Genomic DNA, 57,671 nt, shown 5'->3' with positions numbered 1-57,671 from the left:
GCGCCGCGGCGCAACGCCCGGCCCGGCCGCGCCTGCGCCGGGCGGCGTGCTCGCGGCTGCGCAAGCGCTCGCCGGCGTAGGCGCCTGGGCCGCATGGCTGCGCCTGCTGCAAGCCCTGCCGCCTCGCGGCGCGCTGGCGTTGCTCGCAGCGCTTCCGCCTGCGGCACGCTGCGGGTTGCTGCGCGCACCCGCTAGCGTCCGCGAAGGGCTGCTTGCGCTATGCGGCACGCCTGACGGCACGCAGCAGCCCCACGCGGACGAAGTGCCCGCCTCGGAGCGCACCGCTCACGCAGTCCTCGCGGGCACGCTCGCGCTGCTCGCCGGGCGGCAGAGCCTGGCGCGTGAATGGGCGAAATCGGCCCAACTCACTGCGCGGCAACCTGCCGCCACAGGTCGCCCGGCGACGACAATCACGCCGGGCCTGCAAACCCTGCTGCGCCTGACAGCACCCGGCGCAGCCTCTGCTGGCGAACACTCCAACCAGTGCAATATGCTACTGGTACACCTATAATTTCCTTTAATCTTTAATCTTTAATCTTTAATCTTTAATCTTTAATCTTTAATCATTAATCTTTAATCTTTAATGATTAATGATTAATGATTGCTAGTCTCTAGCCCCCAACCCCCAATCCCTTTAATCCCGAACTGTTTCTCAATTGATCTCCAATTGAAATTGCAAAAGCAACGGAGCTACAGGTAATCGGAGCATTGCCCGAACCGTGTATTGTTCCGTTGCTAATGGGTCGAGCCCTTAAGCCCTCAATTTTCCACTCTGCACTTAACTCAACGTAACCCAATTCGTCTCAACCTTTGCATATCACCGCTCGAAAACAGCGGATCGGCGTGCCGTACATGTCAGACCAGATGGCATCGTCCGGCTCTTTCACATTCAGTTTATCTTCAATGGTTAATCCGGTGACAGCCATGATTGTCTCCAGCAGATCCGGCCGCATCTCGGGTACATCGAAGGTGGCGATCAACTGTCCGTTTGGTTTCAGCACCCGAGCGAATTCACGAAAAGCTCGCAGCATCGTGCCTGTATCCAGATGCTCCAGTACAGAGATACAGAACACCCGATCAAACTTACCCGACTCGTACGGAAGCTGGGCCAGATTAGCCTTTGCACGGTGCAATCGGTCGAGAGTTGATTCCGGCAGATCCTGAGCGGCCTGCTCGCCAAAATCAGAAACAATATCCAGTCTTATCGCCTCTTCAGACAAAATACGTTCATCCCAGTCACAAGCGTGAACCTCGCGGCAGTGTTCGGCAAGCCAGAATTTGAACGGATGGGAGATGCCGCAGGCTGCATCAAGGACGACATCATCTGGACGTGCAAACCGCCGGGCCCATTCATATTCGTAGGGACGGCTCCACCATGCCGGATGCAGCGGGAAGACCAATGTGTCCGTTTTAGGGTCACTTTGCCGAATGTATCTTGATTCCATGAATTCCGTTGCCTTGGGCGTATCCATCATCCCCGAATTCCCTCCTTTAATCCTGTCTCTGCCAAAAAAGATTCCAACACCGTGCTCCACCGGCTCCGCCACCTGGCAAGATCATAGGACAGTGCAGTCTCGCGCGCATAGATTCCCAGTCGTTCTCGCTCGGCCCGATCCTGTACAAGACGTACCAGTGCAGCGGTTAGTTCCTGCTCACCAGGAGGTACCAGTAGCCCATTAAAACCATCCTGAATCAGATCATTCAATCCGCCAACATTGGAGGCAATTACCGGAAGTCCACAGCTCATCGCTTCCAGACAGGCATAGGAGGTGCCTTCCGAGAACACGGTGGGAATTACGGCGATATCTGCCTGATGGTAGGCCTCTCGAATATCCCGGAAATCATACGTGCGCTGGTTAATTCGCTCCGCATGTGGATGAGTACGATGCCAGTAACGAAAGACTCTCCCGACCGTGCTGCCTTCGACCAGTTCCCCGGCAAATTCAATCTCCAGATCTGGAAAGGCTCCAAGCAGTTTATCCGCTGACAGCATCATTGGAATAATACCCCGTTCCATGCTGATGCGGCGTGGATAGATAATGCGAATTGGGCGGGGAGAGGTTATACGGGCATCCACAGTTTTCTTTTCAACCTGTCCCTGAATCGGAACATTAACCTGATACTCAGCATCTGCTTCTACCAGAATCTCCGTAGCCCAATCCTTTGAATTCCGGTGGTTATGAGCAAACCTATACGTTTCGCCATCTGCCTCGACTTCTTCCCGTTTCGATAACTGTAAATGGAGATCTACCGTTTTTTTTCCCTCTCGTTCTTGATCGCTATCTGTATCTCCACCTCCATCTCTGTTAGCCTTACCGCTGTTCGCTCCAGCACCACTCGTTCCACCCTTGTCTTCTACAGCCTGCACCCCTGATATAACTGCACCAACATTTTCTTCATGACTCGCCAGATCATTCTTCCATGCGACAAGCCATTCGTCTTCCTGTTTCTGCTCGAAGGTCCGCGTTGGCGGGGCAGGTGTGAAATAGGATGTATCTACTGCATTGGGAATCAGGACAACCTGCCTTGGATCGGTATAGGTGCACGCAGCCCGGCAAAAGGTCTGGAAATGGGAATCCACGGATACAATGCGCACGAGTCCATCCAGAGCCAGTTGAATATGTTCCGCGACTTGTTGTTTGGTCTCCAGTGGCAGTCCGGGACGATCCCAGTTAATGCCGTGACAGATGCCAAGACTGCCGGGTTTGTAGGTGATGGGTTGCCACAGACAGCTGGCATAGATCACTGGGCCGCGCGCTGCGGCTGCCATCCGGTCAAAGGCTTCCGGTACATTATCCATGTCGTACGAATAACCAAATACGTCAATCTGCTCCGTCCGAGTCTGGAATGCTTCAAAATAAGAGAGCTGATGAACTTCGGGAATATGTCCGAGCCCTCGGATGACACTGCACAGATCCAGAATGTAGCGTTCCAGTCCACCACCAAATACCCGGCCGAATTCCCGGTTGTACCCGTCGGTGAAACTATGCGTCAGAATACTCACCACGCCCATCTCACGGTCCCTCCTTCCAGGGAATCAGCCGAGGTTCCGGATCGAGAATAGACTCGTAATGTGCAAGATTGCCCCACTCACCGCTAGGATCAATGCGCTTGTAACGCAAATATTTACGAACCCGATCCTCCAGGCTGCCTGCCCATCCGAGATGCTGAACCTTCAATTCCGTGCTGACCCCAGGCAATACCGTGCAGGACAAGGGAAGGCGGGGAACATGATGATTCTGTTGTGGATAAAAATAAGGATATCCAGGCATATACCGTACAAGTGAAGCAGTATGCCGTTTATGCAGACACCAGAGATCATCTTCCCGGTAGTGGGTCCGGCCACCCCACATATCGTAGAATCGGAATGCAAACCAGTCCGCATACTCCTGATTAATCAGAGTGCGTATGGCTTTCTTGGCCTCTGAGCTGTACAGCTCATCCGCATCAACTGAGAGCAACCAGTCGGGACATGTTCCCGCAGCCGCTTGCCATAAGGTGTTGCGAAGCCGCCATTCCTCCGCGAACAGTGGTTTCTCCAATACCTCCAGACGGACCACCTTTGGATAGGCTTTGCATATGTCCGGTGTTCCGTCTGTGCTGGCATCGTCCACAATGACGATCTCATCCACGAATTCACTCAGATCATGCAATACTTCTTCAAGGTATCGGCCACGTTCATTGCGAACCTGGAGCATGGCGGTCAGCTTGTTGCCTTTGCTTTTGCGAACCCGACGAATGGAAAAGGGTTCTTTGAATACACTTGTTTCCTCTTGTGTTACAGCAGCATTCTGTTCTGCCTGACCTTGTGAATCATTCCAGTGATGCACTTGGCTTCGGATGTCCTGCGTTGGTTGTGCATGATCCGGGGTGTGATCTCCATTTTCCAATGCATCTGTATGTGTTCGATCGACTGTTTCGGTTGGCGTGTAAGTGGTTTCGGTTCGGATATCCCTGTGCACCATTGGCCCATTCAACTGTTGTCTACGCTTCTTCGGGTCCAGCATCATGGCACCTCCCCAAGCAATTGCTGTACAGCATGATCCAACAGCTCCAGCTCCACAATCCGGGCCAGCGCATCTTCATCCTCCAGTGCTGTCTCAAGGAAATGTCGGACTGCCCCGTGTCGTTCCCCTCGCAGTGCCAGCGCACTGCCGGATAATTGCTGATAATCCCGGCGACTGGCATCATCCTGAATATCGACTGCATGCACCAGAGCTAGTGCTTCTTCCACACGTCCAGTCTCCTGGTAAATGCGGAATTTCCAATGTCGCGCCGTTTCTCCGCCAAGTTCGTCCAGGATGCGCAGCGCGGTTCCGTAGTCATCGTTCATACGCAGTAATTCCGCTCGTACAAGTTGATCTTCTCCTGCCTCAAACCAGCGACAGAGCTGTTCATAATGATGCCGTTCTTGTTCGTCTGCTGCACTAATTCCATATACCCGCAGGGCGTCCTCCAACTGTCCAGCCCGGGCATGGATGGCAGACAGGAATCGATAATGGGAGACCACACAATCACTGCGACCATTCATGACCGCATGGGTGAAGGCCTCTTGCAACGAATGCACGGCCCGCGGATCTTCAAGCAAGTACTCATAGGCTGCCAGCAAAAAGGATATCGTCTCATGTGCACCTGCTTTGGCACGGAGCTGACGGTAGAAGTCGGCACGTACACTGCATTGAAGCAGGGTGACGCTATCTGGAGTGCCTGACAGGATCTGCCGCAGCGCATGCAGGAAGAGCAGTTCGTAGTCCCGGAGAGGGACTTCGAAATCATCCTTTTGCATCGTACCCGCAGGTGCAGGGTCTTCTCCGCCCAGCCAGATAGCACGTACGCCTTGGAATAACAGCTTCATATAACGTGTTTCGGAGGATGTGCCTACCAGATCGGCGATGCCGACCAGTTTGGAAATACTGCTCTCCCATAGGGGAGATTCTGCTTCGTTTCCAGCAGGCTCAGGGAGCAGGGCAATACATAGCTCAGGCTCCAGCGAAGCTGTAGCCATTAGCCAGTAGGGATGGGCGACTACGGCTACGGTGCGAGGTTCCAGCAATAGCTGTTCGGCTTTAGGGAGGGAGATGATGGTAATGACCGGAGGTACATCTTCTGTTTGCGTCAGGCTGCTGACATAGTAGACCTCTCCCTCGATCGACAGCAGTGCAGCAATATCGGGATAGGGAAAGGATGACCAGCCTCCTTTGCGAGGGAAGAGAACATACCGGACAGGGGGCTGTGTTGTACTGGCCTTATCCAGGCTGGTTTCGGCGTCTTCACCTGGTAGTGGTGCAGGTTTTTCCATGAATAGTTCACCTCACCTTGACTGTAATATGGAGCGTCTTCGCTCTGCATGTGCTTCATGCTTTCACTTCATATGTAAAGCCCTCACGGTACTTCGCATGATATGCCTGAGACTAACATATGGGCATTCCGTCCCAAACATGAGTATCTTCCATGAATAGATGCAGTTGGCATGCTGTGATAATAGGCTGAATTTTATCTTTTGTGTGACCAGGATCACTTTTTTTTGCGCTAGAGACGAAGATTGTGATAATTATCACATGTGTAAAATAGGTAATCTGGCACAATACGTTCATCAACGTATTTGGCGGACAGACAGCGAAGGTGCAGCTTCAATGCCAAATACGCATACTGCGAAGTGAACAGAAAGAAGGGGTAACGGTATGGATCCGATTATGTTATCGCGTATCCAATATGCACTTACAACGATTTTCCATTTCTTTTTTGTCCCGCTATCCATCGGTCTTGTACTGTTGGTTGCAATCATGGAGACGTTGTACGTTGTTAAGGGTAAGGAGATCTACAAAACGATGGCCAAGTTCTGGGGCAAGCTGTTCCTGATTAACTTTGCCGTCGGGGTAGTCACAGGTATTTTGCAAGAGTTCCAGTTTGGTATGAACTGGTCCGAGTACTCCCGATTTGTCGGGGACGTATTCGGTGCGCCACTGGCTATTGAAGCGCTACTGGCGTTTTTTATGGAGTCTACATTTATTGGATTGTGGATATTCGGATGGGATCGTTTGTCCAAAAAAGTGCATCTAGCCTGCATCTGGCTGGTGTTTGTCGGCACATTCCTGTCCGCGCTGTGGATTCTGGCAGCCAATTCATTTATGCAACATCCTGTTGGGTTTGAGATTAACAACGGCCGAGCCGAGATGAATGATTTCTTTGCACTCATCACGAATGGTCAGTTGCTCGTCGAGTTCCCACATACAATCTTTGGGGCATTGATGACAGGAGCCTTCGTTGTAACCGGGATCAGTGCCTACAAATTGATGAAAAAGCAGGATGTGGAGATCTTCCGCAAATCGTTTAATATCGCGATCATTATCGCTCTTGTTTCTTCATTTGGTGTAGCTTTCTCCGGACACTTCCAGGCGCAATATCTGGTGGAGACACAGCCGATGAAGATGGCAGCCAGTGAGGGCACATGGACAACGACAGAAGATCCGGCACCATGGACGGTGGTCGCTTTTATTGACCCGGATAAACAGGAGAGTACGGGTGAGATCAAAATCCCTGGATTGCTCAGTTATCTGTCCTACAGCAAGTTCTCCGGTAGTGTCAAAGGTATGAAGGAGCTTCAAGCTGAGTATGAACAGACGTATGGACCGGGGGACTACATCCCGCCGGTACGGACAACATTCTGGAGTTTCCGCATTATGATCGCAGCGGGTGGTTTAATGATTGCATTGGCGCTATACGGTACATTTCTAGCCATGCGTAAGAAGCTAGAGGTCGCTGGAAAGTGGTTTATGCGTCTGATGGTGTTCGCCATCTCCCTGCCGTTTATCGCCAATACGTCAGGTTGGATTATGACCGAGGTAGGAAGACAGCCATGGACAGTATTTGGCTATATGACAACCGAAGCTGGGGTCTCGCCGAACGTATCCGCAGGAACGATCCTGTTCTCGACCATCGCTTTTACCGCTGCGTATACGGTTCTCGGAATCGTGATGGTATACCTGTTCGTACGTGAGATCAAAGCAGGACCGTTTGCGGTCGATAAGCCGGAAGATCACGATGAATCGGCCGATCCGTTCGGCGTGGATGGAGGTTATTCCGTTGTCACTAAGTGAGTTGTGGTTTTTGCTGATTGCCGTATTGTTTGTCGGTTTCTTCTTTTTGGAAGGTTTTGATTTTGGTGTGGGGATGTCTACAGGCATTATTGCCAAAACAGATCGTGAACGCCGGACCCTGATTAACTCAATCGGTCCGTTCTGGGATGGTAATGAAGTATGGCTGATTACGGCGGGGGGAGCAATGTTTGCTGCCTTCCCGCACTGGTATGCCACGTTGTTCAGTGGTTTTTACCTGCCACTTGTGGTGGTGTTGCTTGCCTTGATTGGCCGCGGAGTTGCTTTCGAATTCCGCAGTAAAATGAAACAGCAACGCTGGCGCAAAACATGGGACATCATCATTGTGGTCTCCAGCGCGCTCTTGCCTTTCCTGTTCGGCGTGGTCTTTGCCACGTTGATGAAAGGTCTGCCCATTGATGGGGAGATGCAATTGCGTGCAGGATTCCTCGATATTGTTAATCCGTACACCGTGATTGGTGGCTTGAGCGTAACCCTGTTATGTCTGGTGCATGGATTGCTGTTTGCCTCACTACGGACAGTAGGTGATCTCAGAGAGCGTGCCTTGAAGACAGCGCAAAAATTGATGCTGCCGCTGGCTGCACTACTCGCTGTTTACGCGTTAATGACGTATTTCATGACCGATGTGTTCGCCGTACGCGGCTGGGCTCTTTGGATCATGGTTGTACTTGGCGCAGTTTCGCTTGCACTTGCGGCATACTTTGTTCGTCAGAAGCGTGAAGGCTGGGCTTTCGGTATGACTGGAGCAGTGATTGCAATTGCCTTTTCCTCGGTCTTTATCGGACTTTTCCCAAGAGTGATGGTGAGTTCCTTTGGGGCGGCGTATGACCTGACTGTATACAATGCCGCATCGGGTGCGTATTCATTGAAAGTAATGACCATTGTAGCTTGCACATTGCTGCCGTTTGTTCTTGGCTATCAGATCTGGAGTTATTATATCTTCCGTAAACGCCTGAACGAGCAGCACCACCTGGAGTACTGATATGGGACGGGGGCTGATGAAGCTGCCGGGCATCCGGCCGGTACTTGCGCTGGCCTCAGCGCTGGTGATGCTACAGGCGATGACGATCATTATGCAGGCTAAATGGCTAGCACAGGCCATAACGGCATTATTTGAAGGTTCATCCGTAACGGAGCAGTACCCTGTACTGCTGCTGTTCCTGGCTGCTTTTGCCGCCCGCTACGCCCTATCCTTCTGGTTACAACTCGTGACCTCACGATATGCGGAGAGGACAGGGACTGATCTGCGCAGACAGATGGTGGAGCAGTGGTTCAGGCTCGGGCCGCGTTATGCCAAGACAGAGGGCACAGGCCATCTGGTCACACTGGCACGTGAGGGAACAGCTCAATACAAGACGTATCTGGAACTATTTATTCCTCGCATGCTGGGCATAGGATTCACACCCATCGTCATTTTGCTGTATATGTTCAAGCTGGATTTGATGTCCGGGGTTATTCTGATGCTGACACTCCCAATCCTGATCGTATTCATGATTCTGATTGGCCTCGTAGCTCAGCGTAAGATAGACGGACAATTCAGATCTTACAAAGCACTCGCTAACCATTTTGTTGATACCTTGCGTGGACTAGAAACGCTAAAAACATTGGGACAGAGCAAAACACATGAAGGGTCCATTTTGCGGGTCAGTCAGCGGTATCGGAAAGCAACGATGTCTACTCTGCGCATGGCTTTTCTTTCTTCGTTTGCACTCGATTTCTTTACGATGTTGTCCGTTGCTTCGGTGGCGGTTGGTCTGGGATTACGTCTGACGGAGGGACATATGCTGCTCGGACCTGCGCTGACAGTACTGATTCTGGCACCTGAATATTTCCTGCCTGTACGTATGCTCGGCGCTGATTATCATGCCACATTGGATGGCAAGGAAGCCGGAGCAGCCATTAATCAGGTGATTGAACGAGGGAAAGCCGCTGAACAAAAACAGAAAGAAGCCTATGCAAATGTTGTTGCGCATGCGGACATGGCAGAGGATGGGACGGGATCTGCATCATCGTTATCTTCGGGTAAAAGGAAAGCAGGCACTTCGACTATACGTGTCGTGTTGAACGATAAAACGGCTGCGGGGCATCTTGCTCCTGATCCTGTTTCTGTTTCTACTACTCCTGAGCTTGTTTCTTCCTCTTCCTCAGTGTTCTCTTGGAATGAGAATAGTAGATTGGCTCTAACGGATGTACAGGTACGACACGATGATGAAGGTCCTTATTCGCTAAAGGATGTCACATTTCAGATCACAGGTCTTGGCAAAATCGGTATTATTGGCGCCAGCGGAGCAGGCAAGTCCACGTTGATTGATGTATTGGCTGGATTTCAGCTTCCTACTTCAGGCCAAGTATTAGCCAACGGGCAGCCTGTGACACAGGATATGCTTGAATCCTGGCGAAGACAGACGGCAGCTATCCCGCAGCATCCGTATATCTTCAGCGGAAGTCTGGCGGATAACGTTCGTTTCTACATGCCGGAGGCTTCGGATGCGGAAGTGGCCAAGGCTATTAGCGCAGCTGGATTAACCAAACTACTGTCTTCATTATCTGGTGGGCTGCATGAGCCTATTGGGGCTGGCGGCAGACAGCTCAGTGGTGGGCAGGAGCAACGCGTGGCGCTGGCAAGGGCCTTGCTTAGTAAACGAAACATCCTGTTGCTTGATGAACCGACAGCTCATCTCGATGTAGAGACAGAGTATGAACTGAAACAGACGATGCTGCCGCTATTTGAAGGAAAACTTGTATTTTTGGCTACCCATCGTCTGCATTGGATGCCGCATATGGATCGGATTATTGTCATGGATGGCGGCACAGTGGCAGAGACGGGAACACATCAGGAGTTACTGGCACGACAAGGCGTATATTATCAGATGATTCAGGCCCAGATGGAGGCGATATAAAATGAAGTCCGGATATGAGCATATGGAGACCGTCCGTAACGGAAAAGAAAAAAATAGCTGGATTGCTCCGTATGTGGCACAGTACCGCTGGAGATTCATCGCAGTTATTGCGCTGGGTACATGTGCTGCCTTGTGTGCGGTACTGCTACTGTTCACCTCCGGATTTCTGATCTCCAAGTCTGCGCTGCGTCCTGAAAATATTCTGATGGTCTATGTACCTATTGTTGGTGTACGTGCATTTGGGATATTCCGCGCCGTGTTTCGATATATCGAGCGATTGGCAGGACATGATGCCGTACTGCGGGTATTGGCCGATCAGCGGGTGAAGTTATATCGCATTCTGGAGCCGCAGGCCCTGTTCCTGCGTTCTCGTATGCAGACCGGGGATGTACTTGGAGCACTCGCCGATGATGTGGAGCGGCTGCAGGATATCTATCTGCGTACAGTCTTCCCCGCCGTTACCGCGCTCGTGATGTACGGTGGGGCTATGATTGCCTTTGGCAGTGTTGATCTGGGATTTGCGGTGTGGATGGGTTTGTATATGTTATTTCTCGTTGCCGTGTTACCTGCGATCTCCCTGAAAGTGACGTGGAAATGGCGTGTACGGCTGAAAAAGGAAAACAGCAGGTTGTATACCCGTCTGACCGACGGTGTACTTGGACTGGGAGATTGGCTTGCAAGTGGACGAGCGGCCGAATTTGTTCAGCAGCAGGAAGAAGCGGAGGAACAGGTCGACGCGATTCGTCGCAAGTTGCGGCGCTGGACACGCTGGCGTGATCTGATGGCTCAGTCTGTCATTGGCCTGCTGGTGGTATCGGTTACGTTATGGGCCGGAAACGCCGCTTCTGTCGGACAATTGCCTGCCGTGATGATTGCTGCTTTTGTGCTGGTTTTATTTCCACTTACGGAATCACTTCTGCCTGTAGGGGATGCGGTGGAGCATCTTCCACAGTACCGTGAATCGCTGGATCGCTTGAAACAGCTCGAAGGGAAAGGGTATCTTCCGTTGCAGAATGGAGTTGGTGATGCGGATGGAACGGGCGAATCGATCTCTGTAGTAAAAAACGGCAACGTGATGGCTGGACAGACATCGGAGTCCTTGCCAGCTGCGAATGTTATCCCGGACAGACGAATTCGTCTTCGCATTCCACCCAAACTCAGAGCAGACATCGAGATTAATCTCGTAAGTTATCGTTATGCAACGGATGATTCCTACGCCGTACAGGACGTATCCCTTCATCTGCCACAAGGCAAACGATTAGCTATTCTTGGACGAAGCGGCGGCGGGAAATCAACCTTGTTGAAACTGATTCAGGGGGCATTGCTTCCATCTGCGGGGAAAGTTCTGATCAATAATATGTCTGTGCAGACCTTGGATGAGAGTGTCACTGATGTCATCGCAGTGCTGAATCAGAGTCCTCACTTGTTCGACACCACGGTAGCTAATAATCTGCGGATTGGTCGTCCACATGCAACGGATGAGGAGATTCGTCAGGTGGCCGCGCAAGTAGGTTTATCCGGTCTGATCGAATCCTTGCCGCAGGGATATGATACACCGATGCTGGAGACGGGCCTGCGTTTCTCTGGTGGGGAAAGGCAACGGATCGCTCTGGCCCGGGTACTGCTCCGGGAGACACCCGTTATTATATTGGATGAACCAACCGTAGGGCTTGATCCGGTGACGGAACGAGAGTTGATGCGTACTATCCTGGGTAGCTTGCAAGGCAAAACGATGATCTGGGTGACCCATCACCTGATTGGTGCGGAACAGATGGATGAACTTATTTTTATGGAAAATGGAAAGATTGCCATGCAGGGTTCTCACGAACAATTGCTGGCTGGGGAAGAGCGATACCGCCGTCTCATTGAACTTGATCGGCCGGGGTGGTCTGACTTGCAGACAGTAGAGGGCAAGCTGCCTACTGCCGCTTCCAGATAGCAGGAACTTTCTCGGCAAATGGAAGCGAATAGCGTGTCTCAGGTTCATTAAAACAAAATAACACAAACAAGGGATGTCCCCTGTCATATTCATGACTTATGGGACATCCCCTTTTTGCTTCTTGGTGTGGACTATATAAATTGAACTAAAGAATATTTACACTTGCCACTCCGATGACAGAACAACCTTCTGATCGCTGTTATCCCCAGATTTTTTATATTCGGCTTTACAAAGGAGAAAATCTGTTGATAAAGGCGAAGCGTATGCTTCCGATGCAGCTTTCTTTTCAGAAAGCTTTTAGCTCCGCTTCTTCAGGTTATTTCTGTCCTCTACGTTCTCGTGTAAATGTTTAGTTCAATTTATATAGTATGAAAAATTCGCTATGCCCAGGATGTGAGCTGATCTGAAGCAGCCAGTCCCAAAGACTTAACGCTCAGATTTCCTGTGCCAGCAGCATGGCTGTGCCACAGGATTGACGCACAACCAGTTCCGGCTCAACTTTAATGCAACGATTATCCATTTGTTTGTTCATCAGATCAAACAGAATCATGGCAGCAAGGCGTCCAATTTTGTCCGTATCCTGCTTGACGGTTGTTAGTGGTGGATCGGTATAACGGCAGGCTTCGATGTCGTCACAACCTGCCACAGCTATATCTTCTGGAATGCGTAACCCCACTTCCTTAAAGGCGCGAATAGCTCCAAAGGCAAGTAGATCTGTGGCTGCAAACACGGCACGTGGAAGAGTTTTGCAGGCGAGCATTTTCTTGGCCGCTTCGTATCCATCCGCTGCGGCATAATCTTTGCTGTATACAACCCACTCGGGCTTTTCATCAAGACTAAACTGATTTAGTGAACGTTTGAAAGCCATCTCTCTCTGTTGCATCACAAGAGAGGCGCACTCCAGCCCGATAAAACCAACATCTCGATAACCGTTCATATAAAATTGTTCTACAACTTTGGTTGAGATCTTATCGTTATCGGACATGATGTAACAGGAGCTTTGTCCTGTTAGCTCGATATCTATTCCGATACAAGGAATCAGGCTGGCATCCAGGTCGAATATGCTGCTCTCGACCTCATCCCCCGCAATAATAATACAGCCATCCACTTGAAAATACTTGGATCTCGCCAAGTAGTCCTCACCCTGATCCAGAAACTTCTCATTCGAGAAGAAGAGTAGATCGTATCCAAGCAAGCCAATTTGTTTCTTAAACGCATTGATAACCTGTACGAAGAAAGGGTGACTGAAATCCACGTTCAGCTTCCCTGCAAACACAACGCCAACGAGGCTGGATTTTTTGGTTGCCAGTGTTTTGGCTGAAGAAGATGGACGATAGCCTGTCTCTTCCATAATTTTAAGCACACGCTGGCGCGTTTCCTCGCTAATATCTGGATAGTTATTGATAATCTTGGACACCGTGGCTACAGACACGCCGGCTAAACTCGCTATCGTTTTGATATTCATAAACATCCCTCGGATTCCTAAACTGGTTTCGTAAACTGGGGCTGTATCGGTTTTTTCGCTTTCTTGCAAGTATTCTATGCTACATAGACCGGAGAGTCAACAGCAGAGAGAGGGTTTCACACTTGAAATGATATGCATTCATAGGTTTGAAGTGATCAAGGAGGTTTGTCGCGAAAATAAGGACGAATTTTAGCTCGTAATCTTAATTATTTTACAGATTTTGAGTCCATTTAAAGGAATGCCGGGTTGTCTGGGGCTTAAATGAAATTATGTCATGTGCTGTGTTTCGTAGCTTTCGTGACTATCGTAAAGGGTACCTTGATTTCAACGTATACAGCAATAAATAAAGCTTTTATCAAGCGTGTTAAAGCATGGAAATCAAAAAAACAAAATGACTATTTACAAAATAAAGATCTGAAGTCATAATAAGGGTGGAATTAACGAAACTGATTTCGTAGATTTAATTCAAAAATTTGGGGGACAACGAAAATGAAGAAAATGACTTTAACCATTGTACTTGTAACCGCTTTATTATGTGTGCTCGCCGCTTGTAGTAACAGCTCTTCGGAATCAGAAGGAACTCAGGCTACAGACAGCAGCAAAAAAGTTACCTTGAAGATCATTCACTGGCAGCAAGAGAATATTAACAACTACATCAAAGAGTTTAATACGAAATTTGAAGCGAAATATCCGGACGTAAAGGTGGAATATACTACGGTTCCGGCAGACGCGACATACGATCAGTTGATGCAAACACGGATGAACGCCGGAAGTAATGGGGACGTAGATATCATTCCACTCAAATCAAGCTTTGTAGGCGCTCCGCAGGAATGGTCCAGTGGTGCTGCTGATCCGATGTGGAAGCAATGGATCGATGCCGGGTTAATCAGTGATCTGTCTGATCAATCTTTTATCAAAAACTACAATGAAGCGGATGTACAGAACGCAATGACGTATAACGATAAGGTGTACGGTGTAAACATGGGCAAGGTGGCATTCGCAGGACTGTTCTACAATAAGGAACTCTTCGCAAAATATAATCTGGAAATCCCTACAACCTGGGATGAATTGCAACATGTTATCAAAGTGTTCAAAGACAATGGTGTCGAAGCGCTGGGTCTGGCGGGTAAAGATGTATGGCCAATAGGTCTTGCGGTGCAAGGGCTTCAGGCCTCTATTCATGAAGATCAGCTTGCTTATATCAAAGGTCTATGGACTGGTGAAACCAAGCTGACTGATCCGGTTCAACTTGAAGTCTTGCAGAAATCTCAGGATCTGATGAACAATGCAATGCCTGGTTTCATGGGTATTGACTACGGAACATTGCCCAGTTTGTTCGCTACAGGCAAGGTGGCTATGATTGCTGACGGCACTTGGGATGCAACAACAATTCAAACGGCCAACCCTGATCTGAAGTTTGGATATTTCCCAATTCCAGGTAGCAATGATGCAGCCAAGAACAAAAATCTGGCGGGTAAATACGATATGACCTGGATGGTGGTGGATAACTCACCGAACAAGGATTACGCAATGAAATGGCTTGATATGTTATCGGAGAAAGAGAACTACACGGAATTTGTGAATGCAGCCGGCTTCCTGCCTACACAGCCTGATGTGGAGATGACAAGTGAGTTTATCCAAGGCATTCAGCCTTACCTGGAGGACTTTAAACTTTCTTGGGATCAGTTGTTCATTAACCGTCAGAATGTAGGACAGTACATTTCGGAGGCCAGCGTTCACGCAGAGATGCTCAAGCCAGCCGGACCGATTGCAACACCGGAAGAGCTTGCAGGTAAATCCCAAGCAGATTGGGATGCTGCTGCTCCAAAGTAATTCATAATCATTCATATTCATGGCACAAGTTGGCCGCATGCGCCGGAATAGCGCTCGGGTCTGAGCCTTCAGGCCAGACAAGGCTGTTATTCCGGTTTTCTTATGTCTTAGTTTTACCCCATGAAAGGTGTGAGGACGATGTATCCGTTTGGGAAAGGTAAGGCAAGACTTATTCCTTATCTGTATTTGAGCATTCCGTTGTTACTTTATGTCGTGTTTGGCTTCGGTCCATCACTTGTGACGATACTGTTTTCGTTTACAGATGCTACTGGTGTTCGGGGCCAGGAATGGAGCTTTATCGGCTTTGAAAACTATAAAACATTTTTTGGTGCATCCAATGCTGGAGACCGAATGGATGCTATTGGGCGATCCTTATACTTTGCGTTTGCTGTTGTGATCATACAAAATGCAGTGGGTTTGTTTATAGCGATTTTGATCAATAAAAAGCTTAGAGGCGATAAATTATATCGCGCGGTATTCTTTTTGCCAGTGGTGCTGGGGGTTACTGTGTCTGGACTCATTTGGCAACTCGTTGCAAATCCGCTGGGCGGACCAGCCCAGTCCTTTCTGAATTTCTTGGGTACCAGTTCCAACTTTTTTGGCGATTATAATATTGCCTTCGAATTGATTATTTTTGTTCAAATCTGGATGTACATGGGTTACTCCATGACGATTTTTCTTGCAGGTCTGCAGTCTATTCCGAGTGATCTGTATGAGGCGGGTTACATGGATGGTGCTTCGGGGTGGAAAGCATTTACAAACATTACATTCCCCATGATTGCTCCTGCATTCACCGTTAACATGCTCTTGTCTATCATAGGGGCATTGCAAACCTTTGATATTATCTATGTACTTACAGGCGGCAAGTTCAATACAACGACGCTTGCGTTTGATGTTTATGCTACGGCATTTGGCACAGGAACGGCTGATTACGGTTTGGCTTCTGCTGTGGCGATGATTCAGTTCCTCTTTGTATTTACCATATCGATGGTTGCTTTATTTTATCTCCGCAGAAGAGAGGTGGAAGCGTAATGAAACAGAGCCAAACGTCCAGAATGGTCAGCTACGTTATCGTTCTGCTCATGCTTGCGTTGTACGTTTTCCCTCTATTCTATCTGTTCAATGTATCCATGAAGACACAGACAGAGTATCTGCTCGATCCTGTAGCTCTTACTGAAGGGATCCGGCTTGAGAACTTTTCCGAAGCATGGGACAAAGGGAACTTCTCTCAGTATATGTGGAACAGTGTGCTCTATACAGGGATGTCCACCCTGCTGACGTTGATTTTATCTATATTTGCTGCATTCCCGCTCGCACGCAGATATGTTAAATTCAGCACACTCATTTATATTTTCTTTCTGATTTCCATGTACCTTCCCAACCCGCTCATTCCGCAGTTTTCCCTGATCAATAATCTGGGTCTTTACAACACCCAAATCGGGTACATCTTATTGAAGACGACAGGTACGGGCATTGCCTTTCTCATGTTTGTGGGTTATATCAAATCAATATCGCGTGAACTGGATGAGGCCTCTGCCATGGACGGGTGCGGGTATACAAGGTATCTGTTCACTATCCTTGTTCCGTTAATGAAACCAATCCTGGCAACAGGTATTATTCTTACCGCGATTGGTGTATGGAACGATATTATCGGGCCGACCATTTATTTATCTGATCCGAATTATCAGCCGGTAACCAAAGGACTCTTTACATTTTATGGACAGTACATGAACAACTGGCCGCTGCTCGCCTGTGGCATTCTGATTGTTACCTTGCCACTGGTTGTCCTGTATGTTGCTTTGCAACGTTTCATTGTTGGAGGTGCTATGGCAGGGGCTGTTAAATCGTAAGTTAGAATCACTCCGCTTTAACTGAAAAGAAAAAAAGGCAAGCGACCCAAAAAAACATCATAAAAAAGCCACCCTCAACGCAATGAAGGTGGCTTCTATTATTTTCATCGTTATTTTGGTTTTATAACTCCACTAACATCAAAATAATGGAGGATAGACACAGACATGTGCTGACTAGATACAGCACACCCACCACCTGATTTTGATTCAATCCGGCACGCAGCAACCGATAATGAGCTTGACTTGCATCGGCCTGATAGATCGCTTTACCTTGAATGAAACGTTTGATAACGACAAAGATGTTGTCGAAGATCGGTACACCCAGCGCCAGAATCGGAATGAAGATGGACAACATGGTTGCTTGTTTGAATGCACCATCCAGAGCGATAACCGCCAGAATGAAGCCAAGGAACGTAGCGCCTGCATCACCCATGAATACTTTGGCAGGAGCTTTGTTGTACTTCAGATAACCAATCGTTACACCGACCAGAATGATCGACATGAGTGCGGAATCACTTTGACCTTTGGCAAGCGCCACGATGAACAGGGTAATTGCCGAGATGGCCGATAACCCGCCAGCCAGTCCGTCCATGCCGTCCGAGAAGTTGATGACTGTTGTCACCCCGAAGATCCACAGGATCGTGAGAATGAATTGCAGCCAGATCGGAAGCATGACATATTCCGCGTTGAAGGGATTCACAAATCCGGTGAACGCAATGCCAGAAGCAAATACGAGTACTGCCGCAGAGACTTGTACGAGCATTTTGGGCAGGGCAGGAAAATCTTTGCCTTTTGTTTTGTACCAGTCGTCGACGGTACCAATCGTTAGCAGAAGCATACCACCAGCGACCAGAGCCGCTGTTTCCCATGTGATTTCTTTCGTAAGAGCAATGTATGTCAGGAAAAATCCAGTAAATATCGCGTAACTCGCCGTGAGCGGGATAGGTTGCCTGTGTAGCTTACGCTCCACATCTTCCCGAGGCTTGTCCACAAAATCGAGCCGGTGAGCCAATCGACCAAGCGGTGGAATAAGCAGAACCACGACAGCAAAAGACACTATAAAAGCCAGTATGTATACCATAAACTCGCTTGTTTCACTCCCATCTACCAATTTCCCCTTATTATACGAGTTAAACAGGAAATCTGTCGATGTCATTATTGTAACCAGACGTACGCAAAGGTGAGCAAAAGTTCAGGTTTTATTGTATTTGAGGAAGATAGGAGCCGAAATAATGTTTTACGGCTTCTGTATGATATCCATCATCACCTTGCCAGGTTGCTGCAAAGACAAAATCGCTGGAACCACCTTTGCGTTTTCTCGGTTTATCTCCAGGAACCAGTATGCCGGCTGCAGCCCAGATTTCCAGCAGGGCATCCCGCTCCTGTTTGCTGGAAGGGAAGAGATCCTTCCACTTTTTCTCAAGTGAGCGAGCACTGTCCTTGGGGTCTTCCGTCTGAGCTGCTTCAAGCAGGTTGACCAGGATGGCTTGGTCTTCAGGGGTTACTTCATAGTTTGCATCGTTGTCCTGAAGCAGTAATTCCAGATCCATCAGGCAATAGATAAGCCAGCCGTGACGCACGCCGCCCCACTTAATCCGTTCAAAATTAAGGACGTTTAAGTCTACATTGGAATATTCCTTGTCTGACTGCAAACGCAGGAAGTTACAATCTCCACAGGCACTGGTGTTAGGGTGAAGGGCAGGGCGTTCCGCATAGGTGTGTAAAGGCATGTTCGATGTTAAAGCCCAGCTGGATAATGCGCTGCGCAGATAGACTTTTTTGGTGGACAGACTATGTAGAAATGCCGAAATCACCCGTTCCTTAAACGAGTCATCCTGATGCATGTCGTATAGACGCTGGACAATCTCGTCATGCGTGATCGTGAGTGGATCAAACATGACACCTTTGCTTTTGGCATATTCAAATTCATCTCCAGAGAAGGGTGGAGAGGTTGTTTTCCAGCCACCACCTCCCCAGAAGGTGCTCAGCAGTATCTTTGCTGCCTTTTTGTCCATATGGTTAGCCTCCTTTATGGGAATTGCGATTATGATGAAAGTAGTTCTTCAATTTCAAACCTGCTTACTTTAGTCTACGTATTCCTCGGTTGTATTCAGAATCATCTCGACGAGGCCTGGAAAACGTGTGTTTAGCTCTTCCTTTCGTAGGGAATAAAAGTGCTGTTTACCTTCAATGCGTGGCTGTATCACGCCAGCTTCACGTAAAATTTTGATGTGATGGGACAACGTGGATTTGGAAATATGGTCTACTTCGAAGGCGGAACAGTTTTTCTCGCCAGAACTGGCCAGACAGTGTGCAATTTTCATGCGGATCGGATCACCCAATGCATTGCAGACCGTAGTCAGCTTCAGTTCCGAAGCCATAGGTATCGTTGAAGTTCTCATATCTATGACGTTAGCATAATCGGCTTTCTCTTTCAATGTTTGAAATATTTCGAACTATAGAAGTTGAACTTTTAACTATTACACTTGTTTACTCCGATTGCAGTACCATCTTTCGATCGCTCTTATCCCCAGATTTTCTTATTCCCTTGGTCCAAGGGAAAAATCCGGTGATAGTGTATGCTTCCGATGTAGCTTTCTTTCAGAAAGCTTTAAGCGCACGCTTCGCTTATTCAGATTGGTTCTGCACTCTCCGTGTTAGTGTAAAAGTCGGTCTCAACTTATATATTTCTTGCAGGCAGTATAAGAAGTATGATACATTTCTTTTCGATAGTTCGAAAATATTCGAACTGAAAGATTGGAAAACGGCTTTTTATTCTAGGAGGAATATAAATGAGTGTCACAAATACAACTACGATGTTGAACAACTATTTCCGTTTATTTGATGCTTCACGCACAGACGAGCGCGCCATGCAGGACTTATTGTCCCTGTTTACACCGGACGCAGAGATTGTGCTTAACGGCACCAGCAGATCAGGGTTTGATGGTTTCATGAAAGCTTTCTACGAATACAATAAGGATGTAAAACATATGTGGGACGGGTGGGTGCAACAGCCTGACGGCAGTTACCAAACGAACTGGGCGGTATGCGGACAAGCGGCAGACGGAACGGTATATGCCAAAGCAGGCATCGATATCGCACGTGTAAATGATGCGGGACAGATTGTGTATCTGGAGAATGTACAGGCCGACCAGAATGCGTTCAGCAAGTATAATCAGTAATTAAAATCTAGGATTTCAGTTCTATAGTTGTTAGAAATCTGAATCAATAAAAGATAGGAAACCTTAACTCCACCGCTTTTTCATGCTGTGGGGTTTTGTTATACCCAAAATGCTCAATCATTCTTTTTAGGGTAGGATTAGAATAAAGGGATGAACGTTATAATTCTTATTTGTTGGAATAAAGAGGAGTGAACTACATGAACGAAGTTGGGAACCGAAACGCCATGGAACCTTTAGAGGTCATACCGATGGTCGGTATTGGACCATTTAAGTTGGGAATGAGTAAATCAGAGGTAGAAGAGATCATTGAGTGCATCACCCCAGAGATTAGTCAGCTCTACAACCAAATGGAGTATGATTCGGGACATAAACTCTATTTCATTGAAGTAACTAATCCACACGATTATCCACCTGATGAATCTGATGTTGTCCTTACATATGATAATATTGATGTTTTTCGAACAAAGGCTGATGATCTCGTTAAGCTAATAGATAGTAAGACACCATATACTCGAGACATCGATGCGGAGTTGGGATTTTCTTTTATTTTCAAAGACATCCAATTGGCTTTGTGGAGACCTAGCGTGATGACCGAAGAAATGATGAATTCAGTTGAGTTTCTGACCGAGTTTACGCCAGAGAATCAGGAACTGGAAAAGAGGTTTTTCTATTTTAGGACGGTTGCTGTGGCGGCCCCTGGATACTTTAATAGAACATAAAGGGAAGCTCCAAGTATGATGAGAGATAAATTTGATCCAATCTAAATAGAGTTTATATAGTCTGTGCATGAAAAAAAGCCCATTCCCATATGGACATAACCATGGCGGGGTGGGTCTCTTTAACTTACGATATCTCGTATTAATTCTAACGAACCTGTGACGCGCTATTGGAGGATATTTGGAGAAAATAAATTTCTAACGAACCACAGACACGTTAATTGGCTACATATTAGGTTCTAGAGCAGTTTTGTGCCCATGTAAGCCGATATAAGGTGGCTCAGGTTCGTTAGATTTTGAAAACATGCTATAAACCTCATATAAGATGTCTACGATTCGTTAGCTATTCCATCTCAACTTTTGACCGTCCAACGTGTTGCAACATCCTAGGCTTTTAACCTTCTAGCCCTCACATCGTCCCGTTCTCCGGTCATCCTACATGCAATCTACTGCCGCCCTTATCCCTGCATCGTCTTATTCTGAAAAGCAGCGATATCCGCATACTCTTCTTCGAATTTGCGGGAAATGCGGATGAAGATCGGCAGCAGTTCCCGGTAGACGCGGACACTGTCCGGGTCTGGTTGGTGCCGATGCGTTGATCCGATCATGCCGGAGACGGCACTCAGTGAATCGATGCGGCCAAGAGCGTACAAGCCCAGTACAGCAGCGCCGAGACAGGAGCTTTCAATACTTTCGGGGATGATGACATCCTGATCGAAAATATCGGCCATCATCTGTCGCCACAACTCAGAGCGGGCGAAGCCGCCTGTCGCCTGAATTTTTTTCGGACGGCCAATCTTTTCTTCGATCGCCAGCATGACCGTGTACAGGTTAAACAACACACCTTCGAGCGCAGCGCGAATCATATGTTCTTTCTTATGATGCAGCGTCAGACCGAAAAATGAGCCGCGTGCGTTCGGATTCCAGAGTGGAGCCCGCTCACCCGTCATATACGGATGGAACAAGAGACCTTCCGAACCCGGAGGTACGTTTTCTGCGACACGAGTGAGCACTTCATATGGATCGATGCCAAGTCGTTTCGCAGTCTCCACCTCGGAAGCTGCAAACTCGTCCCGAATCCAGCGGAAAATAACACCACCATTGTTCACCGGTCCGCCAATGACCCAAGCATCTTCCGTGAGTGCATAACAGAAGAAGCGTCCTTTGGGATCGGTCACCGGTTTATCTACGACTGTACGAATCGCTCCACTGGTACCAATGGTCACGGCCACGACGCCCGGATCAATGGCGTTCACGCCCAGATTGGAGAGCACACCATCACTTGCACCGATAACAAATGGTGTGGTGACCGCAATGCCCATCTCCTTGGCGTACTCCGGGTGCAACCCATGTTTCAGCACATGTGTGGTTGGGACCAATCGGGACAAGTGTTCCGGCGTAATGCCCGCTACATGCAGCGCTTCAGCATCCCAGTCGAGTTTCTCCAGATTCATGAGTCCGGTTGCGGAGGCCATGGAGTGATCAATGACGTATTCAGAAAATAATTTATAGAAAACATATTCTTTCATGGATATGAATTTGTGCGTCTGTCTGAACAATTCAGGCTGATCCCGGGTGAGCCACATGATCTTGGTGAGAGGGGACATCGGATGAATCGGCGTACCTGTTCTCAGATAGATTTCGTGACCATTCATCTCCGATTTGAGTATTTCCGTCCACTCTGCACTGCGATTATCTGCCCAAGTCATGGCCCGCATCAGCGGTGTGCCCTGTTGATCGACTGGCAGAATGCTGTGCATGGCCGAACTGAAGGATACAAACAGGATGTCCTCTGGCTTCACTCCCGCTTTGGAAGTGGCCTGTTTAACGGACTCGATGACTGCTTTGAAAATATCTTCCGCATCCTGCTCCGCAATCGCAGGTGTGGGGGTGTGTAGCGGATAATCGGCACTGCCTTGAGCCACAATGGTTCCGTTCTGTTCGAACAAGACGGCCTTGGTGGAGGTCGTGCCGATATCTACGCCGATCATATAGGGTGAAGAAGCCATTTTGTCATCCCTCTTTCTTAAATATATAAGTGAATGAATGCTGTTAAACGTTAACACTTCGGGTACAGAAAGCCTTCCGATCGCCGTTATCCCCAAATTTCTCGATTCCCTCTTCAAAGGGAGAAATTTGGTTATAAATGCGAACATTCCATTTCTTCAGGCCCTTTCTGTCCCTTCGTGCACTTGGTGCTATTCATCCAACTTATATGGCATCTGTTATTTCATCTATAGATAAGAATATCAGACTTGAGGGATGGATCAAAATGCCACAATCTTAGTCCTTCACCGCCCCTGCGGCAATATCCGAAATAAACTGGCGGCTGATGAACAGGAACATCACGATGAGTGGGATGACGGCAAGCAACGTGCCTGCGATGACCATTGCATAGTCTGTGTTGTACAGTCCGTTCAATTGAGACAACGCAATCTGCAACGTGTATTTGCGTTCATCCGTCAGGACGATCAAAGGCCACAGATAATCATTCCATACGCCGATAAAGGTGAACGCGCCGAGGAAAGCAAAGGCAGGTCGCAGAATTGGCAGCGCCACGTTCCAATAGAGTCGGAAGAAATTACAGCCGTCGATGCGGCCCGCATCCAGCAGATCGTTGGGAATGGACTCTGTTGCATACTGGCGAATCCAGAAGATGCCGAAGGCGTTCACCATGCCCGGAATAATGAGAGCTTTGAAGGAACCGACCCAACCGAACGTAGCCATGAGTACGAAGGAAGGCACCAGCGACAGCTGGGAAGGTACCATCATGGTTGCGAGCAGCAAGATGAAGAGCCACTTTTTGCCAGGAAATTCAAACTTCGCAAACGCAAACCCCGCCAGTGAGTCAAAAAACAGTACAAGTATGGTCACGAGGCCCGACACAAACAACGTATTCAGAAAAGCTCCCCAGAAGTCAATCTGCTGTAACACCCGCGTAATATTATTCCACAATTCGCCCCCGAACCAGAGCTGGGGTGGAAACTTGTAGATATCGGACGTTGTCCGGGTAGACATTACAATCAGCCAATAGAACGGGAACATGGATATGAGCATGCCCCCGATAAGACCGGTATACAACACCAGCGATTTGAGGTGTTTGGTCGCCATGTGCGCTCCCCCTTATCACATCAGGATGATTTGCCTTGAACAAGCTTCCAGTTCACAATCGAGAACAGGGCGATAATGAGGAACATGCCCCAACCAACGGCAGCGCCATATCCGAAGTAATTGTTAATGAAGGATTCACGGTAGAGGTACAGTACAATCGTCATGCCTGCTGCACCTGCGCCACCGTCATTGCCTACCAATACTTGTGGCTCGGTGAACAGTTGCATACCGCCAATCGTTGATGTAATGACCGTAAACAGGATCACAGGACGCAGCATCGGAATTGTAATTCGGAAAAAGGACTGTATCGCTGATGCGCCATCAATCTTGGCCGCTTCGTATAATGTCTGCGGAATACTCTGAAGTCCGGCCAGATAGATGACGGCGTTATATCCGGTCCAGCGCCAGACCACCATGGAGGAGATTGCGACTTTAATGCCCCATGGTGCATTAAGCCACTCCACAACCGGTAGCCCGACCGACTGCAACAGATAATTGAGAAAGCCATAATTGTTGGCAAATAAAGCACCGAAGATAATGGCTACCGCTACAATGGATGTGACGTTTGGCAGAAAATAACCGACCCGAAACAGGGTACGGAACTTCACAAATGGTGCATGCAGCAAAAAGGCAATAATCAGGGCAAAGAAGAGCATCGGAATCGTCGAATAGATCCAGATCATGAACGTGTTGCCCACGGCTTGCCAGAACTCGGCATCGGTCAGCATGTATTTGAAATTGTTGAGTCCGTTAAACGTCATGACACCGATGCCATCCCATTTATGAAAAGCCAGATAGAGTGAGAATCCGATCGGGAACAGGCCAAACACCGCAAACAGAATATAAAACGGCGATATCGCAACATAAAGTGCACGATGTTCCCACATTCTCGCCCATAGTGACTTCTGCCGATCCAGATCAGGTCTTGCATTTCCGGGATCGGGAGTAAGACGAGGTTCAGTTACAGCCATATGAATTCCTCCTTTGCGGATAACGAAACCACACGTTCTTCAGGTTAACGCTGCAATTCCCGCTCGACGCGGTGTACTGTATCTGTCCAGACCTGCTGTGGATCGGCATTTTGCTTCGCGACATCATTCAGCCGCCGGGTGATAATGTTGTGTACGGATGGATATCGTTCGCCAAAGAAAGCATCCGGCACATCCTGTGCCGATTCGGCAAATACAGGCCCTGTCGCCTGTCCACCGAAGAAAGGTTCTTTTTCTTTCATGGCAGGATCATTAAACACACCTGGTGCAGAAGGGAACAGGTTCAGTGTCTGATATTGCTCCAGTTGATTTTCGGGACTTTGCAGCCAGCGAACCAGTTCAAAGGCTTCCTGAGGATGTTCACTCGACTTCAGGATGGACAGGAATGATCCCCCGTTGTTGCCATCTCCCCCTGGTGCCCGAGCGACCCGCCATTTCCCGGAGGTATCCGGAGCGGCTTCCTGAAGCACTTGTTTCATCCAGACGGCACCTACAAAAGAGGCGATTTCGCCATTATTCATCGCGGCGTTCCAGCTTGGAGTCCAGCCATCTGCATTGGCTAGCAGTCCCTTCTCTTTGAAAGCAACGGCCGTATCCCAGCTCTTGCCCACAATAGGGGAATCCATGCCGATAAAGGACCCGTCCGGCCGGAAATAACGCTCCGCAGACTGCGATATGACTTGATTGTAAACGGTTGCAATATTGTCGGTTAGAAAAACCTTGCCTCCGAATTTTTCCTTGAGCTGTTCTCCGGCAGCAGCATATGCATCCCAGCTGTTGATCTGGCGTGTAACGTCTTCGGGATCAGATGGCAATCCGGCCTCCTTGAACAGATCTTCTCGGTAGAAGAGGGCTGTTGGGCCCGTATCCATCGGGAAACCGATCATCTGTCCGCTTGGCGTAACGCCTTGCTTCCATTTCCACGGCAGATATTGGTCTTCAATATCTCCTGCACCGAGATCATACAGATTATAGAAACGGTCCTCACTGGGGAATAGCTCCATGATCCAGTCGTTCAATGCCACAATGTCTGGTTCACCTGAGCGTGCAGCGAGTGTTGTTTTGAGTTTTGCTTTGAAATCACCGCCGATTTTCTGAGCTGTCAGTTCGATATTGGGGAACTTTTCCTTAGCCCTGGCAATCAACTTATCATCGATGGAACGATTCCAGTACCATAATGTAAGCGCTACCTTTTTGTTGTTCGCTGAATCGTCCTGTCCGGGCCAGATGGAGCATCCGCTTATGAGCAGGACGCAGACCATCAGTATGGCTGTCCAGCATGTTCTTTTCCGGCGGATCATGTGTATTACCCCCTCATCATTAAGTTCGAGGCATGAAGTGCTTTGGACTACAACATTAGTGTATGAGCAGTTTATAAACTCATACCCAATATTCCTAAAATGAAACACATATTTGTGTCGATTGCGTAACATAAATTGGGTAGTTACTTTAAAAATAAAAGTTACTTGACACATTATAATTTTTATTCTAAACTAACTTACATAAAGTAACTAATGATGATGAGAATAATATAGATACGTACTATATAACATCCAAGTGATCCAATTTCACGCTGGATGCGAATCAATCAACATACAAGTTGGCCTAAACAGGAGGAACGACAATGATCAATTCACATATTATTCAACTGCTTGCCCCCAAAATTCAGACTTTTCCGAGTGGAAAAGAGTTCATATACCTGGTGGGACCAATCAAGCTTCCGGTTAACCTCGATGGGGAGACCAAGACATTCCAGTGGTATAGCTGGATGAAATCGGACAAAGCGATGGAGAGCGGCGAGTTAATCGAATCCCTTGCTGAGGCTGAACTGGCAGAGCGTCAACAATCCAGTGTTCTGGTGTACGGTGACTTTGCTGAAGCACAAGAAGCGCTGATCCGGATGCATAGTATCTGTCATACAGGCGACATCTTTGGCAGCAAACGCTGTGATTGCGGCTTCCAATTGGAGCAATCCATGAAAATGATCGCTGCTCATGGAGCGGGTGCACTGTTCTATCTTGCGAACCATGAGGGACGTGGCATTGGTCTGTTCAGCAAAGCCATGGCGTACATTTTGCAAGAAGAAGGTCTGGATACGGTAGATGCGAACTTACAGCTCGGATTCACGGACGATGCTCGTAATTATGACGATGCGATTGCTGTGCTGCGTGCACTTCGCTCCGCACCGGTTACATTGATCACCAACAATCCACGGAAGCTGGCTGCTTTGCAGGAAGCGGGATTAAATGTGGGTGGACGTGTGCCACTATGGGGAGATCGCTCTGCTTTTAACGAGAAGTATCTGCAAACGAAAGTGAACCGTTCCGGTCATTTGGCAGAAAGTGATGGTTGGGCTGGGGCAGAGACGCTGCTTCCGCATGCGCAGGGTTAATCATTATTAATAGACGTAATCGATTAGTGGATTAGTCGTTGTAGTACTCTCCGTTATGGAGAAGTACAGCAGCGGCTTTTTTGTATGGATACTAGCATAGCGCTCAGATTTTCCTGATTCACGGAAGGCTTGCCGTTCGTACAGTACGGATTATACAATATAGGCATCTGATGAATGCGGGAGGAACCAAGGTGCCATTTGAGGGACAACGTATATTGCCGGCTGCAAAGAGCATGAAGCAGTTTGAAGCGATGATTGAAGGCCCTTATACCTATGGGGTGATGCTGGAAACGCATATTGCACAGCTTCAGAGTGTAATGGACGAGGCGCGGCGGTATGACAAAAAGATACTTTTGCATGCAGATCTGGTACAGGGATTGAAAAACGATGAGTATGCGGCAGAGTATCTGTGTCAGCACATTCGCCCGGCAGGACTGATCTCTACGCGAGCGAGTGTCATTCAGAAGGCAAAGCAGAAAGGCATTACAGCGATTCAACGTATTTTTCTGCTCGATACCCATGCGCTGGAGAAAAGTTATCTGCTGCTGGCCAAAACCCAACCGGATTATATTGAAGTATTACCTGGCGTCATTCCGCATATTATTGCGGAAGTATCTGTGCGTACAGGGATACCCATTATTGCAGGGGGATTGATCCGTTCACCGGAAGAGGTTGAACTTGCGCTTGGCGTCGGGGCTACGGCAGTGACCACATCCAACACAGATCTGATCCGACACTTCCAGAAATCGCTTACACCGTAAAAAGAACCCACAACAGGAGGTTGGTTGTATGGAAAAATATATATTGGCTCTGGATCAGGGAACAACAAGCTCCCGAGCTATTCTATTTAACCGTGGCGGGGAGATTGTGCACATTGCACAGCAGGAATTCCCTCAATATTTCCCCAAACCGGGCTGGGTAGAGCAGAATGCCAACGAAATCTGGAGTTCCATTCTTGCCGTGATGGCTTCATGTCTGGCAGAGAGCGGAATTAAACCTGTTCAGATTGCCGGAATTGGAATTACGAATCAACGTGAGACCGTTGTTGTATGGGACAAAGAAACAGGCAGACCCATCTATAATGCAGTGGTATGGCAATCCAGACAGACCGCAGATATCTGTGAAGAATTGAAGACGCAGGGTCTCGGGGACCTTTTCCGCCGTAAAACAGGATTACTGATCGATCCCTACTTCTCGGGAACAAAGGTGAAGTGGATTCTGGATCATGTCCCTGGTGCCCGGGAGCGGGCAGAGAAGGGTGAATTGCTGTTTGGCACGATTGATAGCTGGCTGATCTGGAAACTGAGCGGGGGTACACATGTCACGGATATATCCAATGCCTCACGTACTCTGATCTATAACATCTATGATCTGCAATGGGATGACGAATTGTTGGATATCCTCGACATTCCCAAGGCTATGCTACCAGAAGTGCGAGGTTCATCCGAGGTGTATGCACACACAACAGACTATCATTTCTTCGGTCATCGGATTCCGATTGCGGGAGCGGCAGGAGATCAACAGGCAGCGATGTTTGGTCAGGGCTGTTACACCAAGGGTAGTATGAAAAATACATATGGTACCGGTTGTTTCATGCTTATGAACACGGGAGAGAACCCGGTACAATCCAATCACGGACTGATTACAACGATTGCCTGGGGGATGAATGGCAAGGTTGAATATGCGCTCGAAGGCAGCATTTTTGTTGCAGGTTCAGCGGTTCAGTGGCTGCGTGACGGATTAAGGATGCTTCGCTCTTCAAAAGATAGCGAGGATTACGCCTCACGTGTGCCTTCGACAGACGGCGTTTATATGGTACCTGCATTTGTGGGATTGGGCAGTCCGTATTGGGATAGTGAGGTTAAGGGTGCGGTGTTTGGCCTGACACGAGGCACGACAAAGGAACACTTTATCCGTGCTACGCTTGAGGCGTTGGCGTATCAGACCAAAGATGTACTGGAGGCAATGGAATCCGACTCGGGTATTCCCGTGCATGCTCTGCGTGTGGATGGCGGGGCGGCGGCCAATGATTTTCTCATGCAGTTCCAGAGTGATATTCTGGGCATTCCTGTCGAACGCCCAACGGTGAATGAAACGACTGCATTGGGTGCGGCTTATCTGGCAGGATTGGCGGTAGGATATTGGACGAGTGCGGATGAATTGACGGATCATGAAAATACGGAGCATGTCTTCCAGCCTGTTATGGCTGAGGAACAACGAACAGAATTGTATGCAGGTTGGAAGCGTGCAGTGAACGCAGCAATGGCTTTTAAATAAAAGAAATGAAATGAATATTTCTTGGTGTGGGTATTTGTACTTTTTAACTAAACATATGTTATAAATGATATTTACTGGTGGAAAATGATGCATGATTTACAGGGTTGTTCTTCCTGGAGAAGGCAAAATATATATCCACTATAAGGAAAAAAACAAGGTTAGTGGATTCATTTGAAATTCCATCCTTTGGCAGAACAACTTTTTGAATTTTTTTTGAATAATGTGTCATTTCAGGACTTCACGCCGTCAAAAATCTGTGATAGGATAAAGGCACAAGTTAAAAAAATGATGTCTGGAGATCGGGAGGGACCACGTGCCGCTCAGCAATTGCTGAGCGAATGACGTGGTCCTTTTTTTGTTTTTTTACGGAAAAATTGAGAAAATCAATGGGAGGTTCAAGAATGACAGAAACGTTCTCGTCAGCACAACGGACCGAATATTTGCAAAATATGGCGAATGCACATTTTGACGTATTGATTATTGGCGGCGGGATTACAGGCGCAGGGATTGCATTGGATGCGGCTTCGCGTGGGTTGAAGACGGCGCTTGTAGAAATGCAGGATTTTGCAGCAGGTACATCCAGTCGTTCGACCAAACTTGTCCATGGCGGATTACGTTATTTGAAGCATTATGAAGTGAAGATGGTTGCTGAGGTAGGACGGGAGCGGGCTGTAGTTTATGAGAATGGGCCACATGTGACCACACCGGAACCGATGTTGTTACCGATCTATACGGCTGGCACGTTCGGCCGCTTCAGCACATCCATTGGACTGATGGTGTATGACCGGCTCGCCGGGGTGAAGCGCAGTGAACGGCGCCAAATGTTGAATGCTGGAGCGGTGTCAGACAGTGAACCTCTGTTACGCAAACAGGGGTTGTTGGGTGGTGGACTCTATGTGGAGTACCGGACTGATGATGCTAGACTTACCATAGAAGTCATGAAAGAAGCTGTCAAACGTGGGGCACAGGCAGTGAACTACGTTAAGGCGAAAGGTTTCCTAAAGGAGAATGGCAAGATTACAGGTATTGAAGCTCTGGATCAGATCGATGGGCAGACCTATACGCTAAAAGCAAGCAAGGTGATCAACGCTTCCGGTCCATGGGTGGACGGTCTGCGGGAATTGGATGGTTCACGCCAGGGGAAAACGCTACAGATGACCAAAGGTATTCATTTGGTCTTTGATGGTGAACGATTCCCATTGAGGCAGGCTGTCTATTTTGATACACCAGATGGTCGAATGGTGTTTGCTGTCCCGCGTGATGGCAAAACCTATGTAGGTACAACCGACACCGTATATCAGGATGATCCTGCACACCCGCAAATTTCCGACTCGGATCGCGATTATGTGATTGATGCAGTTAATGGCATGTTTCCAGATGTACACATTGGTACCAAGGACGTGGAATCCGGATGGGCGGGTGTACGTCCACTAATTCATGAGGAAGGCAAGAATCCTTCCGAAATATCACGTAAAGATGAAGTCTGGGTATCCGAATCCAATCTGATTACGATTGCCGGGGGCAAGTTAACCGGATACCGTAAAATGGCCGAGATGGTTGTTGATCTGGTCGCACGCCAGATGGAGCAGGAGAGTGGGCATTCCATAGGCCCTTGTGTAACGAAGAAGATGCCGATTTCCGGCGGTGATGTAGGGGGATCGGCTGGATTTGTATCGTATGCGGAGCGCAAGATCAAGGATGGTGTTGCCTTAGGACTTGCTCGACCTGCTGCTGAGCGGCTGGTTCGCACGTATGGTTCCAATGTGGAGGCACTATATGAGCGAATGCCCGATCCACGCACCAAGTCCGAGCTTCATGGCATGCCACAGGAGCTATTGCTGATGCTGCGTTACGCGATTGATGAAGAGATGGCTGCAACCCCATCTGACTTTTTGGTACGAAGAACAGGTGATTTATTCTTCCGTATTGATGAAGTTCGTCGCTATAAAGCAGCAGTTATCTCGTATATGGCAGGTCGTTTGGACTGGTCTGAAGAGGAAGTGGTTAAACATACACAGGAACTGGATCAGCTGTTGCTGGAAGCATCCGGAAAAATCTGAGGCAGGATTTCAAGATCGAGAGTCGAATGGAACATGTAAGCGTGTAACATAGAGAGGGGATTACATCCATGACATTACAGATCGGAATCATTGGAACAGGCTGGTTCAGTAAGGTACACGCGGATATTCTCGCACGGATGGAAGGTGTTCGTGTTGCGAGTGTCTGTGGAACTTCGCTCGAAAAGGCAGAGGCTATGGCCTTCGTTTATGATGCTGTTGGTTACGGGGAACTTGAACATATGCTGGATGGTGAGAAGCTGGATGCGGTGTATATCTGTGTGCCTCCGATGTCTCACGGATCAATTGAGTCCGAATTAATCCGCCGCGGTATTCCATTCCTGGTGGAGAAACCGCTGAGTACTGGAATGGACGTTCCACGTCAGGTGTTGGATCAGGTGCAAAAGAGTGGATTGTTAACCTCTGTAGGATACCATTTCCGTTATCAGGAGGCTGCGCAGGTCCTGCGGCAAGCGATGAAAGAACAGACGGTCGGCATGGCTCTTGGCCGCTGGATGGGCGGAATGCCAGGGGTCGCCTGGTGGCGGCGTCAGGACGGTTCAGGAGGGCAATTCGTAGAGCAGACTACACATATTGTAGACTTGCTTCGGTATTGTGCAGGAGAAGTTACGGAGGTATATGCTGTAGCAGCTCAGCGAAGCATGCATGAGAAGCATGAGCATGTGACCGTAGCCGATGTGGCAAATGTGACGCTTAAGTTGGAAAGTGGAGCGATTGCTAGTATCGCCAATACATGTCTGTTGCCAGACGGAGAGGGTGGCGCAGGACTCCAGTTCTACACGGATGCAGGTGTGTGGGATTGGACGCCAGAACGTTTGCTTCTGCCAAGTGCCGCAAAACATGCGATGGCAGGTCTGGAGATTCCGGTAGGACATAATCCATACGAGCGTGAGAATGAAGCGTTCATTCACGCCCTGCGTACGGGAGACCGTTCACGAATTCTGTCCGATTATGCGGATGCCTGCCGTACACAGGAGATTACGACGGCGGCGTTGGCATCAGCAGATTCCGGTCTGCCTGTACAGCTTCAGCCTTCTAAACATCTCTCTCATTAAAAGGTTGAAGTTAATATAAATACGCCTGAATCAGGGAATGATCCGCAGATCAGCCTGATTCAGGCGTATTTGTGTTGAGTAGAGATTATTGAGCAGCAATTCAACTACTCGGATTTTTGTTGTTTCAACCAGTCAGATGACCAACTGTAGATCTGATCAATGACAGGTTCAATGGCTCTGCCTTTAGGTGTTAATTCATACTCTACACGGGGAGGTATCTCGGGAAACATGTGTCGGGTTACGATACCTTCCGTCTCCATTTCCTTCAATCGCTCCGATAAAAGTCGTCCACTGATCGCCATCTCTGCTTCAAGCTCCGTAAACCGCTTGGGTCCGGACAACAGTTGGTACATGATTAACAGTACCCACTTCTTGCCTATGATGTCTATTGCTTGAGTGATCATACAGGGACTTGGTGATTTTACTTTTTTCAGCTTCAACGTGTTCACCTCGATTCATAATTATTTTCTTCAAAGTTGTATATGAAAGGACATGATTTCTGCCGCTTTAAGAATATAGGACATCCAAGTAAATGAGGGTTACTACAAAATATACTGTAACATACCTTTTGTATGTATTATACATCATACAGCGAAAAATTACTTGAAGAAATTATATTATTATTATATACTAACTTCACAAAAGTAAGTTGGTGATAAATAATACGTATAATATGAACGCGTACTATTCTGAAAATTGAACTGGGCTGAACGCTTGAAAACAGAGTGACCTTTGGGAACTTTCACATAGATTCTTTTTTTACAATGTGCAGCAAAAATAATCATTACATAGTAGGAACATATAATTTGTTACAGGAGGATCTACATATGAACAAGATTTTGGGTTACGTTTTTCTGGTTGTGTTAGCAGGTGTCTTCGTCATGACGGGGTTTAACAAGATTAGTGGGGCAGATATGATGATTCAGACATTCGAAAGTTTCTCTTATCCGACATGGACGATGTATCTGCTGGGCGCTGCGGAGTTGCTTAGTGCTGTAGGACTGCTGATTCCACGGACTCGCATCCTGGCTTCTGGCATACTGACCTTCATTCTGATTGGGGCCGTGGGAAGTCATCTGATCTATGCACAATACGCTGCTGTTCCGTTCCCGGCTGTGTTGTTGGTAGCTAACATTATTGTTTTGGTTGTGGGCATGCGCAGATTGGAAGCGGAAGAAGAAGGCCAGATGGACGCGATTCAGGCGTAAGTTAAAGATAAGAGGGAACGTAATTGGGCTGTTCAACGTGGAAAAGGTATTCCTGTCAAAAGGAATGTAAACGCGGATGCCTATGCAGAAGATGACCACTGCCAGTAAGCGGTGGTCATCTTTTTTTATGTAAGACTTCGCGTGGCACGTGTAACGATTCGCCGCGTATGTTTGGTATCCGACTGCTGAGTCCAAGTGGCACAGACCTGCCGCACCCACTCTGGATTGGTCTTGCTGGCGTCGTTCAGCCAGTTACTTACCGAATCCTGTACATACTTATGGGCATCGGATTTTACTGCGTCAAGCAAGGGAAGGGCCATGGCCGGATTTTCTTTTAACTCCTGAATATGCTTGGCCCAGACGCCACGAGGTCTGATTGATTCTATGGCAAAGCGACGGATCAGTGGATCAGAGTCAACGCTCCATGGGATTAACTGCTGCAAGGCTAAGGATAATTCGGCAGAGATGGACTCCCGTACAGCCATCCAGGCGATTTCTCTTACACCAAAGTGATGATCTGCTGCAAAGGGCCGAATATGCTCCAACTTTTCAGTCAGGTTCAGACCGGAATCCAGCCCAATGATATAAGCCGCCCAGCAGCGAACACTGTCTGAACGATGCTCTGCAATGGAACAAAAGAGATTCGTTTTTTCATTGACTGATGGACGTTTCAACAGATCAAGCCATTGCATGGCTATGGCCGGGATGATTTTCATGATCCGCTGCTCATCCATCTGTGTTAACTGCTCTGTAATTGCTCTGGTTTCGGCATCCATTCCCCATTCATGGGTAACCTTCTGAAAAAGAGAAACATGATCTACAGCCAGCCATTCGGTCAGATTGACCGATTCGATATGTCCTGCTTGTAGCCAATTGCGGATATGCTCAGGAATTTCCGTTGCTTTACGGGCACCTTTGCGAAGAAAAATGTCTTCAGGGATAAATAGATCTGGCTTAGCATCCAACGGTATACTCCTCCTTGGTTGTATAACATCATGAGTTATACAGTACAACTTGCTGGAGAACAGGGATGTAAGGCATCTTACAAGTGGTCAGTGATTTTCCGGAGGTTAGCGATTTCGTCACGATGAAGGGAGACTGATTTGAATCCGGTACGAATACGGCCAGATTTTACCAAGTCTTGCATGACAATCGTAACCGATTCCCGTGTGGCTCCCGCCATCCAGGCAATCTCCTGATGGGTAAGCCCGAGTTGAATCCGGCAGTATTCATCTTCTTCGATCCATCCCATCTGTTCAGCCAGCCGGAAGAGATTATGTAACACCTTTTCATGCAGGTTTCCGAGTGCGAGCGTCTGTGTCAACTCGCTCATTCGTTTGATCCGCTCGCTTAGTACGTTCATCAGTCTCATCATAAATTCTGGATGTTCAATCAGAAACTGTTCAAAACGTTGTTTGTTCATCAGGCAAATATCACACTCCTCCATCGTTTCGATATAAACGGCGCGTGTTCCGAGTGAGATTCCGTTCATTTCTCCAAACACGTTACCTTCCGTCAAAATATCGAGAGTGAACTGCTTGCCCTCCGGATTTAATGTATATAAACGAACCTTTCCCCGTTTTACAAAATAGAAACCTTCTGTAAACGTATCGGGTGTCTGGATCTGTCTGTTTTTAGGTATGGTCGTAATAGAAGTCATCCCATCCATTTCAATCAGGTCTGCCTCGGATAAGGAGGACATGAGGTCGAATTGTGATAAATACAGAATTTTATCCATAGAACTCCTTTCCATTACAATATGAATATAAAAAAAAGAAGAACCCACGAAAAACAACGGGTTCTCTTGCAGCGGGACTTCCTGATCGGAAGGTCTTCTGACTATAAATGATCAAATGCCATTTTGATTATAGTAACTTTTTTAATTGAGAGACGCGTCCTTGGCTGATGCCAAGCTTTTCCGCAATTTGCTGTTGAGCCAAACCGGGATTCTGTTCAACAATTTCTTTCATCTGTTGCAGCATACGTGCCGTCTTTGGCCGGAGGTCCGGGTATTCTTGGTTGTCAGCTGTGGTCCCTTCTTCCCTAGCGGGAGATGAGACTGGGGCGGATTTGGAAGCAGGACGCTCCACGGGTGCAGGAGCCTGTTTGTTCTGAGGTACGAACCAGTTGGGAGAGTCATCCGGGTGTTTTAATTGAATTGCACAAGTCCGGCAGATGAATTGTTCTTTGAAATACATTTCCGTATCTACATCACCGCAAAAAATACATAATGTTGATTTGTACTTTCTTAAAATCAACTCTTTTCCTTCAATGAAAAACTCAAGCGGATCGCCGATATGGATTTCCATCGTATCCCGCATTTCTTTGGGAAGGACAATTCGTCCAAGACGGTCCAGAGATCTCTTCATTCCGGTTCTTTTCATCGCATCTCCCCCGCAATATTCACAATTAAAAACCTGTCCTTATTGTAAGGAAGAAAGGGCTTTAATACAACAATAATATTTCAAAAAAGTGGATAATTCCATCCATTATGGGAAAATAAGTTTAGAAAGCACGGGTGCAACCGCTAAAGTGAACAATGCAGCGAGCACCATGGAGATGCTGGAGATGGTACCGGTCAGGGAACTCAGTTCAAACGCCTTGGATGTCCCTGTGCCATGGGCACCGGTTCCAAACAGTGTGCCTCGTGCAATTTCCCCATCGATGCGCAGCATTTTGACGATGGAAGGGCCCATAATTACTCCGAGCAGACCAGTCATAATAACAAAAACAGCTGTCACTGCGGGTATGCCACCGATAGTGGCGGATACGTTCATGGCAATTGGGGTGGTGATCGATCTTGGGATCAGACTATGAATGAGACCGGAATCCAGGCGCAACCATTTGGCGAGCAGGGCAGAAGAAAGTACGGCAACGACCGAACCGGTCATGACACTGAAGACAATCTCGGAAATATGTTTTTTGAGTACATGGAAAAAGGTATAGAGCGGTACGGCAAAAGCCACCGTGGCCGGTTGAAGAAGCAGACTCAGCCATTTGCCACCACTGCTATACGTGGCATAATCCGTTCCGGTTGCAAGCAATATGCCAACAACAAGAAGCGGTGTAATGAGCAACGGAGACAGATATACTTTAGGCAGATTGCTATACATTCGTTTGGTAACCCAATAGATACCGACGGTTAACAATAGGCAGAGGAATCCAATCATCCGGTGTGACGCTCCTTTCGTTTGGCAATTCGTGTAGCCACCAGGCCTGTGCAGGACATGACCAGGAATGTACTAAGTAGTACGATGAATAAAATTTGCAATCCGTCATGCTCCAGCATGGGCATATAGTTCATAATGCCAACGGCTGACGGGATAAAAAATAACAATAGTTCACCGAGCAGCCAGGCAGCTCCAACTTCAATCCAGCGCAGCTTCACGACACGAGTCTGAAGCAGAATGAATAACACAACCATACCGAGTATTGAACCGGGTACAGGAAGATGGAGAGTACGGGCCAGCAGGTCCATGAGCAGTGAAAAAACCATTAAGAGCGCAACTTGTGCAATACCAAGGCCCCATTTTTTCACTTCAATCCCTCCTTGTATAATCAACGTAATCCTTTGAGTTATTATGAAAATGAATGGAAACGTTACTTGAATCAATTTCATAACTCACTAAAAGTGAATTTATGTAACTAGATATAGACAAATTGAATCGTTTTGATCTATATCTAGCCCTGATTGAAGCAGCCAAAGGTATTATGAAAATGATTCATTTGATATCACAAATTTTACATTGCATTCTTTCATGAGTAAAATGCATATTAAGAATGTTTACTATTCCATTTATCTATGAGAGGTGGGAATCAACCGATGGATATCCGCCATTTGCAATATTTTCTGGAAGTTGCCCGGCAGCAGAGCTTCACAAAAGCCGCCGAAGTTCTGTATATCACCCAGCCTACGATCAGCAAGACGGTCAAGAGTCTTGAAGAGGAATTGGGTATCACTTTACTGGACCGTTATGGGAAGAAAGTTGAACTAACCGATGCAGGTCATGTGTTTTTTCGGCAGGCACTTGAGATTGAAAAATCATTCCGCAGTCTGTCGTCCGAATTGGACGACCTGATGAATTTGAAGAAAGGCCATCTGCGGATCGGCTTGCCGCCAATGGTAGGATCAAGCTTTTTCCCCATGATCATTGGTGAATTTCACAAAGCCTACCCGCAGGTGACCATTCAGCTGTTTGAGGATGGTGCCAAAAAAGTGGAGGCCGATGTGATCAGTGGTGCACTGGATATTGGCGTTGCCGTACTGCCAACCGTGGATGAACTGTTGGATCATTTTGTGTTTGTGAAAGAGAAGCTGAACCTGCTTGTACACCCTTCACATCCACTTGCAGGGAAAGAGTCGGTTGCCCTGCATGAACTGGAAAACGACGCCTTTGTGCTGTTTCGGGAGGATTTTGCATTGCATGACCGGATTATTGTGGCCTGTCAGCATGCTGGGTTCCAGCCCCGTGTGGTATATGAGAGCTCCCAGTGGGATCTGCTCAGCGCGATGGTTGCCGCCAATCTGGGAGTAGCCTTGCTACCGGAGACGATCTGTCGTGAGGTAGACAACATGCGCGTGCGCATTATACCCGTGGTGGAACCGGTGATTCCATGGCAACTCGGCATGATCTGGCGGAAGGACCGCTATCTGTCTTTTGCCACAAGAGAGTGGATCGGATTCACACAGTCGATGCTGGGTGAGTAAGGGAAGCGATCGGAAGGTTATTCTGTCATTGTAGTGCCCAGTGTAAATACTCTTTTGTTGACCCCGGATCGTTGTTACAATGGAAGCATAATCTTGATGGAGGTGTACGAACATGAAACTGCGGGTATCCGCTGTACAATACCAATTGCACACAATCAGCTCGTTTGAGCAGTTCGCCGCTCAGGCTGAGCATTACATACGGACAGCGAGCGAATACGGAACTGAATTTGTGCTGTTCCCTGAATTTTTCACAACGCAATTAATGTCCATTGGGGACAAACAAGGCAATGCTCTGACAATTGAGGATCTGCCAAACTTTACGGAGCAATATGAACAACTGTTCACGTCACTCGCTGCCAAGTACGGCATGCACGTCATCGGGGGAACCCACGTCATTCGCCGTGAAGGGAAGCTGTATAATACAGCCCACATGTTCTACCCGGATGGTCGCATCGCGCGGCAGGACAAGATTCACATTACACCAACCGAAGTCCAGGAATGGAACATGGCTCCCGGAGAGGGACTTGAGGTGTTCGACACGGACAAAGGCCGTATTGCGATGCTGACTTGTTACGATATTGAATTTCCGGAAATTGTACGGATGGCCAAAGCCAAAGGCGCAGACGTAATTTTCTGTCCTTCCTGTACGGACGATCGTCACGGATTCTACCGTGTGCGTTATACGAGTCATGCCCGCGCGGTAGAGAATCAGGTGTATGTTGTGTTAACCGGAACAGTGGGTAACCTGCCGACCGTTGATTTCATGCGTGCCAACTATGGACAGGCTGCAATTATTACGCCGAATGATATTCCGTTCCCGCCACGTGGCATTCTGGCCGAGGGTGAGATTAACAACGATATGATCGTGACCGCCGATCTGGATCTGGACTTGTTGTATGAGGTACGTGAACGTGGATCGGTAACGACCTGGCGTGACCGCCGTACTGATCTGTATACCGATTGGGAGTAGGCAACCTTATAGAGGTTGTTCAAAAAGCCCGCTTTTGATTACGAAGGATGCCTAGTGGCATCATCAGCATCGAATATGGAATTCAGCCGAAATGTCCGTTGCTCACGTAGTCTTCCCTACGCTCCGCTACTCCATTTCTAGCTTCATCCCATCTTCTCGGTACTGAAAACCGACCTTTTTGAACACATAATTAAAACCGAAGCGAAACAGAGTAGGGAATTCATTTTGTCAGTGGAAAGGGGTGAACCGGCAACATGTATACCAAAGAAATGCTGATTACCGACCCGGAGCGAAGTGGCAAAAGGGTAAAAGCAGTCGTTCGCAATTATGTTACTGCCGACTTTGAGGAACTCATTCGCATTCAGGCGGAGAGTTTCCCTCCTCCTTATCCGGAAGAACTGCTCTGGAGTCACGAGCAGCTCACCAGTCATGTACAGCATTACCCGGAGGGTGCCATCTGTATTGAAGTCGATGGAGAGTTGGCCGGATCAATGACCTCGCTACGGATGCAGTGGGACCCTGCACATCCAGCAAGTCATACCTGGGCCCAAGTAACGGATGACGGTTATATTCGTAACCACCAGCCGGATGGCAACACGCTGTATATTGTTGATCTCTGTGTTCGTCCAAAGTACCGCAAATGGGGACTGGCTCAGCTTATGATGCAGGCGATGTACCACCTTGTCATCGCTCAGGGGATGGATCGGTTACTGGGTGCTGGTAGAATGCCCGGTTATCATTTGGTTGCAGACCAACTGTCTGCGCAGGAATATCTGAACCAGGTGGCAGCGGGAGAAAGACGTGATCCGGTGATATCGTTCCTGCTTCGTTGTGGGCGCATGCCAGTTGGTGTGACAGCGGACTATCTGGACGATGAGGAATCCTGCAATTATGCAGCCCTGATGGAGTGGCGGAATCCGTTCAGATAAAGAAATGTTAAACGAAATACATCATCAATCGAGGGGGTATTTATTCATGGAATTCACGCGTATTACATCCATTAAAGATCCATTGTTTGCCCAAATGCACAAGTTGATGCAGGAGATTTTCCCGCGGGAAGAAGTGCTTGACTTCCCCCTGTGGGAAGAACCGCTGGAAGATCCGGGTATTCGGGTGTTCGTGGCTGTGCATGAGGGACAGGTTGTTGGAGCGACAGAGTACCGTTATTACGAGGATTGGAACGTAGCCATGACGGACTTCACGATTATTGGGCGTGAAGGTCTGGGGATCGGCAGTTTCCTGGCGAATCACCGCAAGCGTGATCTGCAAAAGCTGGCTGCAGCAAACGGGAAAGAATTGTTCGGTATGTTTGCCGAAATCTATAACCCTTATCTGAGTCAGGATCATGAGTTTGGCGGCATCAAGCCGATGGACCCGTATGTGCGTCGCGAAGTGCTGTCCCATCTGGGATATCAGCGTCTGGACTTCCCGTATGTTCATCCATCCTGGCAAGGTGACGGTGAAGCAGTTGGCGGATTGGATCTGTGTTTCATGCCAGGCGATGAGTCGCTTGATGAACTGCCAGCCAGTCTGGTGGCTGATTTCCTGAATCGATATTATGCTGTGCTTCCTAACAAACCGCAGGAATGGCTTGCCATGGTAGAGCAATTGACTGCTCGCAAGTCGGTTGCGCTACTGCCGTTGTAAACTGGACGGGATAGAACATTAAATCATAGTGGCGTTGCAAGTACCTTGAAGAATGATGACAGATGCAAAAAGCCCGTAGAACAGGCCATTATTGGACCTGCTTTCTACGGGTTTTTTCTATTTAGTTCGAGGTTGAGATTGAGCCAATGTAAGTTGGTTTTAAAATATTTTCTTTAAGAAGTGGTGAATGAGCTCATGGATCTCTGTCACATGTGTTTCGAGAGCAAAATGCCCAGTATCAAGTAAATGCACTTCTGCAGATGGGATATCACGCTTATAAGCTAAAGCTCCAGCAGGAAGAAAAGCAGGATCATTTTTACCCCATACAGCTAGAAGAGGAGGTTGATAATTGCGGAAATAAGCCTGAAATTCAGGATAAAGATCCACGTTTGTTCTATAATCGAGGATTAAATCCAGTTGGATTTCTTCAGCTTCCGGGCGTGACATGTAGGCAATATCCAGTGAATATCCGTCTGGTGAAACAAGGCTAGCATCAGTTCCATGAAGATACTGAAAGTTACGGATAGTTTCGGGGGTTAAGGAATCACGACATGCTTCACGATTTTCAGGTGTTGGAGAGTGCCAATACATCTCCCAAGGTCCCCATGCGTCACTAAACCCTTCGACATATGCGTTGCCATTCTGACTAATAATGGCTTGAACTTGTTCCGGGTGAGCCACTGCCAAGCGATAACCGACAGGTGCCCCATAATCAAACACATACATTACATATTTCTTAAGAGCTAATGCTTCAGTGAAACCTTCAATAACTCGAAACAGGCTGTCAAATGTGAAGTCAAACTGACTACGGGGTGGAGTTGTTGTACGACCAAACCCAGCAAGATCAGGGGCAATGACACGGTATTGTTCTGCCAGTTTGGGAATAAGGTCGCGAAACATATGACTAGAGGATGGAAACCCGTGTAATAGTAAAATAACTTGGCCATCCTTAGGCCCGGCTTCACGATAAAAAACTTCGACATCTCCAACTTTCTGGTGCTGATAACTAATCTTCATTTTTTACATCTCCTTCTGGATTCATTAAGAAGTCCAATATTATTTCTCTTACTTACTTGTAGAACTGGTGATGACGTGTTTTTATTGTATAATTAAACTATTCATTTGAATAACGAATAGATTGAATACTAGCTATTTCAAATCAAAATACAAAAGGGTGAAAGATATGATAAATTCCTTAGAGGGTCGTTATTTTCAGGCATTTATTGCTTTGCTTGAAGAGAAGAGTTTCAGCCGAGCTGGGGAGCGCTTAGGTTATGTCCAGTCCACAGTAACAACTCATATTCAACAGCTGGAGAAGATCTGCGGACAGAAGTTGTTTCATCGATTTCCACGAGGGGTGGAACCTACGGAAGCCGGAAAAGTATTTTCCAAATATGCTTATCAGTATGTCCACTTAAGTGAATCCCTTAAAGAAAGTATGAATGATATGAATCAGCCGTGCGGAACAATAAATATTAGACTACAGGAATCCTTTTTTCTTACACGCATGCTTCCATTTGTACAGGAATATACGAGAAACTTTCCAAGCGTAAATTTACGTGTTAAACAAGGGGCGCATCAAGATATTCTAAAAAGTGTGCTGGATTATGCCCTGGATTTTGGCATTGTTCCTCAAAACCCTGAGCGACATGACATTCTCTTTTATCCGATTATGGAAGAGACTATTGTTTTTGTTGCATCTGAGGATTTGGTTCGGAAAGTGGAAAGTGTAGGGGCGCAGATTCTAAATGACGAGGTGTTTATCAGTAACGGCACATCTTGTTTGTATCATACGACTGCTGTAGATGTTCTAAAGAATGAAGGGATTGTGGTTAAGGATGCGTTAGAGCTTTCAAGTCTTGAGATGATCAAGGAACTTGTATGCTGTGGAAAAGGTTTTGCCTTGGTCCCTAAAATAGCGATCAAAAACGAACTAAAGATGGGTAGATTAAAAATTCTTCCTTTTACTTCTAAAATAAGCTTTACGCATGGTCTGATTGTTCATAAAAATCGAGAGCGTAGTTTTACTGCTGAAAGTTTCCAATCGGAACTACTGAAATATTTTAAAGAATATTGATTCATCAGCTCTTGTAGCCTTCTGAAATGGAAAAGGGTTGAATACCGATTGTGTGTAATTCAAATAACGCACATGTTCATCCTTGCAGGATTGATCATGTACGTTATAGATGTGTAATCTTGAAGAAACTTCAGTATTTGGTGATTCACTATGAAGCTCTTTTTAGAATATTAGAAAAATAAAATCAGTTCGCGTCCTTTCGATCCGGTAGTTGGCTCAAATAACTGTTGGACAAGTGTGCAAGATCCAATGCTCGATCATATTGTTCCTTCGTTATAAACCGTGAAGAAGACTGCCAATTGGGTGTGGCTATAGCTGGAGATTCCTCATCTCCCGAAATCTTCGATATCTCTTCTGAAGGAACACCCGTCTGCTGTTGCTCGGCATCTTGTCTGCCCGCATCAGCTAGGGAATAATGTGTTCCGTCCCCGTATCCTTTCGCCGGAATGAAGAGAGAAGCATCGTTTAGCACCGACCCGGAGGGAAGGTAATAACGTTCGGGTAGCAGATTTCCACCTTCGTGTAACAAATCCTGTCCGAAGTGTAATTGGTCCTTCAGCGATACACCGGTGAGTCCCGCAATCGTTGGCAGAATGTCCACCTGGCCTCCGATCTGTTCCAGTTGTACACCGGGGGTAACGCCCGGGGCCGAGATAATGAGTGGAATATTAATCATATCTGCTGATGTGTATTCCCGACCATACAATTCTTTCATAAGGACTTTGTCATCCCGATCCAGTGAGTAAATGGGAAGTCCCAGGTGATCCCCGTACAAGACAAACAAGCTATTTTCCCATAATCCCCGTTCTTTCAATCCAGCAATCAACTGTCCAACCGCCTGATCCGCATAATGCTGTGATATCAAATAATCACCGGGCAATGTATCCTTGTAACGCTCTGGCAGCGTCAGCTTCACCTTGTTTTTAGGCAAAGTGTACGGGTGGTGGGCTGACATGGAGATGATATGGGCATAGAAGGGATCGCCCGAAGACTGCATGGATTCCAGCTTATCCAGTGTTTTGGAATACAGTACTTCATCCGAGGCCGAAAAGGCGATAGAGTCCTGTGTGCCGAAATAATTAATATCATAATACTGGTCGAATCCAAGTGCCTTGTATAACTGATCCCGATTCCAGAAACGAACATCATTTGTATGGAATGTGGCTGTCTGATATCCGTTTGCTGACATCAACTTGGGTAGACTCGGCAGAGCTTTATCCGCATATACAGTTGTTGCTGCCCCGTTCGGCGGGGTGTAGAACGATGTGTTCACAACAAATTCTGCATCCGATGTATTTCCCTGTCCCACTTGCTGATAAAAGTTCGGAAAATGCAGGCTCTGTCTAGCCAATTGATTCAGATTAGGCGTAATTTCCTGTCCATCTACCTCTAATCCAATCAGAAAGTTCTGGAACGATTCCAACTGGAGCATAATCACGTTGCGTCCGCTCGCGGCACCCATCTCCACAATCGCAGGAAGTTCGGTCGTTTGTTTCAGTTGGTCGATGTCAGTCTGATCAATGTGAGCGATGGGCACAGGTTTATCAGGTCGATCCAGGATGGTATACGCCTCGTAACCGAGGATGCCCATCTGTTCTGCTTGTGTAAGCTCACTCATGCTGGCCCGATTGGGATAGATGTTAAGCATGCACAGGATCATGGACAAGGTCAGAATGACCGAGGCAACCCTTCTTCTGGCACGTCGTTCAAGCGGAATGCGGTTCGGACGTTCTGTACTCCCGAGCTTGATCCGACGACGAATGAGTATCCCCCCGATAATCAGAACGTCTGCAAAAATAAACAAATAATAGGGGTCAAGCAAAGAAAACATGCTGCTCTTGACCGAGGTCACCTGATTCACCTGTGCCAGCGCGTGATAGTTAACGATTACACCATAATATTTGTAGTACATGATGGCAGCAAAGAAAATCCCTGAGAGCAGCAAATTCATGGCAAGGTATATCCACATTCGCCGATTGGCAGCAAACCACTCAATTAGACAGAAGCCGATCCAGATGAGCGGCAATTCGGTCAGCAGTGGTTTCCAGACAGGGATGTCATCAAAGATAACAATCCAGGCCAGTGAACTTTTGATCATCATGATAATGGTAAAGAATATAAACGGTCCGCTTAGAAATCGGGTGAGTGAACTGCGTGACAAGGTACCGCCTTCCCTTCCGAAGTTTCATTTAACAAGTATTATCCTTTCTCAGCATGGCTGTGTCAAAAATGAGAGCCTTTTACAATTGACGGCAAAAAACCTCTTCCATGCAGGAAGAGGTTTGAAAAAAACATGGGCTACTGCGATAAAAGCCAGATGCGACCCAATTTCGTTATTCTATAGTGTACGTTGTGACGTAAGAAGGTCTGGGGAACATGGTAGGCTTCTGTGCGGTCAGCCCTTCGCTAGTACTGCGGTTACGGTGAGCGTGACTATAAGCTTGGGATTCCTGCCAGCCTTTGAAATGTTCCTCCGACTGCCAGAGTGTAAGTACGACATATGTGTCATCCTTCAGAGGACGAAGCACACGAATACCAACAAAGCCAGGCTCGTCTTCTACCTTGCGGGCACGGTTCTTAAACCGTTCTTCGAAATCGTTACGACCATCCTCTGTGACAGGGATATTGTTGAGAACAGCGTAACCACCGCCAGTCCAGGAGCCTGCGGCATCAAAAGCTTCATATGCGGCTACTTTATCATCAGACTCAATATTCATCAGGCGTTCTGCGGATTCAATAGCCAGACGCACGTGCTCTTCGCTTCGCAAAGTCAGATGCGGGTATGCAGCAAGTGCATCCGGAATCGGTGAAGGAACCAAATAGATATACATAGAAGCTGCCTCCTTATTAAGTACATTCTATTTCAAGATAGCATATGGGATTGTGCGAGTCCAATCGGTTCACATGTATCGGACAGGTGGACTAATTCCGAGCTGAGTAGTATAGGTTTGCCGCAATAGAAGATAAACAATGAATGACAAACACTGCAGTAATAATGAAAAAGGAAAGCGATATCCCGTCTAGCATAACTACGAGGATCCAAGCCAGAGCAAGACTGATAGTGGTCGCATTCCAGGAGAAGGCTTTTGCTCTCGTGATACAATAGAGGTACCGCTCATCCAGTCCGTTTTGCTTTTTTGCAATCAACCTTGTGAAAAAAATAATGAGTATTGCAAATAACAAACCAGCTACAATTCCACCGATCCCGATCATCCGATTCAGTAATTCAGAACTCAATATTCTCATCTCCTTCAAAAATAAATAATTCCTCGATCTGACAGCCAAATAATTGGGCAAGCTTGTGAGCAAGCACAAGAGAAGGTTTGTACTTTCCGGATTCCAACGATATGATGGTCTGCCTGGAGACCTTTAGCCGTTGAGACAGTTCTTCCTGTGTGATGTGCATATGTATTCGTTTGTCTCTGATTAGATTTTGCAAGTATATCCTCCCATAAGTAAAGTTCGCTTTACGTAAAGTTAACTTTACTTATGCGACGATGGATTGTCAATCTCTCTTTATAATATTTTCCACTTCTTCGAGGTGATGCTGTGTCCAAAAGCATATTTCATGATAAAGTATAATCACTACAAACAGAACGGGTGATCGTATGACAACAACAATTCGGATATCGGTTAGACCTTTGGTGGAGTATGTGTACCGCAGCGGCAGCATACGTCCAGGGTTCCGGACCAATGCCTCGATGCAGGAGGGAACTCGAATTCATCAGCGGGTACAGAAGGAGTACACCGAAGAGGATCTGAAAGAGATTGTGCTCGAAGCTGAGATTCAACATGGGGATCTGACCTATGTGGTGGAGGGACGATGTGATGGCCTGATCCGGTTGGAGGGTCAGTTGACGGTGGATGAGATCAAATCAACTGCGGGCAATCTGGATGATCTGGGTGAGGGGCTTCCCGTGCATTGGGCGCAGGCCATGATGTATGCCTACATGTACGCCGTTCAGCAAGATGAACCACGCATGCAAGTGCAGCTGACGTACGTGCATTCGGTAACTCATGAAGAAAGACGATTCCGCCGAATGGCAGAACGAGAGGAACTGGAGCAGTTTGCGGCAGAAGTAATTGCCGGTTATGCGCCATATGCAGAGATGATCGCTGCATATGAAGAAAAGCGTGATATCAGTGTGAAAGAGCTGCCGTTTCCTTTTCGCAAATACCGGGAGGGACAGCGGAAGCTGGCAGGAGCCGTGTACAAGACCATTCGTGAAGGCCAGGGATTGATGGCCAAAGCACCAACAGGCATTGGTAAAACGATGTCCGTGCTGTTTCCCACGGTCAAAGCGATTGGTGAAGGCGAAGCAAGCCGATTGTTCTATCTGACCGCGAGGACAACGACACGGGTGGCGGCAGAAGAAGCTTTTGCCCGGATGCAATCGGAAGGATTGAAGATGCATGTGATCAGTCTGACCGCGAAGGACAAGATTTGTTTTAAAGAAGAGGAAGCTTGTGATACGGGGCAATGCGGCATGTGTGAAGGATATTATGACCGTATTAACGGGGCCGTGCTGGACATGCTGGAACATGAGACGTTGATGACACGTCCGGTCATCGAGCAGTATGCGCGCAAACATCGGGTGTGCCCGTTTGAGTTTTCACTGGATGCAGCGTATGCAGCCGATGCGGTGATCTGCGATTATAACTATATTTTCGATCCGCGTATCTCTCTGAAAAGAATGTTGGAGGAGCAGAAACGCAAGACGGTGTTACTGGTGGACGAGGCTCATAATCTGGTCGATCGTGGCCGAATGATGTTTTCCGCTGAGCTGGAGAAGGCAGTATTTCTGGATGTGAAAAGAGAGTTCCAGTCGCTGGACAGCAGTGTGCCTGCTGCCAAAGCCATTGTTGACTACACCGGGGCCATTGATAAGTATCTGATTACCCTTCGGAAAAACGGTGGAGAAGAAGGAAAGATCATCCAGCAGGAAGCACCGGAGGAACTGATTGAACGGCTGGAGCCTTTTGTCATGGTCGCGGAGCAATGCCTTGTTGAAGGTGGCTCGGGGAATGCCGAGACGGATCAGCTGCTGTTGGATGCCTACTTCACGGCACAGAATTTCCTGCGTATTGCCAAGCTGTATGATGAACGTTTTATTACGTATGCAGAGTGTGTTCGAAGTGAAGTGAGAGTAAAGTTATTTTGTCTCGATCCTTCGGTACTGCTTCGTCAGACGGCCAAAGGATTCCGCTCGCTCATTCATTTCTCAGCTACATTGTCACCCCTTCGCTATTTTCGGGATATGCTGGGTGCAGAGGAAGAGGATTATACATTGCAGATTCCATCGCCATTTCAGCGTGAACAACTGGATGTAAGGCTTCTGCCCTTATCTGTGCGATATAAGGACCGGGAGCAATCCCGGCGCCCCATTGCAGAGATGCTGCAACAGCTGGTAAGTGAATGGCCGCGCAGCAATCTGATGGTCTTCTTCCCTTCCTACCCTTATATGCGCGAGATATATGAGACCTATGCACAGCTTCCAAGTGAAGCGGATACTGTTATACAAAAGCAAGGCATGAACGAACTGGAACGGGAGCAGTTTTTGGATGGTTTCCAACCCAATCCTGAACGAACACGATTGGTATTTGCCGTCATGGGTGGCGTATTCTCGGAGGGTGTCGATCTGCCGGGAGACCGTTTGAATGGCGTCGTTGTGGTAGGTGCGGGGCTGCCGCAGATTGGTCTGGAGAACAATGTGCTTCGTGATTATTATGACCGTACAGGCCGCAACGGGTTCAATTATGCCTATATTTTCCCCGGTATGAATAAGGTGCTGCAGGCGGGTGGACGGCTGATTCGGACGGAGGAAGACAGGGGTGTGTTGGTGCTGGTCGACGATCGGTTTATCCAGGAACCTTATCGTTCCCTGCTGCCAGAGGAGTGGCGGGACTATAAACGAATTTGATGAAAGAACTATGAATGAAATGATGCATGTATATAAGTTGAACTAATCATTTACACGATAACGGAGAGGACAGAAAAAACCTGAAAAAGCGAAGCGTTCGCCTAAAAGCTTTCTGAAAGAAAGCTACATCGGAAGCATACGCTATCCTCGGATTTTCCCCTTCGAAAAAAGGGAATCAAAAAATCTGGGGATAACAGCGATTGGAAGGTTATTCTGTCATTGTAGTGTCAGTGTAAATAATCTTTGTTCAGCTTATACAGCATATATTTTTCGATTTTCTTTCCTTTATATGATTGAAGGGTAGGGTGAAAGGGTTATAACTTGGTTAGCAACGAACGAACAACGGCGATTACCCTATCCGTTCCGCGGTCCGCTTCGATAGCAATCAAGGAGGTCGGTTATAATGAAGAGAAATCATACCATGATGCAGTTTTTTGAATGGCACCTGGCTGCAGACGGAGATCATTGGAAGCGACTGGCTGAAATGGCCCCGGAACTTAAAGCCAAAGGCATTGACTCGGTATGGGTGCCACCCGTAACCAAGGCAGTGTCAGCAGAAGATACAGGTTATGGTGTATATGATCTGTACGATCTGGGCGAATTTGATCAAAAGGGTACCGTACGGACCAAATATGGCACCAAGCAGGAACTGGTGGAGGCCATTGCCGAGTGTCAGAAGAACGGAATCGCCGTCTATGTGGATCTGGTCATGAATCACAAGGCCGGAGCAGATGAGACGGAAGTTTTTAAAGTGATTGAGGTTGATCCCAATGATCGAACGAAGGAAATTTCTGAGCCGTTTGAGATTGAGGGCTGGACCAAATTCACATTCCCGGGTCGCGGGGATCAATACTCCTCTTTTAAATGGAACTCTGAACACTTCAACGGCACGGACTTTGATGCCAAGGGAGAACGAACAGGTGTATTCCGCATCGCAGGAGAGAATAAAAAATGGAATGAGAATGTCGATGATGAGTTTGGTAACTATGACTATCTGATGTTCGCCAATATAGATTATAACCACCCGGATGTTCGGCGCGAGATGATTGATTGGGGGAAATGGCTGATCGATACCCTCCAGTGTGGTGGGTTCCGGCTGGATGCGATTAAGCATATCAACCATGAATTCATTAAGGAATTCGCAGCAGAGATGATCCGCAAACGCGGTCAGGATTTCTACATCGTAGGCGAGTTCTGGAATTCAAACCTGGATGCATGTCGTGAATTCCTCGATACGGTAGACTATCAGATCGACCTGTTTGACGTGTCTCTTCACTACAAGTTGCATGAGGCTTCGCTTGCAGGCAGAGACTTTGATCTCTCCAAAATTTTTGATGATACCTTGGTTCAGACACATCCTACCCATGCGGTAACTTTTGTAGATAACCATGACTCCCAACCTCATGAAGCGTTGGAATCATGGATTGGAGACTGGTTTAAGCCAAGCGCCTATGCGTTGACGCTATTACGTCGCGATGGTTATCCGGTTGTATTTTACGGGGATTATTATGGCATTGGTGGTCCTGAACCTGTGGATGGCAAAAAAGAAATTCTGGACATTCTGCTGTCTGCCCGTTGCAACAAAGCGTATGGAGAGCAGGAAGATTACTTCGATCACGCCAATACGATTGGCTGGGTACGTCGTGGCGTAGAGGAAATCGAAGGTTCCGGTTGTGCAGTGGTCATCTCCAACGGGGATGACGGTGAGAAGAGGATGTTCATCGGAGAGCATCGTGCTGGTGAAGTCTGGGTGGATCTGACGAAGAGCTGTGATGATCAGATTACCATTGAGGAAGACGGCTGGGCCACCTTCCATGTGTGCGGTGGAGGCGTCTCGGTATGGGTTCTTCCTGAACAGAATGAGGACTGCGCTGACGCTGAGTAACGGCATGTGCCAGGCAGGATAAGAAAAGGTACACCGACCGCATAAAAACAGTAAATAGATAGATCGTTAAACCATCTGAACAGGAGAGCGAGTATACCTGTGTCCAGGTGGTTTTTTGCATTTATCTAGGTACAACTAAAACTCCATCCTAACGAACCGAGGGCACCTTATTTGCACTGAATTAGCGTTATTGGAATTCTAACGAATCTCAGTAACCTTATTACTCTCAAAAACGATTGAAATAGCGCCAATTGGAGCAACATCACCAGATTAACGCGTCTGAGATTCGTTAGAATACTGGTAACTCGGATTTCAGCCGAATAAGGCTTCTCAGATTCGTTAGCTTAACGCGGGTTGAGGCTCGCCGCCATAGGCAAACGAATGACTGCTACAAGTAAAAACATGAAATGAGAAAGAAACACTTCGGTCCCACATCTTAATACATGGTACAATAATCCAAATATGGAGTATTAGAAAACATAATGAGAGAACGTAATAAGCGATATTTTTTGCAGAAGATGGAGAAGAGGAGGGATGGCATGAGCCCCAAAAGAGAGATGAACCGTTTCTTCCCGTTGGTCATGTACCTATGTGTAATAGCCGTGTGTCTGGGGGCTTGCAGTTTGGGACCAAACCAGGGGCCAGCGGGTGAACCGAAGCGAACCGATGAGTATACGTTGAATTCGGAGCGAAGAGATTTGAATGAGCGGGTTACGAAGAACCTTGAGTCTTTTCAGACGAACTCGCCAGATGATTATAATTTGACAGCAACGGTGGATGTGAGTCATGAATCCGGAGTTGATCGGATTACTTATGAGATTTTGGTGAATGAGGCTCGGGTGCCCATGGTTAATGTCATTCAGTCCTTCACCCTCGATCCCAACATGATAAATCGAATAGATGCTGGAGAATTATTTCATTCCAATGTGAGCAATACACACGAGATTAGTTTAGAGTCTGACAAGGAACCGCTTGGATTGAGTTTGAGCAGAAGTTACGTCTTGAAGCCCAAGGCGGAGATCGACAGCAATATCCTCCAGTGTTATGCAGATATGTATATCAAAATTTCCTATGGCCCAAATGATCAGCGAACGGAAGATTATTTTCACATCCATGCCGAGCCCTCTCCGAGGACAATTGAGCATATGAAGTCATGGGAGAAAGAAAAATAGGAAAAAGCAACGCCCACCAGTTCCGTATGAGGAATCTGAGTAGACGCTGCCGGTTATCTATTTGAGATAGTAAGGTTATTACTTTTCAAAATACTGATTCATCGTATCCCACATTCGATTGAACTCACTTCGTTCCATTGAAAATGCTCCAGGCTTCTCAGGTTTATGATGAGAAGTTGGCTCAAAGTTTAAGTATTCATGGTGTGTAGTACACTCATAGTTTTTGCTGTTAATGAGGAATTCAATTCTGTCCTTAAAGGGTCTTTCCAGTAATTTAACCACCATGATGTCTCCACTACTGGTGCTTCTTGCAGGAGAATATATCAGAAAGTAACCTTGTTCAATTCGATATTCCATAGCAATGACCTCCATTAGAATATAGGTCCAAATACGATAATATCCGATGCCCTCTCTCCGTACCTACTCCAGTTCAAATGATTCCAACGTGCCAACCATCCGCAGATTATGCTCGCGGTTGAACTGATCCCGTCTGTCCGCATCCGCGTACTCATCATGATAATGCATCAGTACGGTTTTCTGTCTCACTTCCGCGGGTAACTGCTCCAGATCTTTCAATGAAGTATGGGATTTGATGACCAGATCGTGCATATGGCATTCATGGAAAATCAGCTGCACATCAGCGGCAACTTGCTCCACACGTTCCTGGTCGAGTGTACTGTCAGCACTGTAATAGAAGTAAGGCTTGGCGAGTAGCCCATTGCTGACCATACCGGGAACATGCTGTGTCCGAAACGTCTCAAACGTCACGCCGCCCAGTTCGAATGTGCCTCCATCTGGCAGGGGAACGACATCGTAGTAATCGCTCATGGTACGTTCACCATCCGTTGTGTAGCGCATGCCGGGGGATAGAATGTTCCAGAGCGGATCTACCAATTGTTCGTGTATGAACAGACGGGGTTTGCGGTCGCCTACGATCTGTGCGTAATAACCCAGCATCTGTACACCATTAATATGATCTTCATGTAGATGCGTAATGAACACGTTGTGGATATCGGTCATGGCGAATCCATATTCCTTGAGTGCTTTAGCATTTGATTCTGGAAAATCAATGACCAGATGCGTGTCTCCGAATTCAGCCAACATACTATTGTGGTGCTGCTCCACGCTGAACATATCTCCAGTGCCGAGAAAAGTGATTTTCAATTCATTTCATCTCCTTGTGTGATCTTCAGATCAGCATCCTTGCGTTAAATCCAGTATACCTTGTTCCCGAATATATGCCTAAATCAACCTTTTTTGATAACGCTATCATTTTATATTGAACTTTGATGATAAACAGTGTAGCGTAAAGATGGGAAGTGAACCCATATGAACGTAAACTCACCTAAAGGGAGCGTGCGAGGCGAATGAAATCTTTTCTGGATGAACAATTTTTGCTGCACAATGAAACGGCGATCAAGTTATATGAGGATTATGCCAAAGACATGCCGATTATTGATTATCATTGCCACCTCAGTCCTCAGGAGATCTACGAGAACAAAACCTTTGGCAATCTTACAGAGGCTTGGTTATACGGTGATCACTATAAGTGGCGGCTCATGCGCGCAAACGGAATTGAAGAGCAATATGTGACCGGCGGCGAGGGAGTAACCGATTACGATCGTTTCATGGCTTATGCCAAAACGGTACCGATGATGATTGGTAATCCGCTGTACGCCTGGTCTCATCTGGAATTACAGCGATATTTCGGCGTCTACGAAGTATTGAATGAGACAAGCGCACCGGCCATCTGGGAAAAAGTAAATGCCAAACTGAACAGTGACGGATTCGGTGCACGCGATCTGATTACCAAATCCAATGTCACTGTTGTGTGCACAACCGATGATCCAACGGATTCTCTGGAGTATCATCTGAAAATTCAGGAAATCGAAGGCTTTGATACGGCGGTATTACCTTCTTTCCGCCCGGATAAAGGCTTGGAATTGAACCGGGATACCTTCGTGGAATGGGTGGGCAAGCTGTCGCAGGCATCTGGCACTGCCATTTCAGATTATGAATCCTTCCTTGCTGCGCTGGAGTCACGTGTGGAATTTTTCCATTCCGTCGGCGGCAGAGTCTCTGACCATGCACTTGATTATGTTCCTTACGGCGTGGCTACACGCGAAGAAGCAGCTGCCATCTTTGCAAAGGTACTTGCGGGTCAGAAGGTAACTCGTGAGGAAGAGGACAAGTACAAGACGGTAACGCTGACGTTCCTTGGCAAACTGTATGCAGATCGGGGCTGGGTGATGCAGTTCCACATTAATGCAGCCCGTAACAACAACACACGGATGTTTGCCAAACTTGGGCCGGATACTGGTTACGATGCCGTGAATGATACGCCGCTTTCCGCAGCGATGATTGGATTGCTCGACGCTTTGGAGCAACAACAAGCACTGCCCAAAACGATTCTGTATTCTCTGAATCCAAGGGACAACGAAGTGCTCGCGGCGATCATCGGCAGCTTCCAGGGCGGGGGTATTCCGGGCAAAATCCAGCTTGGTGCAGCCTGGTGGTTTAACGATACGAAGGATGGCATGTTAGCCCAGATGAAAGCCCTGGCGAATGTAGGTCTGCTCAGCCGATTTGTCGGCATGCTAACCGATTCACGCAGCTTCCTGTCCTACACCCGGCATGAGTATTTCCGTCGTCTCGTCTGCAACCTCATCGGTGAATGGGCCGAACAAGGGGAGGCACCGCAGGATATGGAGTTGCTCGGTCAGATCGTACAGGGTATTGCCTACAACAATGCAAAAGAGTATTTCCCGTTTGCCTCAGTGCCTAAAACAGTCTCTGCTTCACAGTCCTGATGAGTAACAAACGCACCTAATCATGCAATTTATGCAATAAGAAGATTCTTTTGTGTCTACTTTTCAATCGTAATAAAATGCTCCCCTTCCTTACCTCCGGGCCATCATCCACCGGAGTAATGAACGGGAGTTTCTTTATAAGTTGAATTCATGGAATTGTACATAATAACTATAGTGGGCTCCAATGGAGGCCATATGACAAAACCCATAATCAAGCGCGTGTATGCTCTTGGTTATGGGTTTATGTTGGTTATTTTTAGATGTTTGACAATGGCTTCTTGCGATAATATACTTAGTACACCTAATTAATTGTGCATCTATTTAATTGTATTGCTATTTAATAGATGTCCTATGATGTTGGATGTCTATGGAATGATAAAGAAAGAAGGAGGGACCCATTATGACTGGTATAGATCCGGTCGCTCAGAAGCTTTTGTACTCCATTATGCAGTTTAATAAAGGCAAATGGAGGCAACATAAACCTCATGGGCGCAATCACAATGAAATTATGGTGCTGGGTTGTTTACTCCACGGGATGCATCCGGGAGAACAATTGAACTGGCAGGACAATCCGCCTGATTTCAATGACACGATCGAATCCAATCACCCCGGGATGAAAGTCTCGGAAATCAGCGCATTGCTACGAGTGAAGTCACCGACCATTACACCTGTTATTCGTGGCCTTGAAGATGAGGGGCTGGTCAAACGGACGATGGACCCGGAGGATCGCCGTGCTGTCCGCATCACGATTACTGAAGCAGGTCGTGAAATTATTCGGGCTGCTCACCAAGAACGCATGGAAATATTCAATAAGTTAGTTGAGCATTTGGGTGAGCAAGACAGTACTCAGCTGGCTGAGTTGTTGACAAAGGTATACACCTTTTTTGATACATTAACTTCCTTGCAAAAGGATGATTCGACAAGAGGAGATGATAAGCCATGATGAAACTGTTTAGCATGCTGAAGCCATACCGAATTCCGATTATTTTTATTCTGGTTTTGGTACTGTTTCAGTCGCTTGCTGAATTGTACTTGCCCACGTTAATGGCAGATATTGTGAATTACGGCATCATTAAAGGGGATATCCCGTATATCTGGCAGATTGGTGGATGGATGTTGGTCATCGCGATTGGCGGAACAGCGTGTTCGGTGATCGCCAGTTACCTCTCATCTCGAACAGCGGGTGGATTTGCCAAACAACTGCGTAGCAGAGTATTCCGCCATGTGGAGAACTTCTCGCTCCAGGAGTTCGATAAGATGGGTACTGCTTCATTGATTACGCGTACGACGAATGACATCACGCAGGTACAGAATGTACTTACAATGATGCTGCGCATGATGATTATGGCTCCGCTCATGTGTATCGGGGGTATCTTCATGGCGGTATCTCAGGACGCCAAATTATCTACGATTTTCCTGGTCGTGCTTCCGGTACTCGGTGGAGCTATTGCGCTGATTGGTGCCAAGGGTTTACCTTTGTTCAAAACCATTCAGAAAAAGCTGGACCGACTCAACCTGGTGCTGCGTGAGCAGTTAACAGGGATTCGGGTTGTTCGTTCCTTTAACCGTGGGGAGCATGAGAAGGTGCGCTTTAACGGGGCCAATACAGAACTGAGAGATTCATCGATCAAAGTTAATGTGCTCATGGCGACCATCATGCCTGTGATGATGCTGGTTATGAACTTTTCGATGATTGCCATCCTTTATTTTGGTGGAATGCGGATCGACACTGGTAATATGAACATCGGTGCATTGATTGCCTTCATCCAATATGCAATGCAGATCATGTTCTCACTTATTATGGTTTCGATGATCTTTGTCATGATTCCAAGAGCTTCAGCATCGGCAGAACGGATCAACGAAGTACTTGATATGCAGCCGGATCTTAGCAATCCCGAGCAGCCTCGTGGTATGAAATCCATGCAGGGTATGATTGAGTTTGACAATGTAACTTTCCGTTATCCGGGAGCAGAGAATCCAGCTTTGTCCGATATCTCCTTCACAGCTCGCTCAGGTGAGACAACAGCCATCATTGGCGGTACGGGTTCTGGGAAATCGACATTGCTCAGTCTTATTCCACGATTCTATGATGTGACCGAAGGCAGTGTTCGGGTCAATGGTACGGATGTGCGTGAAATTCGGCAGGAAGATCTGCGTGCCAAAATTGGCTTTGTACCACAAAAGGCAGTCCTCTTTACGGGTACGATTACGGAGAATATCCGTCACGGGAAAGACGATGCCACAATGGATGAAGTTGTTCATGCGGCCCGTACAGCTCAGGCGGAGAACTTCATTACCGAGATGAAAGAGGGATATGACAGCCTTATCGCTCAAGGTGGTAACAACGTATCTGGTGGACAAAAGCAACGTC

52 protein-coding genes (2 of these 52 cut by a window edge) are annotated in these 57,671 nt (G+C 47.4%); 27 read left to right on the top strand and 25 right to left on the bottom strand.

Annotation, left to right across the window (positions count from 1 at the left end; all coding sequences use genetic code 11):
- Window positions 1-511 carry part of the coding region annotated (locus C170_RS31055; protein ID WP_200868508.1) for a hypothetical protein on the top strand (this coding region is incomplete at its 5' end). The annotated region extends 104 nt beyond the left edge of the window, so 511 of the 615 annotated nt are shown.
- A gap of 292 nt (window positions 512-803) precedes the next feature.
- On the opposite strand, the gene C170_RS19160 is transcribed toward C170_RS31055, so the two are convergent.
- The 4 genes from C170_RS19160 to C170_RS19140 are packed head-to-tail and all read right to left on the bottom strand — an operon-like array spanning window position 804 to window position 5,299.
- Entirely contained in the window at window positions 804-1,475 is a 672-nt protein-coding gene (locus C170_RS19160) for a class I SAM-dependent methyltransferase (protein ID WP_081745988.1), read from the bottom strand.
- A complete protein-coding gene (locus C170_RS31380) occupies window positions 1,472-3,013 on the bottom strand; it encodes a glycosyltransferase family 4 protein (protein ID WP_235200801.1) in 1,542 nt (513 codons plus the stop codon). Before C170_RS31380 ends, C170_RS19160 begins: the two co-directional genes overlap by 4 nt.
- Window position 3,014: 1 nt before the next feature.
- Window positions 3,015-4,010, bottom strand: coding sequence for a glycosyltransferase (locus tag C170_RS19145; protein WP_235200800.1), 996 nt, complete (start codon window positions 4,008-4,010; stop codon window positions 3,015-3,017).
- Window positions 4,007-5,299: a tetratricopeptide repeat protein gene (locus tag C170_RS19140; protein WP_036613024.1), complete on the bottom strand. Its 1,293-nt coding sequence runs from the start codon at window positions 5,297-5,299 to the stop codon at window positions 4,007-4,009. The genes C170_RS19145 and C170_RS19140 overlap by 4 nt, the downstream gene beginning before the upstream one ends.
- Before the next feature lie 382 nt (window positions 5,300-5,681).
- Between C170_RS19140 and C170_RS19135 the strand changes: the two genes are divergently transcribed.
- The 4 genes from C170_RS19135 to cydC are packed head-to-tail and all read left to right on the top strand — an operon-like array spanning window position 5,682 to window position 11,954.
- Entirely contained in the window at window positions 5,682-7,097 is a 1,416-nt protein-coding gene (locus tag C170_RS19135) for a cytochrome ubiquinol oxidase subunit I (protein ID WP_036613016.1), read from the top strand.
- Window positions 7,042-8,097, top strand: a complete 1,056-nt coding sequence (gene cydB / locus C170_RS19130) for a cytochrome d ubiquinol oxidase subunit II (protein WP_235200799.1) — start codon at window positions 7,042-7,044, stop codon at window positions 8,095-8,097. The genes C170_RS19135 and cydB overlap by 56 nt, the downstream gene beginning before the upstream one ends.
- A 1-nt stretch (window position 8,098) precedes the next feature.
- Window positions 8,099-10,015, top strand: a complete 1,917-nt coding sequence (gene cydD, locus C170_RS19125; RefSeq protein ID WP_036613011.1) for a thiol reductant ABC exporter subunit CydD — start codon at window positions 8,099-8,101, stop codon at window positions 10,013-10,015.
- A 1-nt stretch (window position 10,016) separates the two neighbouring features.
- Window positions 10,017-11,954: a thiol reductant ABC exporter subunit CydC gene (gene cydC, locus C170_RS19120; RefSeq protein ID WP_081745986.1), complete on the top strand. Its 1,938-nt coding sequence runs from the start codon at window positions 10,017-10,019 to the stop codon at window positions 11,952-11,954.
- A gap of 433 nt (window positions 11,955-12,387) precedes the next feature.
- Here cydC and C170_RS19115 read toward each other — a convergent pair whose 3' ends face one another.
- Window positions 12,388-13,419: a LacI family DNA-binding transcriptional regulator gene (locus C170_RS19115; RefSeq protein WP_036613115.1), complete on the bottom strand. Its 1,032-nt coding sequence runs from the start codon at window positions 13,417-13,419 to the stop codon at window positions 12,388-12,390.
- A gap of 489 nt (window positions 13,420-13,908) precedes the next feature.
- Here C170_RS19115 and C170_RS19110 point away from each other — a divergent pair, with 489 nt between their 5' ends.
- The 3 genes from C170_RS19110 (at window position 13,909) to C170_RS19100 (ending at window position 17,102) form a co-directional block, all read left to right on the top strand.
- A complete protein-coding gene (locus tag C170_RS19110) occupies window positions 13,909-15,252 on the top strand; it encodes an ABC transporter substrate-binding protein (RefSeq protein WP_036613008.1) in 1,344 nt (447 codons plus the stop codon).
- 138 nt (window positions 15,253-15,390) lie between these two features.
- The gene (locus tag C170_RS19105; RefSeq protein WP_036613007.1) at window positions 15,391-16,284 is read left to right on the top strand and encodes a carbohydrate ABC transporter permease; all 894 of its coding nucleotides are present in this window, start codon (window positions 15,391-15,393) and stop codon (window positions 16,282-16,284) included.
- The gene (locus tag C170_RS19100; protein WP_036613005.1) at window positions 16,284-17,102 is read left to right on the top strand and encodes a carbohydrate ABC transporter permease; all 819 of its coding nucleotides are present in this window, start codon (window positions 16,284-16,286) and stop codon (window positions 17,100-17,102) included. Before C170_RS19105 ends, C170_RS19100 begins: the two co-directional genes overlap by 1 nt.
- 121 nt (window positions 17,103-17,223) lie before the next feature.
- Here C170_RS19100 and C170_RS19095 read toward each other — a convergent pair whose 3' ends face one another.
- The 3 genes from C170_RS19095 to C170_RS19085 form a co-directional block, all read right to left on the bottom strand.
- Window positions 17,224-18,183, bottom strand: a complete 960-nt coding sequence (locus C170_RS19095) for an MraY family glycosyltransferase (RefSeq protein WP_036613004.1) — start codon at window positions 18,181-18,183, stop codon at window positions 17,224-17,226.
- Window positions 18,184-18,301: 118 nt separating this feature from the next.
- On the bottom strand, window positions 18,302-19,117 hold the full coding sequence (locus tag C170_RS19090) for a hypothetical protein (protein WP_036613002.1): 816 nt from the start codon (window positions 19,115-19,117) through the stop codon (window positions 18,302-18,304).
- A 69-nt stretch (window positions 19,118-19,186) separates the two neighbouring features.
- Window positions 19,187-19,504, bottom strand: coding sequence for an ArsR/SmtB family transcription factor (locus tag C170_RS19085; RefSeq protein WP_036613001.1), 318 nt, complete (start codon window positions 19,502-19,504; stop codon window positions 19,187-19,189).
- A gap of 390 nt (window positions 19,505-19,894) precedes the next feature.
- On the opposite strand from C170_RS19085, the gene C170_RS19080 reads away from it, so the two are divergent.
- Window positions 19,895-20,284 carry a nuclear transport factor 2 family protein gene (locus C170_RS19080; RefSeq protein WP_051447291.1) on the top strand — a complete coding sequence of 130 codons (390 nt, stop codon included), beginning with the start codon at window positions 19,895-19,897 and terminating at the stop codon, window positions 20,282-20,284.
- A gap of 197 nt (window positions 20,285-20,481) precedes the next feature.
- On the top strand, window positions 20,482-21,003 hold the full coding sequence (locus tag C170_RS19075) for a hypothetical protein (protein ID WP_051447290.1): 522 nt from the start codon (window positions 20,482-20,484) through the stop codon (window positions 21,001-21,003).
- Between the two features lie 455 nt (window positions 21,004-21,458).
- On the opposite strand, the gene gntK is transcribed toward C170_RS19075, so the two are convergent.
- From gntK to C170_RS19055, 4 genes are all read right to left on the bottom strand, one after another.
- On the bottom strand, window positions 21,459-23,009 hold the full coding sequence (gene gntK, locus C170_RS19070; RefSeq protein ID WP_036612999.1) for a gluconokinase: 1,551 nt from the start codon (window positions 23,007-23,009) through the stop codon (window positions 21,459-21,461).
- A gap of 274 nt (window positions 23,010-23,283) precedes the next feature.
- Window positions 23,284-24,111 (bottom strand): carbohydrate ABC transporter permease, encoded by an 828-nt coding sequence (locus C170_RS19065; RefSeq protein ID WP_036612996.1) that lies wholly within the window; start codon window positions 24,109-24,111, stop codon window positions 23,284-23,286.
- A 20-nt stretch (window positions 24,112-24,131) separates the two neighbouring features.
- Entirely contained in the window at window positions 24,132-24,998 is an 867-nt protein-coding gene (locus C170_RS19060; RefSeq protein ID WP_036613110.1) for a carbohydrate ABC transporter permease, read from the bottom strand.
- A 128-nt stretch (window positions 24,999-25,126) separates the two neighbouring features.
- A complete protein-coding gene (locus C170_RS19055) occupies window positions 25,127-26,401 on the bottom strand; it encodes an ABC transporter substrate-binding protein (protein ID WP_051447289.1) in 1,275 nt (424 codons plus the stop codon).
- Between the two features lie 323 nt (window positions 26,402-26,724).
- Between C170_RS19055 and C170_RS19050 the strand changes: the two genes are divergently transcribed.
- The 5 genes from C170_RS19050 to C170_RS19030 all read left to right on the top strand — a co-directional run bounded on the left by C170_RS19050 (window position 26,725) and on the right by C170_RS19030 (window position 32,902).
- On the top strand, window positions 26,725-27,492 hold the full coding sequence (locus C170_RS19050) for a GTP cyclohydrolase II (RefSeq protein WP_036612994.1): 768 nt from the start codon (window positions 26,725-26,727) through the stop codon (window positions 27,490-27,492).
- Between the two features lie 191 nt (window positions 27,493-27,683).
- Entirely contained in the window at window positions 27,684-28,253 is a 570-nt protein-coding gene (locus C170_RS19045; protein WP_036612991.1) for a glycerol-3-phosphate responsive antiterminator, read from the top strand.
- 28 nt (window positions 28,254-28,281) lie between these two features.
- Window positions 28,282-29,769, top strand: coding sequence for a glycerol kinase GlpK (gene glpK / locus C170_RS19040; RefSeq protein WP_036612987.1), 1,488 nt, complete (start codon window positions 28,282-28,284; stop codon window positions 29,767-29,769).
- A gap of 401 nt (window positions 29,770-30,170) precedes the next feature.
- Window positions 30,171-31,829, top strand: coding sequence for a glycerol-3-phosphate dehydrogenase/oxidase (locus tag C170_RS19035; RefSeq protein WP_036612984.1), 1,659 nt, complete (start codon window positions 30,171-30,173; stop codon window positions 31,827-31,829).
- Window positions 31,830-31,897: 68 nt separating this feature from the next.
- Complete coding sequence (locus tag C170_RS19030) at window positions 31,898-32,902, top strand: Gfo/Idh/MocA family protein (protein ID WP_036612979.1); 1,005 nt, start codon at window positions 31,898-31,900, stop codon at window positions 32,900-32,902.
- 104 nt (window positions 32,903-33,006) lie between these two features.
- On the opposite strand, the gene C170_RS19025 is transcribed toward C170_RS19030, so the two are convergent.
- Entirely contained in the window at window positions 33,007-33,306 is a 300-nt protein-coding gene (locus C170_RS19025) for a winged helix-turn-helix transcriptional regulator (protein ID WP_026081419.1), read from the bottom strand.
- 423 nt (window positions 33,307-33,729) lie between these two features.
- Here C170_RS19025 and C170_RS19020 point away from each other — a divergent pair, with 423 nt between their 5' ends.
- Complete coding sequence (locus tag C170_RS19020) at window positions 33,730-34,110, top strand: DoxX family protein (RefSeq protein ID WP_051447288.1); 381 nt, start codon at window positions 33,730-33,732, stop codon at window positions 34,108-34,110.
- Between the two features lie 125 nt (window positions 34,111-34,235).
- Here C170_RS19020 and C170_RS19015 read toward each other — a convergent pair whose 3' ends face one another.
- The 5 genes from C170_RS19015 to C170_RS18995 form a co-directional block, all read right to left on the bottom strand.
- Complete coding sequence (locus C170_RS19015) at window positions 34,236-35,075, bottom strand: DNA alkylation repair protein (protein WP_081745984.1); 840 nt, start codon at window positions 35,073-35,075, stop codon at window positions 34,236-34,238.
- A 77-nt stretch (window positions 35,076-35,152) separates the two neighbouring features.
- Window positions 35,153-35,848 carry a Crp/Fnr family transcriptional regulator gene (locus C170_RS19010; protein ID WP_036612977.1) on the bottom strand — a complete coding sequence of 232 codons (696 nt, stop codon included), beginning with the start codon at window positions 35,846-35,848 and terminating at the stop codon, window positions 35,153-35,155.
- A gap of 127 nt (window positions 35,849-35,975) precedes the next feature.
- The gene (locus tag C170_RS19005; protein WP_036612972.1) at window positions 35,976-36,494 is read right to left on the bottom strand and encodes an AbrB/MazE/SpoVT family DNA-binding domain-containing protein; all 519 of its coding nucleotides are present in this window, start codon (window positions 36,492-36,494) and stop codon (window positions 35,976-35,978) included.
- A gap of 105 nt (window positions 36,495-36,599) precedes the next feature.
- Entirely contained in the window at window positions 36,600-37,280 is a 681-nt protein-coding gene (locus C170_RS19000; protein WP_036612968.1) for a CidB/LrgB family autolysis modulator, read from the bottom strand.
- The gene (locus C170_RS18995; protein WP_017691758.1) at window positions 37,277-37,648 is read right to left on the bottom strand and encodes a CidA/LrgA family protein; all 372 of its coding nucleotides are present in this window, start codon (window positions 37,646-37,648) and stop codon (window positions 37,277-37,279) included. Before C170_RS18995 ends, C170_RS19000 begins: the two co-directional genes overlap by 4 nt.
- 285 nt (window positions 37,649-37,933) lie before the next feature.
- Between C170_RS18995 and cidR the strand changes: the two genes are divergently transcribed.
- The 4 genes from cidR to C170_RS18975 all read left to right on the top strand — a co-directional run bounded on the left by cidR (window position 37,934) and on the right by C170_RS18975 (window position 41,435).
- Complete coding sequence (cidR, locus tag C170_RS18990) at window positions 37,934-38,818, top strand: cidABC operon transcriptional activator CidR (protein WP_036612948.1); 885 nt, start codon at window positions 37,934-37,936, stop codon at window positions 38,816-38,818.
- Window positions 38,819-38,930: 112 nt separating this feature from the next.
- Complete coding sequence (locus C170_RS18985; RefSeq protein ID WP_036612939.1) at window positions 38,931-39,788, top strand: carbon-nitrogen hydrolase family protein; 858 nt, start codon at window positions 38,931-38,933, stop codon at window positions 39,786-39,788.
- Window positions 39,789-40,042: 254 nt separating this feature from the next.
- Window positions 40,043-40,717: a GNAT family N-acetyltransferase gene (locus C170_RS18980; RefSeq protein ID WP_036612936.1), complete on the top strand. Its 675-nt coding sequence runs from the start codon at window positions 40,043-40,045 to the stop codon at window positions 40,715-40,717.
- 46 nt (window positions 40,718-40,763) lie between these two features.
- Entirely contained in the window at window positions 40,764-41,435 is a 672-nt protein-coding gene (locus tag C170_RS18975; protein WP_036612933.1) for a hypothetical protein, read from the top strand.
- 159 nt (window positions 41,436-41,594) lie between these two features.
- Here C170_RS18975 and C170_RS18970 read toward each other — a convergent pair whose 3' ends face one another.
- On the bottom strand, window positions 41,595-42,452 hold the full coding sequence (locus C170_RS18970; protein ID WP_036612931.1) for an alpha/beta fold hydrolase: 858 nt from the start codon (window positions 42,450-42,452) through the stop codon (window positions 41,595-41,597).
- A 166-nt stretch (window positions 42,453-42,618) separates the two neighbouring features.
- On the opposite strand from C170_RS18970, the gene C170_RS18965 reads away from it, so the two are divergent.
- Window positions 42,619-43,512 (top strand): LysR family transcriptional regulator, encoded by an 894-nt coding sequence (locus tag C170_RS18965; RefSeq protein WP_036612930.1) that lies wholly within the window; start codon window positions 42,619-42,621, stop codon window positions 43,510-43,512.
- Between the two features lie 184 nt (window positions 43,513-43,696).
- On the opposite strand, the gene C170_RS18960 is transcribed toward C170_RS18965, so the two are convergent.
- The 4 genes from C170_RS18960 to C170_RS18945 form a co-directional block, all read right to left on the bottom strand.
- Complete coding sequence (locus C170_RS18960) at window positions 43,697-45,673, bottom strand: LTA synthase family protein (protein WP_036612929.1); 1,977 nt, start codon at window positions 45,671-45,673, stop codon at window positions 43,697-43,699.
- Between the two features lie 172 nt (window positions 45,674-45,845).
- Window positions 45,846-46,343, bottom strand: coding sequence for an antibiotic biosynthesis monooxygenase family protein (locus C170_RS31580; protein ID WP_036612926.1), 498 nt, complete (start codon window positions 46,341-46,343; stop codon window positions 45,846-45,848).
- A 91-nt stretch (window positions 46,344-46,434) separates the two neighbouring features.
- Window positions 46,435-46,749 (bottom strand): hypothetical protein, encoded by a 315-nt coding sequence (locus C170_RS18950; protein WP_051447287.1) that lies wholly within the window; start codon window positions 46,747-46,749, stop codon window positions 46,435-46,437.
- Complete coding sequence (locus tag C170_RS18945; RefSeq protein WP_036612923.1) at window positions 46,739-46,951, bottom strand: helix-turn-helix transcriptional regulator; 213 nt, start codon at window positions 46,949-46,951, stop codon at window positions 46,739-46,741. Before C170_RS18945 ends, C170_RS18950 begins: the two co-directional genes overlap by 11 nt.
- Window positions 46,952-47,120: 169 nt before the next feature.
- On the opposite strand from C170_RS18945, the gene C170_RS18940 reads away from it, so the two are divergent.
- The 3 genes from C170_RS18940 (at window position 47,121) to C170_RS18930 (ending at window position 52,490) form a co-directional block, all read left to right on the top strand.
- Window positions 47,121-49,433, top strand: a complete 2,313-nt coding sequence (locus tag C170_RS18940) for an ATP-dependent DNA helicase (protein WP_036612921.1) — start codon at window positions 47,121-47,123, stop codon at window positions 49,431-49,433.
- A gap of 403 nt (window positions 49,434-49,836) precedes the next feature.
- Window positions 49,837-51,318 (top strand): alpha-amylase, encoded by a 1,482-nt coding sequence (locus C170_RS18935; RefSeq protein WP_036612919.1) that lies wholly within the window; start codon window positions 49,837-49,839, stop codon window positions 51,316-51,318.
- A 539-nt stretch (window positions 51,319-51,857) separates the two neighbouring features.
- Window positions 51,858-52,490 carry a hypothetical protein gene (locus tag C170_RS18930; protein WP_036612917.1) on the top strand — a complete coding sequence of 211 codons (633 nt, stop codon included), beginning with the start codon at window positions 51,858-51,860 and terminating at the stop codon, window positions 52,488-52,490.
- 78 nt (window positions 52,491-52,568) lie between these two features.
- Here the strand turns inward: C170_RS18930 and C170_RS18925 are convergent, their stop codons facing one another.
- Together C170_RS18925 and C170_RS18920 are read right to left on the bottom strand one after the other, a co-directional pair.
- Window positions 52,569-52,847, bottom strand: coding sequence for a hypothetical protein (locus C170_RS18925; RefSeq protein ID WP_036612914.1), 279 nt, complete (start codon window positions 52,845-52,847; stop codon window positions 52,569-52,571).
- A gap of 63 nt (window positions 52,848-52,910) precedes the next feature.
- Window positions 52,911-53,654 (bottom strand): MBL fold metallo-hydrolase, encoded by a 744-nt coding sequence (locus C170_RS18920; RefSeq protein ID WP_036612911.1) that lies wholly within the window; start codon window positions 53,652-53,654, stop codon window positions 52,911-52,913.
- Window positions 53,655-53,857: 203 nt separating this feature from the next.
- Here C170_RS18920 and uxaC point away from each other — a divergent pair, with 203 nt between their 5' ends.
- The 3 genes from uxaC to C170_RS18905 all read left to right on the top strand — a co-directional run.
- Window positions 53,858-55,300: a glucuronate isomerase gene (gene uxaC / locus C170_RS18915; RefSeq protein ID WP_036612908.1), complete on the top strand. Its 1,443-nt coding sequence runs from the start codon at window positions 53,858-53,860 to the stop codon at window positions 55,298-55,300.
- 400 nt (window positions 55,301-55,700) lie between these two features.
- Window positions 55,701-56,243 carry a MarR family winged helix-turn-helix transcriptional regulator gene (locus tag C170_RS18910; RefSeq protein WP_036612904.1) on the top strand — a complete coding sequence of 181 codons (543 nt, stop codon included), beginning with the start codon at window positions 55,701-55,703 and terminating at the stop codon, window positions 56,241-56,243.
- On the top strand, window positions 56,240-57,671 hold the 5' portion of the coding sequence (locus C170_RS18905) for an ABC transporter ATP-binding protein (RefSeq protein ID WP_036612901.1). The gene runs 296 nt beyond the window's last position; the window shows 1,432 of its 1,728 coding nt (coding positions 1-1,432); it begins with the start codon at window positions 56,240-56,242; its stop codon lies off the right edge, out of view. Before C170_RS18910 ends, C170_RS18905 begins: the two co-directional genes overlap by 4 nt.

The organism is Paenibacillus sp. FSL H7-689, assembly GCF_000517905.1.
Classification (GTDB): Bacteria; Bacillota; Bacilli; order Paenibacillales; family Paenibacillaceae; genus Paenibacillus; species Paenibacillus amylolyticus.
Note: the sequence above shows the minus strand (reverse complement) of the source record. Positions and strands in the feature narration are given on the sequence as shown.

Excerpts from the sequence above, each read along its gene's own strand:
- C170_RS19160 (WP_081745988.1), bottom strand. The coding sequence starts at position 1,475 with ATGATGGATACGCCCAAGGCAACGGAATTCATGGAATCAAGATACATT.
- C170_RS31380 (WP_235200801.1), bottom strand. The coding sequence starts at position 3,013 with ATGGGCGTGGTGAGTATTCTGACGCATAGTTTCACCGACGGGTACAAC.
- C170_RS19145 (WP_235200800.1), bottom strand. The coding sequence starts at position 4,010 with ATGATGCTGGACCCGAAGAAGCGTAGACAACAGTTGAATGGGCCAATG.
- C170_RS19140 (WP_036613024.1), bottom strand. The coding sequence starts at position 5,299 with ATGGAAAAACCTGCACCACTACCAGGTGAAGACGCCGAAACCAGCCTG.
- C170_RS19135 (WP_036613016.1), top strand. The coding sequence starts at position 5,682 with ATGGATCCGATTATGTTATCGCGTATCCAATATGCACTTACAACGATT.
- cydB (WP_235200799.1), top strand. The coding sequence starts at position 7,042 with ATGAATCGGCCGATCCGTTCGGCGTGGATGGAGGTTATTCCGTTGTCA.
- cydD (WP_036613011.1), top strand. The coding sequence starts at position 8,099 with ATGGGACGGGGGCTGATGAAGCTGCCGGGCATCCGGCCGGTACTTGCG.
- cydC (WP_081745986.1), top strand. The coding sequence starts at position 10,017 with ATGAAGTCCGGATATGAGCATATGGAGACCGTCCGTAACGGAAAAGAA.
- C170_RS19115 (WP_036613115.1), bottom strand. The coding sequence starts at position 13,419 with ATGAATATCAAAACGATAGCGAGTTTAGCCGGCGTGTCTGTAGCCACG.
- C170_RS19110 (WP_036613008.1), top strand. The coding sequence starts at position 13,909 with ATGAAGAAAATGACTTTAACCATTGTACTTGTAACCGCTTTATTATGT.
- C170_RS19105 (WP_036613007.1), top strand. The coding sequence starts at position 15,391 with ATGTATCCGTTTGGGAAAGGTAAGGCAAGACTTATTCCTTATCTGTAT.
- C170_RS19100 (WP_036613005.1), top strand. The coding sequence starts at position 16,284 with ATGAAACAGAGCCAAACGTCCAGAATGGTCAGCTACGTTATCGTTCTG.
- C170_RS19095 (WP_036613004.1), bottom strand. The coding sequence starts at position 18,183 with ATGGTATACATACTGGCTTTTATAGTGTCTTTTGCTGTCGTGGTTCTG.
- C170_RS19090 (WP_036613002.1), bottom strand. The coding sequence starts at position 19,117 with ATGGACAAAAAGGCAGCAAAGATACTGCTGAGCACCTTCTGGGGAGGT.
- C170_RS19085 (WP_036613001.1), bottom strand. The coding sequence starts at position 19,504 with ATGAGAACTTCAACGATACCTATGGCTTCGGAACTGAAGCTGACTACG.
- C170_RS19080 (WP_051447291.1), top strand. The coding sequence starts at position 19,895 with ATGAGTGTCACAAATACAACTACGATGTTGAACAACTATTTCCGTTTA.
- C170_RS19075 (WP_051447290.1), top strand. The coding sequence starts at position 20,482 with ATGAACGAAGTTGGGAACCGAAACGCCATGGAACCTTTAGAGGTCATA.
- gntK (WP_036612999.1), bottom strand. The coding sequence starts at position 23,009 with ATGGCTTCTTCACCCTATATGATCGGCGTAGATATCGGCACGACCTCC.
- C170_RS19065 (WP_036612996.1), bottom strand. The coding sequence starts at position 24,111 with ATGGCGACCAAACACCTCAAATCGCTGGTGTTGTATACCGGTCTTATC.
- C170_RS19060 (WP_036613110.1), bottom strand. The coding sequence starts at position 24,998 with ATGTGGGAACATCGTGCACTTTATGTTGCGATATCGCCGTTTTATATT.
- C170_RS19055 (WP_051447289.1), bottom strand. The coding sequence starts at position 26,401 with ATGATCCGCCGGAAAAGAACATGCTGGACAGCCATACTGATGGTCTGC.
- C170_RS19050 (WP_036612994.1), top strand. The coding sequence starts at position 26,725 with ATGATCAATTCACATATTATTCAACTGCTTGCCCCCAAAATTCAGACT.
- glpK (WP_036612987.1), top strand. The coding sequence starts at position 28,282 with ATGGAAAAATATATATTGGCTCTGGATCAGGGAACAACAAGCTCCCGA.
- C170_RS19035 (WP_036612984.1), top strand. The coding sequence starts at position 30,171 with ATGACAGAAACGTTCTCGTCAGCACAACGGACCGAATATTTGCAAAAT.
- C170_RS19030 (WP_036612979.1), top strand. The coding sequence starts at position 31,898 with ATGACATTACAGATCGGAATCATTGGAACAGGCTGGTTCAGTAAGGTA.
- C170_RS19025 (WP_026081419.1), bottom strand. The coding sequence starts at position 33,306 with ATGATCACTCAAGCAATAGACATCATAGGCAAGAAGTGGGTACTGTTA.
- C170_RS19020 (WP_051447288.1), top strand. The coding sequence starts at position 33,730 with ATGAACAAGATTTTGGGTTACGTTTTTCTGGTTGTGTTAGCAGGTGTC.
- C170_RS19010 (WP_036612977.1), bottom strand. The coding sequence starts at position 35,848 with ATGGATAAAATTCTGTATTTATCACAATTCGACCTCATGTCCTCCTTA.
- C170_RS19005 (WP_036612972.1), bottom strand. The coding sequence starts at position 36,494 with ATGAAAAGAACCGGAATGAAGAGATCTCTGGACCGTCTTGGACGAATT.
- C170_RS19000 (WP_036612968.1), bottom strand. The coding sequence starts at position 37,280 with ATGATTGGATTCCTCTGCCTATTGTTAACCGTCGGTATCTATTGGGTT.
- cidR (WP_036612948.1), top strand. The coding sequence starts at position 37,934 with ATGGATATCCGCCATTTGCAATATTTTCTGGAAGTTGCCCGGCAGCAG.
- C170_RS18985 (WP_036612939.1), top strand. The coding sequence starts at position 38,931 with ATGAAACTGCGGGTATCCGCTGTACAATACCAATTGCACACAATCAGC.
- C170_RS18980 (WP_036612936.1), top strand. The coding sequence starts at position 40,043 with ATGTATACCAAAGAAATGCTGATTACCGACCCGGAGCGAAGTGGCAAA.
- C170_RS18975 (WP_036612933.1), top strand. The coding sequence starts at position 40,764 with ATGGAATTCACGCGTATTACATCCATTAAAGATCCATTGTTTGCCCAA.
- C170_RS18970 (WP_036612931.1), bottom strand. The coding sequence starts at position 42,452 with ATGAAGATTAGTTATCAGCACCAGAAAGTTGGAGATGTCGAAGTTTTT.
- C170_RS18965 (WP_036612930.1), top strand. The coding sequence starts at position 42,619 with ATGATAAATTCCTTAGAGGGTCGTTATTTTCAGGCATTTATTGCTTTG.
- C170_RS31580 (WP_036612926.1), bottom strand. The coding sequence starts at position 46,343 with ATGTATATCTATTTGGTTCCTTCACCGATTCCGGATGCACTTGCTGCA.
- C170_RS18940 (WP_036612921.1), top strand. The coding sequence starts at position 47,121 with ATGACAACAACAATTCGGATATCGGTTAGACCTTTGGTGGAGTATGTG.
- C170_RS18935 (WP_036612919.1), top strand. The coding sequence starts at position 49,837 with ATGAAGAGAAATCATACCATGATGCAGTTTTTTGAATGGCACCTGGCT.
- C170_RS18930 (WP_036612917.1), top strand. The coding sequence starts at position 51,858 with ATGAGCCCCAAAAGAGAGATGAACCGTTTCTTCCCGTTGGTCATGTAC.
- C170_RS18925 (WP_036612914.1), bottom strand. The coding sequence starts at position 52,847 with ATGGAATATCGAATTGAACAAGGTTACTTTCTGATATATTCTCCTGCA.
- uxaC (WP_036612908.1), top strand. The coding sequence starts at position 53,858 with ATGAAATCTTTTCTGGATGAACAATTTTTGCTGCACAATGAAACGGCG.
- C170_RS18910 (WP_036612904.1), top strand. The coding sequence starts at position 55,701 with ATGACTGGTATAGATCCGGTCGCTCAGAAGCTTTTGTACTCCATTATG.